Genomic DNA, 55,388 nt, shown 5'->3' on the forward strand with positions numbered 1-55,388 from the left:
CAGAAGGCGCGCGCCCAGTTCGGCACGGACAACCTGATCTTCAGCCCCGAGTTCCTGCGCGAGGGCAAGGCGCTGCACGACAACCTGTACCCGAGCCGCATCGTCATCGGCGAGGACTCGGAGCGCGCGCGCGTCTTCGCCGGCCTGCTGCAGGCCGCCGCGATCAAGACCGAGGTGCCGACCCTGTTCACCGGCAGCACCGAGGCCGAGGCGATCAAGCTGTTCGCCAACACCTACCTGGCGCTGCGCGTGGCCTATTTCAACGAGCTCGACAGCTATGCCGCCAGCCATGGCCTGGACACGCGCCAGATCATCGACGGCGTCTGCCTCGACCCGCGCATCGGCAGCCACTACAACAACCCGAGCTTCGGCTACGGCGGCTACTGCCTGCCGAAAGACACCAAGCAGCTGCTGGCCAACTACCAGGACGTGCCGCAAACGCTGATCTCGGCCATCGTGAGCGCCAACAGCACGCGCAAGGACTTCATCGCCGACGACATCCTGCGCCGCGGCCCGAAGGTGGTCGGGGTCTACCGCCTGGTCATGAAGGCCGGCAGCGACAACTTCCGCGCCAGCAGCGTGCAGGGGGTGATGAAGCGGCTCAAGGCCAAGGGCATCAAGGTCATCGTCTACGAACCGGTGCTGGACGCGGACGACTTCTTCGGCTCCGAGGTGGTGCGCGACCTGGAGCGCTTCAAGCGCGAGTGCGACGTGATCGTCGCGAACCGCCAGACGGCCGACCTGGCCGACGTGGTGGACAAGGTCTACACGCGCGACCTGTTCGGCAGCGACTGAGGCGATCCGCTACAAACTGATATAGCTGGCAAGGGATAAAATCAGTTCCCCAAGTTCTTTGCCAGCATCGCCATGCCCGCTCCCTCGAAACCGGCGCCCAGCGCCTGCCCAGGCCGGGCCGCCCAGGCTGTTCCCCGCTCCTGGTGGGGGGTCGCGCTGGCACTGATCCTGACGGGCGCCCTGCTGCAGGGCTCGCACGGGAACCAGGCCCTGATGCTGTGGGGCAATGGCCCGGGACTGTTGCCCGACACGGTCTGGGCCGGGCTGACGCTGCTGGCCTTCGGCTGGTCGGCGCTGATCCTGGTGGCTGCGGCCGATCGCGGCGCCGAGGGCGGCCGGGCCGTGCTGCTGGCCTTCCTGCTGGGCGGCGGACTGGCGCAGGTCCTCAAGACCTGGTTCGCGCAAGCCAGGCCGGGGCTGGTGCTGCCCGAGGGCACGCTGCATTTCATCGGCAGCCCGGTGCTCGGTAGCCCCTCGATGCCTTCGGGCCATGCGCTGGCCGCGTTCAGCATCGCGACGCTCTGGGTCTGCCTGCTGCGCCGCGACGGCAAGCCGCAATGGCTGCAGGCGCTGGCCTGGGCCTTCGGTAGCGCGATGGCGTTCTCGCGCGTCGCGGTCGGCGCGCATTGGCCGGCCGACATCCTGGTCGGCGCCGGACTCGGCCTCGCGGTGGGAGCGCTGTGCTGGCAGCTGCAGGCGCGCTGGCTGCGCCAGGGCGGCTGGATGTCGGCCTGGGTGCCGCTGGCGGTCGAGCTGCTCGGCGCGCTGGCCGCCTTCACGGCACGCGAAGGTTATCCCCAGGTCCAGGCGCTGCAATGGGCGCTCGGCCTGGCGGCGCTGGCCAGCGCCGGCTGGCGGCTGCTGGCCTGGCGGGGTCAAGGCCGCATCCGTGGCTGATGATGGCCGATAGCGACACAAGGCAGGAATGAGCGCCAAACACAAGAAACCGGGTCAGAAAAAGCTCTGGCTCAGCCTGCTCGTCACGCTGGCGGCAGTCGTCGCGCTGGGCTGGATGCTGCGCCAGGTTGACTGGCCGCAGGCCTTGCAGGCCGGAGCACGCGTGCCAGTCCATGTCTGGCTGCTGTCGGCCGCCGGCATGGCGGCCAGCCACTGGCTGCGCGCGGGCCGGGTGCGCGCCGAATGGCGCCACCAGCTGCGCATGGGCTGGCGCGAGGCCTGGGGCCTGATGGTGCGCCACAGCGCCTGGGTGGTGCTGGTACCGATGCGCGGCGGCGAGGCGATCTATGTCTGGGCCTTGCACCGCCAGGGTGGCGTGCCGCTGCGCCAGGCGGGCTTGAGTCTGCTGCGACTGCGGCTGCAGGACATGGCGGTGCTGGCGGTGCTGGCGCTCGCGCTGTTCGCCCCCTTCGACTGGCCGCTGCGACTGCTGCTGCTGGCGGCCATGCTGGTGGCAGCGATCTGGCTGCTGCCGATGGTCTGGTTCATCGCGCAGGAACGCGCGATCCGGCGCAGCGGCGAGAGCGGACGCAAGCTGCCCGCGCCGGCCTGGGCCAGCTGGGCCTATGCGGTGTCGAACTGGGTCGTTAAACTCGCCGCCATCGCCTGGCCGCTGCTGAGCCTGCTGCCGCTCGACTTCGACGCCGCTCTCAAGGGTGCGGCCGGCGGCGAGCTGGCCGCCGCGCTGCCGGTGCAACCGCCGGCCGGCTTCGGTCCCTACGAGGCGGGCGTGATCGCCGCCATCCGCAGCGCGGCCGAGATCGCCTGGAGCGACATCGCCATGGCCGCGCTGGTCGTGCACCTGATGGCGCTGGCCGTCACGGTGGGATCGTCGGTGCTGGCCCGCCTGCTGGGCTGGAGCCACCGCGACCTGCGCCTGCCCGATTCCGGACCTGGTCCGGCCTGAAAACCTTTCGATTGCTACCGATGTCCGAACCGACCTTCCCCCTGCCGCCCCACCGTCTGTCGGTCGTGGTGCCGATGTACAACGAGAAAGACAACGCCAAGCTGCAGATCGACGCGGTGCAGGACGCGCTGCAGGACTACCCGCAGCCCTGGGAGCTGATCGTGGTCGACGACGGCAGCACCGACGGCACGCCGCGCGCGCTGCGCCAGCGCGCCGCCGAGCTCGGCGACCATATCCATGTGGTCGAGCTGCGACGCAACTTCCGCCAGACCGCCGCCATGCAGGCCGGCATCGACACCGCGCGCGGCGACGTCATCGTGACCATGGACGGCGACCTGCAGAACGATCCGCGCGACATCCCCAAGCTGGTGTCGCGCCTGCTGACCGAGGACCTCGACATGGTCGCGGGCTGGCGCCAGAAGCGCCAGGACGGCTTCCTGCTGCGCAAGCTGCCCTCGATGATCGCCAACCGGCTGATCCGCAAGGTCTCGGGGCTGGAGTTCAAGGACCTGGGCTGCAGCCTGAAGGCCTTCCGCGGCGACGTGCTGCGCCAGGTACGCCTGTACGGCGAGATGCACCGCTTCATCCCGGCCTGGCTGGCGACCGTGACCTCGCCCGGCCGCATGGCCGAGGAACCGGTGCGCCACCATGCGCGCGTGATGGGCGAGTCCAAGTACGGCATCTCGCGCACCTTCCGCGTCATCGTCGACCTGCTCGCGATGCACTACTTCCTGCGCTTCGGCACCCGGCCGGGCCATTTCTTCGGCGGTTTCGGCCTGATCCTGTCCTCGCTCGGCGGACTGATGCTGGCCTACCTGGGCGTGCTCAAGCTGCTCGGCGAGAACGTGGGCGGCCGGCCGCTGCTCTGGCTCGGCTTCTTCTCGGTGCTGGCGGGGGTGCAGATGCTGACCACCGGCGTGCTGGCCGAGATCCTGATGCGCAGCTATTTCGACCAGAGCGGCGCGCGCAGCTACCATGTCAAGCAGCCCGATCCGCGCAGCACCGACGAGGGCTGGCATGGGCAGGGTTCGACCGATGCCGCCGTCTGAGCGGGCAACGCCCCGGCTCTGGGCCGTGGCGCTGGCACTGCTGCTGCTCTACCTGTGGCAGCTCGGCGCGGCACCGCTGTTCGACGTCGACGAGGGCGCGTTCTCGGAAGCCACGCGCGAGCTGCTGAGCTCGGGCGACTGGGGTCACACCACGCTCAACGGCACAGACCGCTTCGACAAGCCGATCCTGGTCTACTGGCTGCAGGCGGCGTCGATGGCGGTCTTCGGCGTCAATGAATGGGCGACCCGGCTGCCGTCGGCGCTGTGCGTGCTGGCCGCCACGCTGGCGGCGGGCCGCTTCGCCGCCCGGCGCTGGGGCCAATCCACGGGCGCGCTGGCCGCGCTGGTGCTGGGCAGCGGCCTGGGCCTGCTGGCAATCGGCCGCGCCTCGACCGCCGACGGCCTGCTCAACGCGCTGCTGGTCGCGATCTCGCTCTCGCTGTGGCAGTTCGCCGAGAGCGGCGAACGCAAGCCGCTGCGCTGGGCCTATTTCTGGTGCGGCCTGGGGCTGCTGGCCAAGGGGCCGGTCGCGGTGATCGTGCCGGGTGGCGCGCTCGCGCTCTGGTCGCTGTGCAGTGACCGCGGTCGCACCGCGCTGCGCGCGGCCTGGGATCCGGTCGGCTGGCTGATCGCGCTGACCGTCGCACTGCCCTGGTATCTCTACGCGCTGAACCGCCACGGCCAGGCCTTCATCGACGGCTTTTTCCTGAAGCACAACGTCGAGCGCTTCTCGGGCACGCTCGAGGGTCATGGCGGCGGCTTCGCCTATTACCTGGTGGTGCTGCCGCTGCTGCTGCTGCCCTGGTCGCCGCTGCTGGTCGCGGTGCTGGCGCGCGCGCGCCGCCTGTGGCGCGAGCCGCTGGCGCGCTTCCTGCTGCTCTGGGCCGGCTTCGTGTTCGCGCTGTTCTCGGCCTCGGGCACCAAGCTGCCGCACTACATGCTGTACGGCGTGGCGCCGCTGGCGCTGCTGATGGCGCGCCAGTTGGGCGAGCTCGGCCGCTTCGGCCGCGCCGCGCTCTGGACCGTGCTGGCCCTGCAGCTGGCGCTGGCCGCGGCGCTGCCGACCCTGCTGCCCGCGCTGGCGCCGCAGGTCAAGGACGCCTGGGTGCGCGGCCTGTTCGAGACCGCCCCCGACGCCGGCTGGCTGCCGCTGTGGACCGGGCTGGCGGCGGCACTGGCCCTGGTCGCGCTGCTGCTGCGCCGCTTCGACTTCAGCCAGCGCTATGGCGCCGCCGTGCTGGCGGTCGCGCTGCTGTGGGTCGGCGCGGTGATCCCCTGGCTGTCCGACACACTGCAGGGACCGTTCAAGGCCGCCGGCCTGTGGGCGCGCGAACGCCCCGAGACCGTGGTGCAGTGGAAGATGCACCAGCCCAGCTTTGCCTACTACCGCGGCCAGCCAGCCGTGCAGCGCGATCCGGCCGTCGGCGAACTCGCGCTGGTCAGGCGGCATCGGCTGGCGGACTTCCCCTACCCGCATGAAGTCGTCTTCGAGCAGCGCGGCCTGCTGCTGCTGCGCCGGAGCGCGGAGCCGCAACCATGATCGCCAAGCGGCTCCAGCCGGGGCTGGCCGTTGCGCTCGCGCTGGCCCTGCTGCTGGCCTGGCGCTGCTGGCAGGTGCTGCACAGCGGCGCCGGCCTGCATGTCGACGAGGCGCAGTACTGGTACTGGTCGTCACGACCGCTGGAATGGGGCTATTTCTCCAAGCCGCCACTGCTGGTCGGGCTGATCCGGCTCTCGACCGATTGCTTCGGCGACGGCCTGCTCGGCGTCAAGGCCCTGGCCATGGTGGCCTGGCTGCTGGCCTCGGCGGTGCTCTGGCGCCTGGGCGCCGCGATGGGCAACGAGCGCGCCGGACTGGTCGCTGCCGCGCTGCTGGCCGCGACCCCGGCCTCCGGGCTGCTCGGCCTGAGCGCGACCACCGACTCGGTGCTGATGCTGTTCTGGTCGCTCGTGATGTGGGGCGCCTGGCGCGCCGCCCATGCCGAGGGCGCTGCGGCCTGGCGCTGGTGGGCGCTGACCGGTGTGGCGCTCGGCCTGGCCCTGCTGTCCAAGTACACCGCCGGCGCCTTGAGCCTGTCGGCGCTCTGGCTGCTCTGGCGCTGCCCGCCGGCCCGGCGCGGCCGGCTGCTGGCCGGGCTGGCGCTGGCCGCCGGCATCGCCGTCCTGCTGTTGCTGCCGCATCTGTTCTGGAACATGCACAACGGCTGGCCGACGCTGCACCACACGCTAGACATCACGGTCCAGGGCGGCGCGGCATCGGCTGCCGAGCGCGCGGCCGGCTGGGGCCACAAGCTCGGATCGGCGCTCGAATTCGGCCTCGGCCAGCTGCTGCTGCTCGGCCCGGCCGGACTGGCGGTGCTGGCGCTAGCCTGGAAGCGGCGCCATCTGCCGGCCGCTCCAGCAGGCCAGACCAGGGCGCTCTGGTCCGCGCTGGGCTACGCCTGGGCATTCGCCTGGCCGCTGCTGCTGCTCGGCCTGCTGCAGGCGCTGCGCGCCAAGGCCCAGGTCAACTGGGCGCTGCCGGCGCTGCTCGGCGTCTGCCTGGCAGCGGGCTGGCTGGCGGTACGGCGCCGGATCTCCGGCCAGACCCTGACCGTCTGGGTGCTGGCCGGCCTGCTGCTGTCGGCCGCGATCGCGCAAGGCGGCGACCTCCGGCGCTGGATCGGCCGCCCGGCCGCGGCCGGCAAGCCGGCCTGGGACATCTGGAGCCGCATGCGCGGCTGGCACGAGGCGCTCGGCGCGCTGGCACCGGCGCTGGAAGCGCAGCGCCAGCTGCCCTGGGTCACCAATGACCGCACCCTGCTGGTCCAGACCGGCTACGAACTGCGCGCGCTGCAGCCCGAGCTGCGCTCCTGGAGCCCGGACGGCCAGGTGCGGCACCATTTCGACTGGAAGCAGCCGCTGCGCCCCAATGCCGTGCCGGCGCTGGTCTTCCTGGGCGACGAGGCGCCTGATGCAGCCCTGCTGGCGCACTATCCGCTGGCCAGGCCCTTGGCGCAGGCCGAATCGGGCCGGGTCCGCCTGCAAGCCTGGCTGCTTGAGCGCCCACCCAGCGCATTGACCTCGACCGGAAAGCACCCATGAGCGCCACCCGCCGCGAAACCCGACTCTGGCTGGCGCTCCTGATCGCGCTGCTGCTGATCTACCTCGTCTGGCCGGGCATCGACCTGCCGGTCAGCGCCTGGTTCTACCGCCCCGACAGCGGCTTCTGGATCGATGACCAGACCTGGGTACAGCTGGTGCACCACACCGTGCCCTGGGTCGGCCGGCTGCTGCTGCTCGGCTCGCTGGCCGGCTGGCTGCTCGGGCATTACGCGCGCCAGCCCGGACTGCGCCGGCTTGCTCGACCCGCCGCGGCCCTGTTCCTCGGCCTGGTATTCGGGCTCGGCCTGCTGGCCCATGGCGTGCTGAAGGAACACTGGGGTCGCGCCAGGCCGGTGCAGGTGAGCCAGTTCGGCGGCACGGCCAGCTTCACCCCGCCCTGGCAACCCGCCTCGGAATGCCAGCGCAACTGCTCCTTCGTCAGCGGTCATGCCGGTACCGGCTTCGCGCTGATCGCGCTCGGGGCGCTCGCCGCGCCGCAAAGGCGTCGCCGCTGGCTGATCGCGGGCTGGAGCGCCGGCCTGCTGCTCGGCGCGCTGCGCATCGCCCAGGGCGGGCATTTCCTGTCCGACGTGCTGTTTGGCGGCCTGCTGCTCTGGGGCACCAGCCTGGCCATCCGCGCCTGCTGGACCCGCTGGCGCCTGCGGCGCTGGCACAAGCTACGACATTCCGCGAACCGAAAGGCTACGACATGAAAATTCTGCTCACCGGCGCTGCCGGCTTCATCGGCATGCACGCGGCGCTGCGCCTGCTCCAGCGCGGCGACGAGGTGGTCGGCATCGACAACATCACGCCCTATTACGAGGTCAGCCTCAAGCGCGCGCGACTGGCCCAGCTCGCGGCCTATCCCAACTTCCGCTTCATCGAGCAGGACCTGGCCGACCTCGCGGGCGTGCAGGCGGCCTTGGGCGACTGGAAGCCACAGCGCGTGCTGCACCTGGCGGCCCAGCCCGGCGTGCGCTACTCGATCGAGCACCCGCATACCTATGCCCAGGCGAACCTGGTCGCCTTCCTGAACGTGCTGGAACTCTGCCGTGGCTGGCAGGTCGAGCACCTGGCCTATGCCAGCAGCTCGAGCGTCTATGGCGCCAACGCCCAGCTGCCGTTCAGCGAGGACCATTCGGTCGACCACCCGGTCAGCCTGTACGCCGCGACCAAGAAGGCCAACGAGCTGATGGCGCACACCTACAGCCATCTGTACCAGCTGCCGACCAGCGGCCTGCGCTTCTTCACCGTCTACGGTCCCTGGGGCCGGCCCGACATGGCGCCGTTCAAGTTCGTCAAGGCGATCAGTGAAGGCCGGACCATAGACATCTACAACTATGGCCGCCAGATGCGCGACTTCACCTTTGTCGACGACATCGTCGAATCGACGATTCGCGTGCTCGACAAGCCGGCCACACCCGATGCGGACTTCGACCGCCTGCAGCCGCGCAGCTCGACCAGCTTCGCGCCCTACCGCGTGTTCAACATCGGCAACTCCGACCCGGTGCAGCTGATGGATTTCGTCAGCACCATCGAGCAGGCCGTGGGGCGCGAGGCCGACAAGCGCATGCTGCCGGCCCAGCCCGGCGATGTCGAGGCGACCTACGCCGACACGAGCGCACTGCGCGACTGGGTCGGCTTCCAGCCCGCGACCCCGCTGAAGGACGGCGTGGCGCGCTTCGTCGACTGGTACCGCAGCTACTACGGCCAGTGAGTCCGGACAGGGCGGGCCGCTGACCGGTCCGCAGGGCTGTGGACAAGTTTCTGGACAAGCCCTGCACAAGGACTGGACAAGCCGGGACAAGTGGCCATCCGGACAGATCGGCAGGGTGTACCCGGCTTGTTACCACGCCGTCACCAGCCTGCCGGATAATGGTCGCGAGGTCGCGGCTCAATGACGCGCGACACTGACCAGACGTTTACCGGAAAGAAATCCATGCCCCAGCGCGCCACCAAGATCGTCGCCACCCTCGGTCCCGCCTCCAGCGACCCCGCCCTGCTCGAACAGATGATCCGCGCCGGCGTCAACATCGTGCGACTGAACTTCTCGCACGGCAAGGCGCAGGACCATATCGACCGCGCCGAGATGGTGCGGGCAGCGGCCAGGCGCGCTGGCGTCGAGGTGGCGATCATGGCCGACCTGCAGGGCCCCAAGATCCGGGTCGGCAAGTTCGCCGACGGCAAGGTGATGCTGGAGGACGGCGCGTCCTTCGTGCTCGACGCCGCGCGCAGCGAACCCGGCGACCTCGACGGCGTGGGCCTGGACTACAAGGACCTGCCGCGCGATGTCAGGGCCGGCGACCGGCTGCTTCTCAACGACGGCCTGATCGTGCTCGAGGTCGAGCGCGTCGCCGGCGAAGCGGTGCACACGGTGGTCGTGATCGGCGGCGAGCTGTCGAACAACAAGGGCATCAACAAGCAGGGCGGCGGCCTGACCGCGCCGGCGCTGACCGGCAAGGACATGGACGACATCAAGACCGCGATGGGCCTGCGGGCCGACTATGTCGCGGTCAGTTTCCCGAAGACTGCGACCGACATGGAACTGGCGCGCCAGCTGTGCCAGGTCGCGGCACCGGCCGGCCACAAGCCGGGCCTGATCGCCAAGATCGAGCGCGCCGAGGCCATCCCCGAGCTCGAGAACATCCTGCGCGTGTCGGACGGCATCATGGTCGCGCGCGGCGACCTGGCGGTCGAGGTCGGCAACGCCGCCGTGCCGGCACTGCAAAAGCGCATGATCAAGCTCGCGCTGGCCAACGACAAGCTCGTGATCACCGCGACCCAGATGATGGAGAGCATGATCACCAACCCGGTGCCGACCCGCGCCGAGGTCAGCGACGTCGCCAACGCGGTGCTCGACGGCACCGACGCCGTGATGCTGAGCGCCGAGACCGCCGCCGGCAAGTACCCGCTGCAGACGATCCAGGAAATGGCCAAGATCTGCGAGGCCGCCGAAGCCGCCGACAGCTACGAGATCGAATCCGACTTCACCGGCAAGACCTTCGACCGCATCGACCACACGATCGCGATGGGCGCGCTGTTCACCGCCAGCCACCTCGGCGCCAAGGCCATCGTCGCGCTGACCGACTCGGGCTCGACCGCGCTCTGGATGAGCCGGCACAAGGTCGCGCTGCCGATCTACGCCGTCACCTCCAAGCTGTCGGCGCAACGCAAGATGGCGCTGTATCGCAACGTGCGCCCGCTGCTGATGGACACCAGCGCCGACCGCGACACCGCGCTGCAGCAGGCCGAGCAGCACCTGAAGGAACGCGGCATCGTGCAAAGCGGCGACGTCTACGCCATCACCTGCGGCGAACCGATGGGCACGCCGGGCGGCACCAATATGCTCAAGATCTGCCGTGCCCAGTAAGCCCGGGCTGTGGCCCCGGCCCCGGCTCTAAGGCTCCGATCGCATGGCGAAGGGGCCTTTTTTGCTGCCGAAACGACAGCAATGGCCTGCGATCAGGAGGCCTGCCCGGCCTGCGGCATGTCACGGGCTGATAGCTCTGCGAAGCTAGAATGGATGGATGGACTGGGCCGGAAAACTCCCGGTCGCCACCCCCCGCTTTTCAAACTTCACAGGAAATTCCCCATGGCTCTCGTCTCGATGCGCGAACTGCTGGATCACGCCGCTGAAAACGGCTACGGCATCCCGGCCTTCAACGTCAACAACCTGGAACAGGTCCAGGCCGTCATGGAGGCCGCGAAGGAAGTCGGCGCTCCGGTGATCCTGCAGGCCAGCGCCGGCGCGCGCAAGTACGCGGGCGAGCCCTTCATCAAGCACCTGATCCAGGCCGCGCTCGAGGCCTACCCGAACATCCCGCTGGTCATGCACCAGGACCACGGCCAGAGCCCGGCGATCTGCCAGGGCGCGATCGACCTGGGCTTCTCCTCGGTCATGATGGACGGCTCGCTGATGGAAGACGGCAAGACCCCGGCCAGCTTCGAGTACAACGTCGACGTCACGCGCCGCGTGGTCGAGCTCGCGCACAAGGTCGGCGTCTCGGTCGAGGGCGAACTCGGCTGCCTGGGCAACCTCGAGACCGGCGAGGCTGGCGAGGAAGACGGCATCGGCGCCGAGGGCAAGCTCGACCACAGCCAGATGCTGACCGACCCCGAGGAAGCCGCCGCCTTCGTCAAGGCGACCCAGCTCGACGCGCTGGCGATCGCGATCGGCACCAGCCATGGCGCCTACAAGTTCAGCCGCAAGCCCACCGGCGACATCCTGGCCATCAGCCGCGTGAAGGAAATCCACGCCCGCATCCCGAATACCCACCTGGTGATGCATGGTTCGTCCAGCGTGCCGCAGGAACTGCTGGCGATCATCAACCAGTACGGCGGCAAGATGAAGGAAACCTACGGCGTGCCGGTCGAGGAGATCCAGGAAGCGATCAAGCACGGCGTGCGCAAGATCAACATCGACACCGACATCCGCCTGGCGATGACCGGTGCCGTGCGCAAGTTCCTGTTCGAGAACCCGGACAAGTTCGACGCCCGCGAATGGCTCAAGCCCGCGCGCGCCGCCGCCCAGGCCCTGTGCAAGCAGCGCTTCCTCGAGTTCGGCTGCGAAGGCCAGGCCGGCAAGATCAAGGGCCACAACCTGCAAGTCGTCGCCGGCCAATACGCCGCCGGCCAGCTGGCCCAGGTGGTCAACTGAGCCAGACGCTGGAACAGCTGCGCGCCGGCGAACTCGCCGGTGCCAGCCGGCTCGCGCTGCGCGCGGGCCTGACCGAGTTCCCGCGCGAGATCTTCGAGCTCGCCGACACGCTCGAGATCCTCGACCTGTCGGGCAACGCGCTAAGCGCGCTGCCCGCCGACCTGCCGCGCCTGCACCGGCTGCGCGTGCTGTTCTGCTCGGACAACCCCTTCACCGAGCTGCCTGCCGTGCTGGGCAGCTGCGAACAGCTCGAGATGGTCGGCTTCAAGTCCTGCCGCATCGAGCAGGTCCCCGCCGCCGCGCTGCCGCCCAGGCTGCGCTGGCTGATCCTGACCGACAACCGGATCGAACAGCTGCCGCCCGAGATCGGCCGCTGCAGCCGGCTGCAGAAGCTCGCGCTGGCCGGCAACCGGCTGCAGGCGCTGCCGGCCGAAATGGCGGCCTGCCAGAGCCTGGAGCTGCTGCGCATCTCGGCCAACCGCCTGACCGAGCTACCTGTCTGGCTGCATGAGCTGCCCCGGCTGACCTGGCTGGCCCATGCCGGCAATCCCTGCTGCCTCGAGCAGGAGCAGGCCGCGCTGGCGCAAAGCCCGATCGCCGCGATCGCCTGGCAGGACCTGCAGCTGCAGCAAGTCCTCGGCGCCGGTGCCTCGGGCGTGATCCACCTGGCCGAGCAGCGCCAGGCCGATTCCGCCCGACCGGTGGCGGTCAAGCTGTTCAAGGGCGAGATGACCAGCGACGGCCTGCCGGAATCCGAGATGGCCGCCTGTCTCGCGGGTGGCGACCATCCGCAGCTGATTCCGCTGCTGGGTCGGATCGCAGGCCATCCGCGAGCCGGCCAGGGCCTGGTGATGGCGCTGGTCGGACCGGAATTCCGCAGCCTGGCCGGGCCGCCGAGCCTGGCCTCCTGCACGCGCGACATCTATCCCTCGAACAGCCGCTGGAGCCTCGGGACCGCGCTGGAGCTGGCAACGGCCATGGCCTCGACCCTGGCACACCTGCATGGGCGCGGCGTGCTGCATGGCGACTTCTACGGCCACAACATCCTGCATGACGGCAAGGGGCGGGCGCTGCTGGGCGATTTCGGTGCCGCGACCCTGCTGGGCGGCTTGCCGGCGCATCAGGCAAGGGCGCTGCAGCAGCTGGAAATGCGCGCCTTCGGCTGCCTGCTCGAGGAGCTGATCGAGCGCATCGAGCCCGCAGCGGACGACGAGCCATGCCTGGCCCGACTGGCAGCGCTGCGCGACGCCTGCCTGGCCCCCCTGCCCGCGCGCCGGCCCGACGCCAAGGCCCTGCTGGCGGCACTGGCTTGCCTGCGCCCCGCAACGCGCTGAACAGCGCCTCGCGACAATCCCATCCGGCCAGCTGACGGCCGGCGACAGACAAAAAAAGAGCCCCACGAGGGGGCTGAAAGCCTTGCGGCTCGTCGCCAGGGAGGTGAGCGACGGGGACAAGTCCCGTCCGTAAATTTACTACAAATCCTTTACATTCGCCAGCGATTTCATTTCATTTTCTCAATCGGAATATATTAATCATTTCAGCAGCGATGGGTAGGCAACAAGGCCGGCCCGGTCGCGGGCGAATGCGCTGGGCCCGGAACGCAAGACTTGCGATAATCCCAGCTTTGATCCAGGCCTTCCTGTCCATGACCCACGCACTCCACACCTCTGCCCTCAAGTCCCTGCCCTTGCTCGCACGCGGCAAGGTGCGCGACAACTACGCCGTGGGCGACGACCGCATCCTGATGGTCGCTTCCGACCGCATCAGCGCCTTCGACGTCATCATGGGCGAGCCGATTCCCGGCAAGGGCGAGCTGCTGACCAAGCTCAGCCTGTTCTGGTTCGACCTGCTGGGCCCGAAGGGACAGAACATCTGCCCGATCCACCTGACCGGCGAGGACCCGACCAGCGTGGTCAGCGACGAGGAAAAGCCCCAGGTCGCCGGCCGCTCGATGCTGGTCAAGCGCCTGAAGCCGATCCCGGTCGAGGCCGTGGTGCGCGGCTACCTGGCCGGCAGCGGCTGGAAGGAATACCAGGACAGTCGCAGCGTCTGCGGCGTGCCTCTGCCCGAGGGACTGAAGAACGCCTCCAAGCTGCCCGAGCCGATCTACACCCCGGCCGCCAAGGCCGAGATCGGCGAGCATGACGAGAACATCACCTTCGAGAAGACGGTCGAGATGATCGGCCCCGAGCTGGCCGCGCAGATCCGCGACACCGCGATCCGGCTCTACCAGGCCGCGGCCGAATTCGCGCTGACCAAGGGCATCATCATCGCCGACACCAAGTTCGAGTTCGGCCTCGATGCCGACGGCACCCTGGTGCTGATGGACGAGGTGCTGACCCCGGACAGCTCGCGCTACTGGCCGGCCGACAGCTATGCCGAAGGCAGCAACCCGCCGAGCTTCGACAAGCAGTTCCTGCGCGACTGGCTCGAGACCGCGACCGTCAACGGCCAGCCCTGGAACAAGACCGCGCCGGCGCCGCGCCTGCCGCAGGAAGTCATCACCCAGACCGCCGCCAAGTACCAGGAAGCGCTGCAGCGCGTGCTGGGTTGAACCGTGCTGGCGGCGGCCCGGGTGGCCGCCAGCCTGAGCGGCCTCAGGGCTTGAAGCCGTTCACCGCGGCGCGGCCGACGGCCGGATCGTCGGTGAAGAAGCCGTCGATGCCGGTCTTCAGGTAGGCCTGGATTTCGGCGATGCTGTTGCCGCGCGCGCTGGCATCGCTGGTCGGCGCACCCTTGAGGCTGGCCGGCAGGAAGCTGTTTTCCGGGCGCAGGGTCCAGGTGTGGACCACGAGGCCGGCGGCATGCGCGTCCTTGACGAAGCTGGTCGGTGCGCCGAGCTCGGTCGCCACGCCGTTGACGCGCACGAAGGGAATGATCCACTCCTTGTACGGACCCACGGCATAGGCGTAGGTCGCGATTTCCTTCAGGCCGGCCGGGGTCACCATGTCGGCATAGGTTCGGGTGTTGGACGGGCCCTCGGCCACGAAATCGTAGGGACGACCGCTGCCGTTGATCAGCTGGGCCAGGCGGACCGTGCTGAGCTTGCTGATCTCCTTCAGGTTGCCGACCTCGAAGGACTGCACGAACACCGGGGCGCCACGGTGGTTCCAGCCGTTCTTCTCGAGCGTGGCCAGCAGCGGCTTTTCCAGCGGCAGGCCGATCGACTTGAAATAGGTCGGGTGCTTGGTCTCCGGCTCGATCGCGATCACGCGGCCCTTGGCGGCGGACTGGGCCTTGGCCAGGTCGATGACCTCCTGCAGCGTCGGCACCTCAAACTGGTCGTTGTACTGGGTGTTGGCGGGACGAATCGCCGGGATGCGCTCGCGCGCGCGCAGGGTCTTGAGTTCGGCCAGCGTGAAGTCTTCGGTGAACCAGCCGGTGATGGTGCTGCCGTCGATGACCTTGGTCGCCTTGCGCGCGGCGAACTGCGGCAGCTCGGCGACGTTGGTGGTGGCTTCCTTGATCGAGCCGTCGGCGTTGACGATCGCCAGGGCGTTCTCGTGCCGGTCGACCAGCACGCCATCCTTGGTGATGACCAGGTCGGGCTCGATGATGTCGGCGCCGTCGTCGATCGCCTTCTGGTAGGCCGCCAGCGTGTGCTCGGGGCGCAGCGCCGAGGCCCCGCGGTGCGCGATCACCGTCGGCGTGGGCGGCAGGTAGCTGTCCTCGCTGTCGTTGCAGCCAGCCAGGGAGAGCACGGCGGCCAGGGCCAGCGTCGTGGGCATGAGGATCGGAGCTTGAGTCATGGAGCTTCTTCTGTGGGAGGGAGAAAACCACCCAGCTTAGAAAGGCCCCGTGACAACCCGGTGATCAGCGGGTGAAGATGGCGTGAATCAGCCCTGGCGCCACTGGTCGAGCCGGTCCAGGTAGGCCGATGCCGGCACGGCGCGGATCGGCTCGCCATGGTTGTAGCCATAGGTCACGAGCGCGACCGGGCAGCCGGCCGCATGCGCCGCCTCGGCATCGTTGCGCGAGTCGCCGACCATCAGCGTGCGCGCCGGCAGGGTGCCGAGTGCGCGGCAGGTCTCGAGCAGCGGCAGCGGATCGGGCTTCTTGCGCGCGAACGAGTCGCCGCCGAAGACGAACTCGAAATGGCCGTCCAGCCCCTTGGCCGCCAGCAGCGGCCGGGCGAAGGCCAGCGGCTTGTTGGTCAGGCAGGCCAGGCGCAGGCCGGCATCGCGCAACGCCTGCAGGCCCTCGGCCACGCCGTCGAACACCGCGGCGAATTCCCCGTTGATGCCCAGGTAATGGCGCTGGTAGGCGGCCCAGGCCTGCTCGTAGCACGCCGGGTCGCCACCGACCTCGGCCAGGGTCTGGCGGATCAGGTGCTCGCTGCCCTTGCCGACGGTGCGCTCGACGAAGGCGCGGTCCACGCGCGGCAGGCCGAGCTCGTCGAGCGTCAGGCCCAGCACGGCGACGAAGTCGCCCAGGGTGTCGACCATGGTGCCGTCGAGGTCGATGATGGCGGCGTCGAGGCCGCAGGCAAGAGGGGACAGCAGGTCGAGGGGCAGGCGGCTGGAGCTTGTCATGGTCAGGCAGTGCATCGGTGGCTGGCGATCGCTCGGGCCGGGCAGGCACTACACTTTCCCCATCCGTCAGACAGATAGTCAGATTTTCCATGAAACGAATCCTTGCTGCCTGCTGCGCCTCCGGAGGCCGCTTGCCGCCCCCGGGCCAGGACCATCCGGCCGTGCTGGCGCAGCGGCGCGACCTGCAGGGCCACAAGGTACGCGCCATCATCCGCGCCCAAGGCGGCGAGTTCTGACATGCCCTTCGACCCGGCTGCCCTGCAGGCGATCTGGCTCACGGTCAGGCTCGCGACGCTGACCACCCTGCTGCTGCTGCTGATCGCCACGCCGCTGGCTTGGTGGCTGGCGCGGACCGGCTCGCGCTGGCGCGCCCCGATCAATGCGCTGGTGACGCTGCCGCTGGTGCTGCCGCCCTCGGTGCTGGGCTTCTACCTGCTGCTGGCCATGGGCCCGCAGGGACCCCTGGGCCAGCTGACCCAGGCGCTGGGCTGGGGCCTGCTGTCGTTCAGCTTCACGGGCCTGCTGATCGGCTCGGTCATCTTCTCGCTGCCGTTCGCGGTACAGCCGCTGCAGCATGCCTTCGAGGCCCAGGGCCAGCGCCCGATGGAGGTCGCCGCCACCTTGCGCGCGCGCCCGCTCGACGCCTTCTTCACGGTGGCGCTGCCACAGGCCAGGACCGGACTGGTCACGGCGGCGATCCTGAGCTTCGCGCACACGGTCGGCGAGTTCGGCGTCGTGCTGATGATAGGCGGCAACATCCCGGGCCAGACCCGGGTGGTGTCGACCCAGCTCTACGGCCATGTCGAGGCGATGGAATACGCCCAGGCGCACTGGCTGGCCGGCGCCATGGTGCTGTTCTCCTTCGTGGTGCTGCTGAGCCTGGCGCTGCTCAAGCGCCAGCGCGGCCAGGGGCTGTCATGAGCGGCCGGGACCTGCGTCTGCGGCTCACGCTGCCGCGCGCCGATTACGCGCTGCAGGTCGACCTGCAGCTGCCCGGCCAGGGCATCACGGTGCTGTTCGGTGCCTCCGGCTCGGGCAAGACCAGCCTGCTGCGCTGCGTCGCCGGGCTGGAGCGGGCACAGCAGGCCCATGTCGCCGTCGCCGGCGAGGTCTGGCAGGACGACGCGAGCGGTGTGTTCCTGCCGACGCACCGACGCGCGCTCGGCTATGTGTTCCAGGAAGCCAGCCTGTTCGAGCATCTGGACGTGCAGGGCAACCTCGATTACGGCGTCAGGCGCGCGCGCGCGCCGCAAGGCCGGCAACAGCTGCAGGCGGCGATCGAGTTGCTGGGCATAGGCCAGCTGCTGCGGCGCCGGCCGGCCCAGCTCTCGGGCGGCGAGCGGCAGCGGGTCGCGATCGCGCGGGCGCTGGCCACGGCCCCCCGGGTGCTGCTGCTCGACGAACCGATGGCCGCGCTCGACCTGGCACGCCGGCTCGAGATCATGCCCTGGCTCGAGCGGCTGCGCGACGAGCTCAGCATCCCGATGCTCTACGTCACCCATTCCCCCGACGAGCTGGCGCGGCTGGCCGATCATCTGGTGGTGCTCGAGCGCGGCCAGGTGCGCGCGGTCGGACCGGTGCAGCAGGTGCTGGCCTCGCTGCAGAGCCCGGTCGTGGTCGGCGAGGATGCCGGCGTGCTGCTGCAGGGCCGGATCGCCGAGCGCGATGAGGACTGGCAACTGGCGCGGGTGGCCTTCGAGGGCGGCGAGCTCTGGGTGCGCGACCGCGAGATCCCGGTCGGGCAATCGGTGCGGCTGCGCGTGCTGGCGCGCGACGTGAGCCTGACCACCACCGAACCGCATCACACCAGCATCCAGAACCATCTGCCGGGACGGATCGACTCGATCGCCCCCGACAGCCACCCCTCGCAGGTGCTGGTGCGCGTGCGTTGCGGCGAGGCGGTGCTGCTGGCGCGCATCACCCGCCGTGCCCAGGCGCTGCTGCACCTGCAGCCGAGCAGCATCGTCTGGGTGCAGGTGAAGTCGGTGGCGGTGGTGCAGTAAGCCGGGGCAGCCCTACGAGCGCGACTGACCCAGGGCCGACAGGACCCGGTCGGCCTCGGCCCGGACCCGGCCCGACACCGCGGTCGCGAGCTGCAGCCGCCTGAGCAGCCAGGGCTCGAGGGCATCGTCGAGCGGCGCCACGAAGGATGGCACCTCGGCCAGCGGCCAGGCCGCCTCGACCGGGCTGGCCGCGCCGGGCTGGGTCAGGACGGTCCCGATCGCCTCGACCGCCTGTGCCAGCGGCGGCTGCAGCGGCAGCAGGTCGATCCGGTCGCGGTGTTGGAGCAGCATGGTCTTGACCGCCGTCAGCTGGGCCAGCAGCTGGTAGCTGTAGGCCAGCAAGCGTTCCAGCGGCTCCAGCGGTGGCCTGACGGCGCGCGGCTCGGACAGCGAGCGCTGGATCGCCTGCATCAGCGCGGACAGGCTGTCATGGGCCTCGCGGCGGGCCAGCCGCCATTCGATCTCGGGCGCGTTGTCTATCGCCTGCAGCTGGCCCAGTCCGAGCGCGACCTCGGCATGGCGGGCCTGCGCCTTCAGCGTGCGGGTCAGCAGCGAGGGCAGCGAATGGCGCTCCCAGGACGGCAGGAAATAGCTGAACAGCCAGGCAAAGCCGACCCCGATCAGGGTGTCGGCCATGCGCTCGATGACATCGAACACCGGCGAGGTCCCGGCATTGAGCATATGGGCCTGGACCAGGCCGAGCACCGTGGCCGCCACCGCCGTGACCAGGTAGCGCCTGGCCGCGAAGGCATGGGCACAGGCCTGGGCCAGCGTGAGGACCAGCAACAGCAGGCCGGCCGACAGATGGGCCGACAGCAGGGCGGCCGACAGCAGGCAGCCGATCAAGGTGCCCAGCACCCGGTGGTTGCGCCGCTCCAGGGTCTGGGCCAGGCTGCCGCGCAGCACGACCACGATCGTCAGCAGGATCCAGTAATCATGCGTGCCCCAGGGCAGGACCTGCGCCAGGGCATAGGCCGAGCCCAGCGCCAGGCTGGCACGGATCGCATGCCGCAGCGAGGGCGCATTCCAGCGCCAGAGCGAGGCCAGCGGCCGCCAGCTCCAGGCGGTGGGACTCACGAACAGCCGCCAGGCGGTACGGACCGCCGCCAGGTCAGGTGCCGCCTGGCCACGGCCGAGATCGACCAGGCGCAGCACATCGTCGCTCAGGTTGGCGACCCGGTTGGCCAGGCTGGGCGTCAGCGCCGCCGGCAGGGCAGCGGCTTCGCGGCCGGGAACAGCGGTCTTGCGCCAGGGTGCCAGCGGCTGAGCCAGTTCCGGGAAGGCAGGCGGCACATCGCCCCGCAGCAGGGCGTCGGCCACCTGCTCGGTCGCGCTGGCGCAATCCTCCATGACGCGGGACAGCGGCGGCAGGGCGGACGCAGATCCGGGCTGGGCCCGGATCGCATCGAGGTCGAGCTCGCAAGCCAGCAGATGGTCACGCAGCTCCATGACCAGCAACAGCATGGCTACCAGCTGCTGACGGCGCGGGGTGCGCGGCGACTCGAGCAGGATGTCGCGCGCCGCTTGCAACTGGTCGGCCAGCAGGGCTTGCTGGCGCAGCACGGCACCGATCACCGGCTGGCCGGATGCCGGCTCGTCCCGGGGCTGGAGCTGCCTGGCCTGCAGCCGCATCAGCGCCACCAGCGAGAACAGGGTGTTGGCCAGCATCGCCATCCGGTAGAACGGGTTCAGCCAGGCATTGGCAACGGTGGCCCAGACCAGGTAGGCGCCAGCACCGAGCGCGAAGCAGGCGCTGTTGAACAGCACGCTGGCCTCGCTGGCCTGCCGGGGCATGGCCATCGAGAACAGGGCGGCGAACATCAGCGACATCACGATCGGCAGGCCGCGCTTGCCCCAGGCGCCGGCCAGGAAAGCCAGGAAGGTGGCCGCGACCAGCAGCAGGCCCAATTGGAGCGGCGCCGTATGCAGCGCCTGTACCGCCGCGAACAAGGGCAGGCCCAGCAAGGCAGACGGCAGCAGCAGCCAGATCTTGCCTTGCCTGGGCGCGGCCTGGTCGGGCGGAATGCAGACGATCACGCCGACCGAAGCGGCGGCAGCCGCTTCCGGCCCGAGACCGAGCCGGACCAGGCCGGAAATCAGCAGCAGGCCGAGCGCGGCCATGGCCCCGTTGGCAAAGTAGGGACTCAACAACACCCGTGCGGCGGCCCGCAGGCGCGGGTGGGTCATCGCTTGCCTGATCATGTCCATGCTAGCTGCGATGGTAAGACAGCGCACAGACGGGCGGGAATGTGACGGCTGAACACGCTGCCTTTCGGGGCGCCCAAGGCAAAAGCCCCGCCTGCAGCAACAGGAGGGGCTTTTGCTTGGCCACTGGGGCCTAGTTTGGAGCGGGATAAGAGACTCGAACTCTCGACCTATACCTTGGCAAGGTATCGCTCTACCAACTGAGCTAATCCCGCGAAATTTGGTGGCGTGATTGTAGCAGAAGAAAAACCGCTGCCGATGAAGTCCGGCCCCATCGGGACCGGAGCCAGGCCCTGGACGCTCCTGAACCACTGCCCGGGCTGTCGGCTGGACCGATCCGTCATTGTGCAGATTGAACCATGGCCCTCCTTCGCACGAATCTGAGCCATGCCGCACCAGCGTGACGCGCACCTTGAGTTGCATGCCTGCGCATGGTGCAAGGGATCTTTCGCCCAGCGGCCTTATTGTGCAAACTGCACTATCTGGCTTGTTCTGGCTGAACAGCTGATCGGCGTGCCACAAGGCTTGCGGGATGGCACGGGGCTTGCGCTGTCTCAGGCATTCCACCAACCGGAGTTTCAGCGATGAACCAAGCCCCAGACCTTGATCACGACTATCCACTCAGTGAAGTGCCCGCCGGCGCCCGCAAGGGCCTGCTATCCACATCGATCCTGCTGTTCGGCTTCACCTTCTTCACTGCCACCATGTTTGCCGGCGGCAAGATGGGCCTGGCCTTCGACTTCAAGACCCTGATCTGGGCCAGCATCGCCGGCAACCTGCTGCTCGGCCTGTACGCCGCGGTGCTGGGCTACATCGCCTGCCACAGCGGCCTGAATTCGGTCCTGATGGGCCGCTTCTGCTTCGGCGAGACCGGCAGCAAGCTGTCGGACTTCCTGCTGGGCTTCACCCAGATCGGCTGGTATGCCTGGGGCACCGCGACCATCGCCCTGGTGCTGGTCAAGATGCTGGAGTTGCCGCAGGGCTGGACGGTACCGCTGATGGTGCTGTTCGGGCTGGGCTTCAGCCTGACCGCCTTCATCGGCTACAAGGGCCTGGACCTGCTGTCGCGGGTGGCGGTGCCGGCCATGCTGGCGCTGCTGCTGTGGTCGATCTGGCTGGCCACGCGCGATGCCGGCGGCCTCGAGGGCCTGCTCGCCATCCAGCCCAAGGAGAGCATGGACTGGAACATGGCCATCACCCTGGTGTTCGGCACCTTTGTCAGCGGCGCCACCCAGGCCACCAACTGGACCCGCTTCGCGCGCGACGGCAAGACCGCCGTGCTCTCGAGCCTGGTGGGCTTCTTCATTGGCAACGGCCTGATGATCATGGTCGGCGCCTATGGTGCCATGGTCTACCAGCAGCCCGACATCGTCGAGGTCATGGTGCTGCAAGGCCTGTCGGTCGCCGCCGTCGTGATGCTGTTCCTCAACATCTGGACCACCCAGGACAACACCATCTACAACTTTGCCGCCGCCGGCTGCAACATGATCCGCAAGGACCGTCGCGGCGCCATCACCCTGATCGGTGCGGCTGTCGGTACCCTGCTGGCGATTGGCGGCATGTCGGACCTGCTGATTCCGTTCCTGATCCTGCTGGGCTCCATCATCCCGCCCATCGGCGGCGTGATCGTGGCCGATTTCTTCCATGGCCACAAGCGGCGTTACCCGCGCCTCGGCAGCGCTGCGCTGCCGCGCTTCAACTGGGTCGGCCTGGGAGCCTACGGCCTCGGTGCCCTGTGCGCCTACTTCTCGCCCTGGGTGGCGCCGCTGGTCGGCATCCTGGTGGCTGCGCTGAGCTATGTGCTGCTGCACGAACTGCGCGGCGCCAGGGCCAGCCGCCAGCAACTCGGCACGGTCGACGCATGAGCCTGAGCATCCGCGATGTGCTGCTGCTGCCCCGGCTGCAGGCCATGCGCCTGCGCGCCGGGCAGGCCGGCGAGAACCGCCAGGTCCGCTGGCCCTATGTGGCAGAAAACGAGTCGATCGCGCCCTGGGTGCTCGGCGGCGAACTGGTGTTCGTCACCGGCATCAACCAGCCGCGCAGCGAGGCGAACCTGCTGCAGCTGGTGCGCGAAGCGCACGCGCGCGACTGCGCCGGCCTGGTGGTCCTGACCGGCCCGCTCTACATCCAGCAGATCCCGCCGAATATGCTGGCCGAGGCCGACCGGCTGGGCCTGCCCCTGATCGAACAGCCCTACGAGCTGCCCATGGTCGGGGTGACCGAAGCCATAGGATCGGCCCTGGTGCAGGCACAGCTGCTCGGCAGTTCACGCCAGCAGCTGATCGAGCAGCTGCTAGAAGGCACGATCGCTGACGGCCAGCTGCTGGCCCACCGGGCCGACCGGCTGGGCATCGACCTGAGCCAGCCGCGCCAGGTGCTGGTGGTGCAACTGGCCGGCACGGCGGAGCTGTTCCGCGCCCTGGCGCCCGAGGCGGCGGAAACCCTGCTGCAATCCTTCCGGCAGGAGGTCTTGCAGGCACTGGCGCACAGCCTCGATGCGCTGGGCCAGCCGCTGCCGGTCATCAGCCAGGCCGAGCAATGGATCGCCCTGCTGCCCTCGGGCGAGCCCGGTTCACTGGCGCGCAACCGCGCCAGCACCGAGCGGCTGCTGCACCAGCTCAACGCCGGCGACCGTCGGCTGCGCGTGTTCGCCGGCCTGGGTGGTGGCTGCCAGCAGCCGGCCGAGCTGCCGCGCGGACTGGGGCAGGCACGCCAGGCACTGCTGGCCGCCCGCTCCTTCCCGGAACGACTGGGCCTGTGCTGCTTCGAGGAGCTGGGCGTGCTGGAGCTGCTGGTGGCGATTCCCGACCGCAGCCTGCTCGACCGCTTCGTCAATACCACCCTGGGGCCTCTGCTGCAGCACGACCAGGGCCACCACGCCGCGCTGACCCAGACGCTGGAGGCCTGGATGCAGGCCAACGGCAACCTGGTCGCTGCCGCCCAAGGCCTGGGCGTGCACCGCAACACCCTGAACTACCGCCTGCAACAGATCAAGACCCTGACCGGCCTTGATCTGGACGACGCCCAGCACCGCCTGAACATCGCCGTTGCGCTGATGATCTGGCGGCTGTCCTGCCATTCCTCACCCACCACGAGCTTCACATGAACCGCATCATCAACGCCCGTCTGCGCGGCCGCTCCGGCCTGTTCACCCTGGAATGGGCCGATGGCCTGATCAGCGCCATCACGCCACAGACCGAAACCTTGCCCGCTCCCGCCGCCGCGCTCGCCGGCGATACGCTGGACGCCGACGGCAAGCTGGTGATCCCGCCGCTGGTCGAACCCCATATCCACCTCGACGCCGCGCTGACGGCCGGCGAGCCGCACTGGAACCTCAGCGGCACCCTGTTCGAAGGCATCGAACGCTGGGCCGAACGCAAGGCGCTGGTGACCCGGGAGGACACCCAGGCGCGGGCACACCGCACCATCCGGATGCTGGCCGCGCACGGCATCCAGCATGTGCGCACCCATGTCGACGTGACCGAACCCGGACTGGCCACGCTGCAGGCCATGCTGGAAGTGCGCGAGCAGGCGCGCGACCTGGTCGACCTGCAAATCGTCGCCTTCCCGCAGGAAGGCATCGAGTCGTTCGCCAACGGCCGCGCGCTGATGCGCGAAGCGGTCGCGCTCGGCGCCGACGTGGTCGGCGGCATCCCGCATTTCGAGAACACGCGCGACCAGGGCGTGTCGTCGGTGCAGTTCCTGATGGAGCTGGCCGAACGGCACGACTGCCTGGTCGACGTGCATTGCGACGAAACCGACGACCCGAACTCGCGCTTCCTCGAGGTGCTGGCCGAGCTGACCCGGGTCCATGGCATGGGAGCCAGGGTGACGGCCAGCCACACCACGGCGATGGGCTCCTACGACAACGCCTACTGCTACAAGCTGTTCCGGCTGCTCAAGCAGGCGGGACTGAGCTTCATCAGCTGCCCGACCGAGAGCATCCATCTGCAGGGGCGCTTCGACAGCTACCCCAAGCGCCGCGGCCTGACCCGGGTGCCCGAGCTCGACCGCGCCGGCCTGAACGTGTGCTTTGCGCAGGACTCGATCGTCGACCCCTGGTATCCGCTGGGCAACGGCAACATCCTGCGCATCCTCGACGCCGGGCTGCATATCTGCCACATGCTCGGCTACGAGGACTTGCAGCGTGCGCTGGATTTCGTGACCGACCATGGCGCCAGGGCGCTGGCCCTGGGCGAAGGCTACGGGATCGAGATCGGCCGCCCCGCCAACCTGGTGCTGCTGTCGGCCGACAGCGACTACGAACTGCTGCGCACCCAGGGCCAGGCGCTGCTGTCGATCCGGCATGGCCGGGTGATCATGCGCAGGACGCCGTCAGAGCTGATCTGGCCGCAGGCCGGCGCCTGAGACCAGCCCGGGGCCACGCACCGGCTGCCGGAAGGCGAAAAAAAACCGCCCGCAGGCGGTTAGGCGGTCTGTCCGGCTGGCGCTCAGATCACGCCCTGGGCCAGCATCGCGTCGGCCACCTTGACGAAGCCGGCAATGTTGGCGCCGTCGATGTAGCTCACGCTGCCGTCGGCACGCTTGCCATACTTCAGGCAGGCGGCGTGGATGTTGCGCATGATCTCGAGCAGACGGGCATCGACCTCGTCACGGCCCCAGGACAGGCGCAGCGCGTTCTGGCTCATCTCCAGGCCGGAAGTGGCAACGCCGCCGGCATTCGAGGCCTTGCCCGGCGCGTACAGCACGCCGGCCGCCTCGAAGGCCTTGGCCGCCTCGATGGTCGAGGGCATGTTGGCGCCCTCGGCGACGCAGATCACGCCGTTGGCGATCAGGGTCCTGGCGTCGTTGGCATCCAGCTCGTTCTGCGTTGCACAAGGCAGGGCCACGTCGACCGGCACATGCCAGGGGCGCACGCCAGCCTCGAACCTGACACCGGTGCGGGCGGCGTAGTCGCTGACGCGGCCGTAGTGGTGGTTCTTGACGTCCATCAGGATCGCGAGCTTCTCGGGGGTGAAGCCGTCCTCGTCGATGATGGTGCCGCTCGAGTCGGACACGGTGACGACCTTGGCGCCCAGGGCCATGGCCTTCTCGACCGCGTACTGGGCCACGTTGCCCGAACCCGAGACCGAGACGCGCAGGCCGTCAAACGACTTGCAGCGGGTCTTGAGCATTTCCTGCGCGAAGTAGACCGTGCCGTAGCCGGTGGCCTCGGGGCGGATCAGCGAGCCGCCGAAGCTCAGGCCCTTGCCGGTGAACACGCTGGCAGCGCTGTTGGCCAGCTTCTTGTACATGCCGGCCATGTAGCCGACCTCGCGACCGCCAACGCCGATGTCGCCGGCCGGCACGTCGGTGTCGGGTCCGACATGGCGGAACAGCTCGGAGACGAAGGCCTGGCAGAAGCGCATGATCTCGCCGGCGCTCTTGCCCTTGGGATCGAAGTCGGAGCCGCCCTTGCCACCGCCCATCGGCAGCGTGGTCAGCGCGTTCTTGAAGGTCTGCTCGAAGGCCAGGAACTTGAGCACCGACAGGTTGACCGAGGGATGGAAGCGCAGGCCGCCCTTGTAGGGACCGATGGCCATGCTGTGCTGGATGCGATAGCCCTTGTTGACCCGCACCTGGCCCTTGTCGTCGACCCAGGAAACGCGGAACATGACGATGCGCTCGGGCTCGACCAGGCGCTCGAGCAGGGCCTGCTCGGCGTACCTGGGATGCTTCTCGATGAAGGGCCAGAGGCTTTCCATGACCTCGGTGACGGCCTGCATGAATTCCGGCTGACCGGGGTTGCGGTCATTGACCGTGGCGAGAAACTGGGCAAGGCTGGCGGTCGTCATGGATGCTCCGTTAGGGTGCACAAGTTGAACAAGCCGGGGATTTTCCCACAGCGGTCGCACTCGAATAGCGCAAAACAAGAACAAATACCCATTCATGGTGCATAAATAATCCATCTTTGGTGCATGAAGTGCCGCACGGCAGCGTGGCACGCATTGCCCCCGTATCGCCAGCCGAGCCTGGCAGCCCTCTTTCAGCGGCTTGGCCGGCAGATCGCCGGCTTGCCGGTCAAGCACCAGACCCGGTCGGCGAGCACCGAGGTGAGGACGACCAGTGGCGATAGGCCCGCGGGCGCTAACATGGTTGTCATGTTCACCACCTTGCACGACAACAGCCCAGCGCTGCCCCTGAACGCCGAGGGCATCCTGGAGCTGGCCGCCCGCTCGATGTTCCACCTGTTATCCAGCGTCAGCCAAGGCATGTTCCTGGTCGACCACAGGGGCTGCATCGTCTGGGTGAACGAAGGCTACCAGCGCTTCCTGCCCGACCTGGGCTTTTCCTCGCTGGACCAGTTCCTGGGCCGGATGGTGGAGGAAGTGATTCCCAACACCCAGATGCGCCGCGTGCTGGAGACGGGCGAGCCGGTGCTGGTGGACCTGCTGGACAACCGGGCCGGTACCTTCGTGGTCAGCCGCATCCCCTTGCGCGATGAGGCCCAGCGGGTGATCGGCGCGATCGGCATCGTGCTGTTCGACCAGCCCGAGACCACGCTGCAGCCCCTGATCGGCAAGTTTGCCCTGCTGCAGCGCGACCTGGACGATGCCCGGCGCGAGCTGGCGTTGCAGCGGGGCCGCTCGCTGGCCGGCGCCGGGGAGCGCCGGGCCAAGTACACCTTCGCGAGCTTCGTCGGCTCGAGCGCCGCCGCGACCGAAGTCAAGCGCCAGGCCCGCCGTGCCGCCCAGTCGGCCAGCCCGGTGCTGCTGCTGGGCGAAACCGGCACCGGCAAGGAGCTGCTGGCCCATGCCATCCATGCCGCATCGGCGCGCGCCAACGGTCCGTTCGTCAGCGTCAACATTGCCGCCGTGCCCGACACCCTGCTGGAAGCCGAGTTCTTCGGCGTGGCCCCCGGGGCCTATACCGGCGCCGACCGCAAGGGACGCGACGGCAAGTTCAAGCTGGCCGATGGCGGCACCTTGTTCCTGGACGAGATCGGCGACATGCCGCTGAGCCTGCAGGCCAAGCTGCTGCGCGCCTTGCAGGAGGGCGAGATCGAGCCGCTGGGCTCGAACCAGCTGGTGCCGTTCAATGCCCGCCTGGTTGCCGCCACCTCGCGCGACCTGATGGCCATGGTGCAGAACGGCCAGTTCCGCGAGGACCTGTTCTACCGCCTGCATGTGCTGCCCTTGCGCGTGCCGCCGCTGCGCGCAAGGCGCAGCGACATCCCGGCCCTGGTCGAGATGCTGGCCGAGGACCTGGGACTGCGCAACGGCACGCCACCGCCCGAACTGCTGCCCGATGCGCTGGCCCTGCTGGTGGCCCAGCCCTGGCGCGGCAATATCCGCGAGCTGCGCAATGTGCTGGAACAGGCGGTGCTGGGCAGCGAGTCGCGGGCCATCGATGCCGCGCAGATCGAGCGCGTGCTGCGCGCGGCGGGGCTGGAACCGACCGCGCCGGCCACCCATGCCTTGCCGGGCGACGGGGCGCTCAGCCGTCCGGCCGAGGCGGCGGGCGAAGCAGCCTTGTTGCGCCCGCTGGCCGAACAGGTAGCGGCACTGGAGCGGCGGGCGATTGCTGCCGCGCTCAAGGCCCATGGCGGCAACAAGCAGGCCGTCGCGCGCCAGCTCGGAATTTCGCGCGCCACCCTGTACGCACGCCTGGAAAACCCTGACAAATGAGCAGACAGCTGTCTGGATTCCAGACAGCTCAACCGTCTGCAAATTGAACAGTCAAGACCGGCAATCACGGTCGCAGCTCCGAACCCAGCCTTGTCCCCCAGGGAAAGCCTGCTCCAGGCATGGCCCGGGTTCATTGGCACGATCCCTGCAGATGGCCTCCCAGGCAGGCATTTGTGTCAGTAGAAAAAAAGAGGAGACATCATGAAAGCGCATCTGCAACCCCAGCGGGCCACGAAGCTGGCCCTGAGCACCTTGACTGTCGCCGTGCTGGCCGCCTGCGGCGGATCGGACGATCCGCGCAACGAGTTGCCCGCGGGCATCACGGCCGTCAGCGCCACGACCTATCCCGCCACCACGGTCGGCAAGGGGGACAGCGCGGCGACGCAGGACCTGCTGACCGGCGGCATCGGCAAGACCGGGCTCGGCCTGGTCACCGCTCCCGCCTACGCCGATCCCGCCAAGCCGACGGCCGCCGAATTGCGCCGCAACGCCCTGTATTCCAACTACCGCGGCATCCTCGATGGCACGGCCGCAGGCGGCTATGGCAGCCTGTACGGCCCCAACGTGACCGCCGCGGGCGCCGTCACCAGCAACGAAGGCCTGATTCCGGGACGCGAGCATGTGGCCGTGCTCGATGACGGCTCGGGCCGCAAGAAGACCGTGATCGCGGTACAGGTGCCCGACAGCTTCAACCCCTCGAACCCCTGCGTGGTCCTCGGCGCGTCGTCGGGCTCGCGTGGCGTCTATGGCGCGATCGGCACGGCTGGCGAATGGGGCCTGAAGAACGGCTGCGCCGTGGCGCTGACCGATGCCGGCAAGGGCGTCGGCATCCACGACCTGACGGACGACAGCGTGCACCAGGTCGACGGCACCCGCGCCAGCCGCGCCGCCGCCGGCAGCCTGGGCTTCTTTGCCGCCAACATCAGCGATGCGGCCCGCGCGGCCTACAACGCGCTGTTCCCGAACCGGCTGGCGATCAAGCATGCCCATTCGCAGATGAACCCCGAGAAGGACTGGGGCCAGGACACGCTGGCGGCCGGCCGCTATGCGCTGTATGTGCTGAACGCGCGCTACGGCACGACGGACAATCCCGTGCCATTCCGGCCCGACAACACGATCGTGATCGCGGGCTCGGTCTCGAACGGCGGCGCGGCCTCGCTGCGTGCGGCCGAGCAGGACCGCGGCGGCCTGATCGACGGCGTGGTGGCCTCCGAGCCGGTGACCGAAATGCCGACCAGCAGCGGCTACGGGATCGAGTTCGGCGGCGTTGCCGTTGCGGCTTATGGCAAGACGCTGGCCGACTTCACGACCTACGGCAACCTCTACCAGCCCTGTGCCGCGCTGGCCTCGGACGCGGCGCTGACCGAAGCCTCGATCTTCAACTACATCGGACTGGCCGGCATGACGGCGCGGGCTACGGCACGCTGCGATGGCCTGGCCGCCAAGGGCCTGGTCAGCGGCGCCGACACCGCGGCCAGGGCCCAGGACGCGCTGAACAAGCTGCGTGCCTATGGCTGGAGTCGCGACAGCGACCAGATGCACAACGCCCACTACGCCCTGGGCAACGGCCCCATCCTGTCGGCCATGTACCCGGTGAGCTATGGCCGCTTTGCCGTCGATGCCAATGTCTGCAACACCAGCTTCGCGGCGGTGAATGCCACCGGCGTGCCGGTCGCCGTGTCACCGACCGCGCTGGCACAGAGCTTTGCCACCGCCAACGGCACTTCCAACGGCACGCCGGTGGCCGTGGTCTACAACGACTCGGTCGGCGGCGCCAAGTCGTGGCAGTTCGCGGTCTCGCCATCGACCGGCGTGGCCGACTTCGGCCTGGACAACGCCCTGTGCCAGCGCGCGCTGGTGACGGGGGTCGATCCGGTCAGCGGCGCGGCGCTGACGGCCAGCAGCCAGCCCAGCAAGGCCCAGAGCGACGCCGTGCGCGCAGGCATCGCCGAGGTACTGCTCAACGGCAACCTGCGCGGCAAGCCCGCCATCATCGTCAGCGGCCGCAGCGATGCGCTGATTCCGGTCAACAACAACTCGCGCGCCTATGCGGCCTACAACCGGGTGGTCGAAGGCGCCGCCAGCCAGCTGCGCTACATCGAGGTCACGAACGGCCAGCATTTCGACGGCTTCCTGCCGTTCAGCGGGTTTGACACCCGCTTCGTGCCGCTGCATCCCTACTTCAACCAGGCCATGGATGCGATGATGGCCCACCTGAAGTCCGGCAGCGCCCTGCCACCCAGCCAGGTGGTGCGCACCACGCCGCGCGGCGGCTTGCCGGGTGCAGCGCCCGCCCTCACGGCAGCCAACGTGCCGCCGTTCGTGGCGGCGCCCGCGGCGGGCAACCAGATCGGCTTTGCCGGCACTTCGATCAGCGTTCCCAACTGAGCGCCGGATCGCGAACGGCGCCTGCTGCTGCAGGCGCCGGACATCCGCGACTTCATCCACAGGCTTGACACCATGCACTCATCATCACGTTATGTCCGCTGTGCGGGTTACGAGATCCACGTCACCGAATGGGGCGCGGCGGATGCACCGGTGGTGATGGCATGGCATGGCCTGGCGCGCACCGGCCGCGACATGGACGCGCTGGCACAGCAGCTGGCGCCGCACTACCGGGTGATCTGCCCGGACACCCTGGGCCGGGGCCTGAGCCAATGGTCGCGCGCGCCGCACAGCGACTACTGCCTGGCGTTCTATGCCCGCCTGGCGGCGGAGCTGTTCGACCAGCTGGGCATCGAGCGCGCCCACTGGGTCGGCACCTCGATGGGCGGTGCGATTGGCACCGTGTGCGCCTCGGGCCTGTTCGAGCCGCGGCTCAAGGGACGCATCACCAGCCTGCTGCTCAATGACAATGCGCCCCAGCTGGCCGATGCCGCCCTCGAGCGCATCAAGGCCTATGCGGGCCAGCCGCCGGCATTCGACACCATGCTGGAACTGGAGGCGTTTTTCCGCCGGGTGTACCAGCCCTATGGCTGGCTCAGCGACGCCCAGTGGCGGCTGCTGACCGAGACCTCGACCCGCCGCCTGCCCGACGGCCGGGTGACGCCGCACTACGACCCGGCCATGGTGCAGCAGTTCACCCAGCACCAGCAGGACTACCTGATCTGGTCGCATTACGACGCGCTGGACATCCCGGTGCTGTGCCTGCGCGGCGCGGATTCCGACCTGGTCGAACCCGCGGTGATCGAGGCCATGCGCCAGCGCGGCCCGGGCGCGCGCGGCCTGCTGCAGGTGGTGGAGATCCCCGGTTGCGGCCACGCGCCGGCGCTGAACGTGCCGGCGCAATGGGAACTGGTGGAAGGCTTCCTGCGCCGCTGCGAAACACAGGGCTGAATCGGTACCGCTGGCGCCGACCTGGCCAGGCGCATGGGCAAGGTCGCCATCCAGGGAGCAGGGACTGGCTGCTCAGGCCGTGCGAGTCCCGGCCGCAGTGGGCGGCAAGCCTGGACTGCGACGACGCAGGTCGGCCAATCCCCGCAGCGCGTCGACGGTTTCGAACGTCGTGTCGGGAAAAGCCCGCGCCAGGGCTTGCGGCGCCGCATAGCCCCAGGACACGGCACCAAACGCGACACCCGCGGCCCGCGCCGCCTCCGCATCGCTCAGCTGGTCGCCGACATAGATCGCCTGGCTCGGTCGAACGCCCAGCCGGCTCAGCATGCGATTGATCCGACGCCGCTTGCCGAACAGCGAAGCGCCACCGTCCATGCCTGCCATCAGGCGACAAAGGTCTGCGCCGAGAATGCGCTGGCAGTTCTCGACCGAGTTGGAACTGACGACAGCCAGCTGGACGCCCTGCTCATGGAGGTAGCGCAGCACCTGCGCGATACCGGCAAACAAACCCACCTGCTGCCCTTGCCGCCGCATCAGGCGCACGAAATCCCGCACCACCCAGGGCAGCTTCCACCCGGGCAACCCGACATGGGTCATGATTTCGCGCGCTGAGCGCTGCCGCAGCTGCTCGACCTCGTGCGGCGCGATCGGCCGGAAATGGTACTTGGCCGACAGGAGATGGTGCACGCCGAGGAAGAAGTCCAAAGAATCGGCCAGCGTGCCGTCCAGATCGAACATGACCAGGTCGTAGCCAGCGACCCCGTTCTGCGATGAAGCAGGAACGCAGTTCACGTCACGGCCTGCATGGACAGCTTGCTGGATGGCTGGCGCTTGCATCGGAATCTATGGGCTCCAAGTGGTTTGACATCGAGGTGGCTCGGCCTTCCTCAGCGCGGCTTGCAGGCGCAGAGATAGCGGAAGCCGCCACCGGCAATCTGCAGCCCGTCACGGCGTCTGGCGAAGTAGCGCGCATTGAGCTCTGCCGGCCGCCATGACATGCGCCGTGAACTGCATCATCGCCCGCTCGATCGGCGACAGACGCGACTCGTCCAGGCGGTAATCCATGACCAGGGTCGACCCGATCGGCAAAGCATGGAGCATACGCGCCATCGCCGCGTGAAGGGGACGGTACAAGGGTTCCCAAGGTTTTTTGATTGACATGATGACAATCTTCAAGTCTGACGCAACGCAAGGATCAAGCGCTTGGCCTGCAAGGATCAGGAGCCGCTGCAAAACCCGTAGCGATCCGGGCAGGATGCCGGGATGAACGCGAAGGAAAATGTGGTCTTCGAGTCCTTGTTCCGGCAAATGCCCATGCACCGATGACGTTCACTCGCTCCTCAATCCCGACGGTTTCCGCCCGCATTGGCGCGCTGATCCTGCAGCGCGCCAGCGGGCTGGGCATGGACGCAGGACAACTGATGTCCGGCACCGGCTTCGACCCCGCCTGGCTGGACGATGCCGAGGCACGCATGCCGCTGGCGGTGGAAGAGCGCTTGTGGACGCGGGCGGTTGAACTGACCGGCAAGCCGTCTTTCGGACTGCTCGCCGCCAGCCTGATCCGCCCGGGAGAGTTCGATGTGCTGGACTACGCAGTGCGAACGGCCCCCGATCTGCGCACGGCACTGCAACGGCTGGCGCGCTACAACCGACTCCTGCACGACCTCGCGAGCTTCGAGATCATCCCGCTGGGCGAGGTCACGCGCATCGAGCACCGCTTCGAGGCCGCAGGCATGCAGCCATGTCCGCCGGCAGCGGAGTTCACGCTGGCCTCGCTGGTCGTGGTCGCGTCCCAGCTCGGCGGCGAGCCCGTACCAGCGCAGGCAGTGGAGTTCCGGCATGCCGCACGGGATGAAGTCGACAGCTACCGCAGGATCTTTGGCGTGGTACCCAGCTTCCAGGCCCCGGTGTCCTGCGTGGTGCTGGCAAGCGAACTGCTGGACCGGCCGGTACCCGCTGCCGATCCGGCCCTGTCGCGCATCGTCACCGCCCATGCCGAGCAACTGCTCGCAGCCTGCGACCGGCAGCCAGAGAACCTCGCGATGCAGGTGCGACGACAGCTGGCCGAAGGCATGGCCCATGGGATGATCTCGTTGCGGACCGTGGCCGGGCAGCTGAACCTGAGCGAGCGCAGCCTGCAGCGTCGCCTCGCAAGCCAGGACACAAGCTTCGCCGACCTGGTGGACGAAGTGCGGCATGAGCTGGCCCGGCGCTACATGGCCGATGAACGCCTGGCACTGGGGGAAGTGGCCTATCTGCTGGGCTTTTCCGACCCCAGCGCCTTCCACCGCGCCTTCAAGCGCTGGACCGGCACCACGCCAGCCGCCGCGCGGCGCATGCGGCACTGAACGGCGGCAACAAGCCAGCCCTGCCATCACGCCGCTCCAAGGCGCGCCAGAAAATCCAGCAGGGTCGGAGCCACGCGCTGCGGCATCTCCAGGTGCGGGTAATGCCCGGCACCCGCGACGATCAGTGGCTCGGTGCCCAGGGCCTCGCCCAGCCAGCGGGCCTCGGCGACGGGGTCGGGAAAATCGGGATCGCGCGTACCCATCACCACCAGCGCCGGTACCCGGCTGCGCGCCACGATGGCGGCCGTGTCGGCCTTCGACAGGCCGATCATGGTGCGCAAGGCATCCATCCGGCCGGGCTCCCGCAGATTGGCGGCCAGCGCGGCTTTCGCCTCGGCATGATCAGACGGTTTCTGTGCCGGGAACAAGCTGTTCCAGAAGGCCAGCCAGAAAGCCACGCGCCAGGGTCCGCCGAAGCCGAGCGCCACGGCCGTCCTGGCAAACCACGACGGCTGGCCATCCCGGACCACGGGCCCCAGCAGCACGACGGCGCGCACCTGTGCCGGCGCATCATGTGCCGCCCACAGCGCAGATCCGGCGGCAAACGAGTTGCCCAGGATCACGGCGGGGCCGGCGTTCAGGTGCTCGATCAGCGCCAGGGCGTCGCGGCCGACGGCATGGGCGGAATAGTCATTCCATTGCGCGGTCGTTGCGCCATGCCCGCGAATGTCCATGGTGACGATGCGGTAGCCGGCCTGCAGCAGCAGCGGACGCAGCGCGCGGTACTCCGAGCGCAGGTCGCCCATGCCGGGAATGGCAAGCAGCAGCCGGCCACTGCCACCCGTGTCGTCGTAAGCGATGCGACCTTCACCGACGGCCAGGAAGCGGGTGTTCGTTTCGGGAAGCGTAGTTGCAGCTGCCGGAGCTGCCAGCGAGAGGCTGGCCGCCATGGAGGCACCAAGCAGGAGTCTGGATGAGGCATTCATGGGTCACTTTCCTGTGCAGTCAGTCGATGCCCAAACTTTGCCGTAGCCAGCCTGCCGCGACCATGACCGCGGACGCCGATGTATTGACTTCGCACGACATCTTCCGTGGCGGGGCGCAGGGCGAACGCTGGATTGCGGCAGGACCTGCAGACGGCGTTCCGTCGCCATCCCTGTGGCTGGGTGGCAGGACTGGCGGGGTGCAGGTCAACCAGACCGAGCCTGGAGTAGTCGCGGCCGCGCAAGGGGACAGGCGCAGCAGCCTGCTCGGTGCTGCGAGCAGCCAGGATATCGTTTGCAACGACGCCCGCAGAAAAGCAAAAGCCCGTAGTCACGAATGCAACTACGGGCTTTATCTGGTGGCCTGGGACGGAATCGAACCATCGACACGCGGATTTTCAATCCGCTGCTCTACCAACTGAGCTACCGGGCCAAGTCTTCTATTATGACATAAGTGCAGGGCCGTTTCGCAGCGGCAGGCCGATTTTCACCGCTGCCATCGGGATCATCAGCGCTTGGCGCGCGGGCTGTACGGGCAGTGGTTGGGCCTGGGGCCGACCTGCGGGTGCAGGCGGCAGGTGCCGGGGCGCTGCTCGTAGACGGTGCACAGGCGGGTCTTGGCATCGAGGAAATGGCAATCCCCGCTGGCCCGGCGCGCGAGCGTGAAGATGCTGTGGCGGAAGTTGAAATGCTCGATCAGACCAGCCTTGCTCAGGCGCTTGGCGATCTGCTTGGGCTCCTCGTGCTCGGCCTCGAAGGGGTCGACCAGCCCGAGCCGCACCAGGTCCGGCAACTTGACCTCGACCGGCATGGTGCAGCAGTTGGCGACGCAATCCTGGCACAGGCCGCTGCGGTAGCGGGTCCAGGTCTCGAGTCGATCGACATCGACGAATTGGATCGAAGACTTCACGGGATGACAGGAATCCGGTCGGGCCTCAGTTCAGCGCCATGCTGAGCTTGCGGCGGTAGCGCGCGACCAGCTCGGCCTGCGGGTCCTGCTGCTGCACGACCGGGGCCGCGACCTCGATGCCACCGGCGCTCTTGCCTGCCGCGGTGGCATCAGCCTTGGGCTTGGGCGGGGTCAGCAGCTCGAGCAGCGCGACATAAGTCTTGCGCGGTGCCTCGTCGGCCCATTTCTTGTCACGCATGATGATCTCGAGCAGCTCCTCCATCGCGGCCTGCCAGTCGCCCTGGGCAATCAGCAGCCGGCTCTTGGCGAAGCGGCTGTCGAAGTCGCGCTTGTTGGCCGAGATCGCCTCGTCGAACTGCACGAAGCTCCAGCGGCCGCGCGGGTCGTTGCTGACGAACTCGAGCGCGTTGAGCCATTGCTGCAGCGCCTCGAAGCGCAGCTGCAGCGGGATCTGGCCCATCGCGGGTGCCAGCGCGGCGGCGGCCTCGGCCAGCTGGCCGCTGCCGATCAGCAGCTTGACGTAGTCGAAGCGCAGGTCGTCGTTGCCCGGGTTCTGCGCCAGTGCATCGGCCAGCTGCTCCTGCGGCGAACGGGCATCGGCGGCATGGCCCGGCTCCGCATCCGGCTGGACTTCGACTTCAGCTTCGCCCTCGGGCTGCGGCTCCCCTGCGCCCAGATGCTTGGCCAGGAAGGCTTGCAGCTGCTCGTTCGGCAACGCGCCGACGAAGCCATCGACCGGCTGGCCGTCCTTGAACAGCACGCAGAACGGGATGCTGCGCACGCCGAACATCTGCGACAGCTGGCCGGCGATCTCGGGCGTCTTGTCGGCGTCGAGCTTGGCCAGCACGAAGCGGCCGCCCAGCTCGGCCTCGAGCTGCTCGAGCCGCGGCCCGAGCTGCTTGCAGGGGCCGCACCATTCGGCCCAGATGTCGAGCAGCACCGGCAGGCGGAACGAGGCTTCGATGACTTCGGCTTCGAAATTGACAAGGTTGACGTCGATCATGGGTTGGCGCTTGAGTGGAGTGGATGGGCCGGCGACCGCTCGGCAAGGAATTGCTGCAGGATTTTGCCCCCTATCTGGGGGCCAAAAGTAAAATCGCAACTTTTGGAGTGGCCTGTGAGCGAAGCAATCAAGGTGGGCGTGGTGATGGGTTCCAACAGCGACTGGGACACCATGAAGCATGCGGTAGAGATTTTCCAGCAGTTCGGCATTGCCTGCGAGGCAAAGGTCGTGTCGGCGCACCGCATGCCCGACGACATGTTCGCCTATGCCGAAGCCGCGGTCGGCCGCGGCCTGAAGGCCATCGTCGCCGGTGCCGGCGGCGCGGCCCATCTGCCGGGCATGCTGGCGGCCAAGACCGTGGTGCCGGTGCTCGGCGTGCCGGTGCAGTCGAAGGCGCTGTCGGGTGTCGATTCGCTGCACAGCATCGTGCAGATGCCCAAGGGCATCCCGGTCGCGACCTTTGCCATCGGTGCCGCCGGCGCGGCCAACGCGGCGCTGTTCGCGGTCGCCATGCTGGCCAACGAGGACGCCGCGCTGCGCGAGAAGCTCGAGGCCTTCCGCGCTGCCCAGACCGAGGCCGCGCGCGCCATGACCCTGCCGCCGGTGGGCTCCGCATGAGCGCGATCAAGACCCTGCTGCCCGGCTCGGTGATGCCCGAGGGCCGGCTCGTCACGCTCGGCGTCATGGGCGGCGGCCAGCTCGGCCGCATGTTCGTGCAGGCCGCGCAGGAGATGGGCTACTACACCGCCGTGCTCGACGCCGACCCGGCCAGCCCGGCCGGCCTGGTGAGCCATTTCCACATCCAGACCGGCTACGAGGACCCGGCCGGCCTGGCCGAGCTCGCGGCACGCTGCGACGCCATCACCACCGAGTTCGAGAACGTGCCGGCCCCCTCGCTGCAAAGCCTGGCCGCGACCCGTCCGGTGGCGCCCGCCGCCAGCGCGGTCGCCGTGGCGCAGGACCGCATCGCCGAGAAGGCCCATTTCGTCGCCTGCGCCAAGGCCGGCGGCGTCGGTCCGGCACCCCATGCCGCGCTCGAGACCGCGGCCGACCTCGCCGCAGTGGGCGACGAACTGCTGCCCGGCATCCTCAAGACGGCCCGCCTGGGCTACGACGGCAAGGGCCAGGCCCGGGTCAAGGACCGCGCCGAGCTCGCCGCCGCCTGGGACGGCATGGGCCGCGTCGCCTGCGTGCTCGAGAAGATGCTGCCGCTGAAGGCCGAGTTGTCGGTCATCGTGGCGCGCGGCGCCGACGACCAGGTGGTCAACTTCCCGGTCCAGCGCAACCTGCACCGCGATGGCATCCTGGCCGTGACCGAGGTGTTCGACGGCAACGTGCCGGCCGAACTGGCCGAGCGTGCCATCGCCACCACGGCGACGGTGGCACGCCAGCTCGGCTATGTCGGCGTGCTGTGCGTCGAGTACTTCGTGATCGACGACGGCAGCGAGCATGGCGGCCTGGTCGTCAACGAGATGGCGCCGCGTCCGCACAACAGCGGTCACTACACGATCAACGCCTGCGATGTCTCGCAATTCGAGCTGCAGGTGCACGCGATGGCCGGCCTGCCGCTGGTGCAACCGCGCCTGCACAGCCCGACCGTGATGCTGAACCTGCTGGGCGACCTGTGGTTCCAGGACGGCCAGGCTATCGATCCGCCCTGGGCGCAGATCCTGGCGCTGCCGGGCACGCATCTGCACCTGTACGGCAAGCTCGAGGCGCGCAAGGGCCGCAAGATGGGCCATCTCAACGTGACCGGCGCGAGCGTCGAGCAGGTGCAGGCCACCGCGCTGCGCTGCGCCGAGCTGCTGGGCATGGCGCCATGGCGCTGACGCTGGACGCGCGCGCGCTGCTGGCTCCGGCGCAGGCCGGCGCGGCGGCGCTCGCGCAAGCGCAGCAGGCGGTCGAGCAGGCCGCGCTGGCCTTGAAGGCCGGCGCCCTGGTCGGCCTGCCGACCGAGACCGTCTATGGCCTGGCGGCGGATGCCGACCAGGCGCAAGCCGTCGGGCGCATCTTCGACGCCAAGGGCCGGCCCAAGGACCACCCGTTGATCGTGCACCTGGCCGGCGCCACTGCGGCGCAATGGCAAGCCGGTGTCGCGCATTACGCGCGGGCGCTGCCCGACTTCGCGCTCAAGTTGATGCAGGCCTTCTGGCCCGGTCCGCTGACCCTGATCCTGCCGCGCCGGCCCGAGGTCGGTGCGGCATCCGCCGGCGGCCAAGACTCGATCGGGCTACGCTGCCCGGCGCACCCGGTGGCGCAGGCGCTGCTGCAGGCCTGCCAGGCCATCGGCGTGCAGGGCCTGGCGGCGCCCAGCGCGAACCGCTTCGGCCGCGTCAGCCCGACCACGGCCGAGCATGTGCGCGACGAGTTCGACGCCCAGCTGTCGGACGCCGAACTGCTGATCCTCGATGGCGGCCCCTGCCCGGTCGGCATCGAGTCCACCATCGTCGACTGCAGCCGTGGCCGGCCGGTGCTGCTGCGCCCCGGCATGATCGGTATCGAGGCACTCGAGGCCGCCATCGGCCAGCCGGTCGCGCTGCGCGACCAGGCCGCGCCCAAGGCCTCGGGCACGCTGGAGTCGCACTACGCGCCGACCGCGCGCGTGCGCCTGATGCCGCAGGCCGAGATGCAGGCCGCGCTCGACCTGCTCGGCGCTGATGCGCGTCACATCGCGATCTACACCCGCCAGCCCGTCAGCAGCGCGAGCCGGCATCTGCTGCTGCGCTACATGCCGACCCAGGCCGAGGCCTGCGCGCAGGAACTGTTCGCGGTGCTGCGCGAGCTCGACCAGCCCGGCGTCAAGCTGATCTGGGTCGAGACCCCGCCGGCCGATCCGGCCTGGGACGGCGTGCGCGACCGGCTGCAGCGCGCCGCGGCCTGAACCCAACTCAGGCCCCAAGCAGGTCCCGCCTCAAGCAGGGACAGGGACCGGCGAACTCAGAGCCGCCAGGCGTCCAGCGTCTCGTCGATCAGGCGCAGCGCGTCGGCCCAGGCCACCAGGCCCAGCACCTGGCGCGCGCCATTGGCGACCTCGGGCCGGGTCTGGCAGGCCTGCCAGACCAGCGCCAGGCGCTCGGCCGGTCGTCCGGACGCCGCATCGAGCAGGGCCGGCAGCAGGCCGTTCTGGATCAGGATCTGCAGGATCTGCTGGATCAGGCGCGCGGCCTCGTCCCGCCTGGGCTCGAGCGCGGCCTGCGCCTCGTGCAGCAGGTCCTGGGCCTGGCCCAGCAGCAGCGCACAGGCGCCCGCCGTCTGCTTGCGCGCCTGCAGCCGGCGTGCTGCAGACTCTGCCCCTTCGTGCACGCCGGCGATCGCCGCCAGCGCCCGGGCCCGCAGCGCCGACAGGGGCGCGAGCTGACTGCGGCGATGCTTCTTGAGCGTTTCCTCGGCCCGGCGCAGCCAGTCGACCAGCCGAGCCGGAAAATCGGGCTGCTTGTGCTGGTAGTCATCGACCAGGCGCAGCGATTCCTCGACCAGCGCCCGCGACTCGTCGAGGAAGGCCGTGACGACGATCTGCATGCCGGCCTACTCCGGCACCAGACGGCTCAGCACGGGCGGCCTGTCCTGGCCGGGCTCCTCGAACAGCATGTCCAGCCCTTCCTCGGTCACGTTGAGCTTGAGGTTGAGGCAGAAGCTGCCGCCCTGATTCGCTTCCTTGACCAGCTGGGTGCGCGCATCGACGCTGATGCCGATGGGCCGCTGCGGCAGCGCGTCCAGCGTGCGGTTGACCTCGGTGCGGATGATGGCGGCAATCTGCTTGAAGCGCTCGGCGCTCTGGCTGGCGCTCGCGGCCTGGTCGCTGCCGGCCGCCTTGGCGGCCTTGGCCAGCTGGCGCTCGACCAGCCGGCGCGTGTGGTCGTGCAGCTGCTCGGTCAGCTGCGTCGGCAACTGGTCGCTGACCAGGCCCTGGCTCAGGTTGGGATCGGCACGCACGATCCTGCGGATCTCGGTCGTGCTGACATGGATGGACTGGGCCTTGAGCGCCTCCCTGAGGTTGGCCGACAGGGCCGAGACCAGCATGTCGGGCGCCACCCGGGTGACATAGCCCTCGGGGATATGCGACACCACCACCGGCAGCGTCAGCTCGAGCTGGGGCATGCGCATGCGCGGGACCGGAAAATGGCGCAGCAAGCCCCCATCGTCCTCGGCGTACTGGCGGGCGATCCGGACCGATTCGCGGTCGGCCGCCATGCGGGCGCGGGTGATCTCGCACAGCAGATGTCCGAGGGTTTCGCTGAGTTCGCTCATGTTCCGGTCCGGCTGGCAGCAGGTGAAGGAGTCACTTCACGGCGCCGACCGGCGTCGAGCGCATCGCGCCCTCGAGCACGCCGAGCAGCTTCTCCATGCCGGCCGGCATCTCGTCCTGCGAGGCCTTGACGAAGATATGCATCGAGTAGGTGCGCTCGACATTGCTGCCACTGGCAGTGGTCTTCTTGTACGAGCAGGACACGTTGAGCTTGGCCGAGCCGCCCGGCCAGCGCTGCTTGACCTCGAGGTTGCCACCGATGGCCAGGTCGCTGCTCTGGCTCTGGGTCTCGATCGAGTTGATCTTGGCATTGAAGTCTATCGTCGCCTCCTCGACCCGGATGAAGGGAATCGGCAGCATGGTCAGCAGCGGCACCTCGATCTTCATGTCCTGGAACTTGGCCTCGACCGCGTCCTTGCGCGTCGCGAACACCACCGTCGCGGTCGCCTGGATGCCGCCGTCGCCGGTCGGCGCGCCCAGGGTGACGGTCGGTGCCGAACCATAGCTGCCGCCGTCGGTCAGCTCGATGCGCACCACCTTGCCGTTCTCGACCACGGCCTGGGCCTGGGCGGCGGTGTCGCTGCTGCCGGCCGAGAAGGTCACGGTCGGCGCGCTCTCGTAGCCGCTGCCCGGGTTGCTGACCGTGACCGAGGCCACATGGGCCTCGACCGCCGGCTGGTAGGGCGCGACCTCCTTCGGGTACTTGAACTCGACGTAGACCGGCTTGTTGTCCTGGTCGAAGCCGACCGTCTTGATGAAGTCGGCCGTGGCGCGCGCGGCCTGGGTCTGCGCCTCGATGACCGCGCACAGCGGCCCCCCGATCATGTTCCCGAAGTTGAGACTCGACAGCTCGGTTCCCGGATTGGCAGCCATGATTCACCCCCTGTATCTGTGATGAAAATCGCAGGGTAGAACCTGATCTGGCGGGCCCAGCCTGCTTTTTCATTCTAGGTCCGGGACAAAGCAGCGACAACTGCTATTTTTTCGTGGTAGTCATGCTAGGCATCAATGCCGCTCGCCGCCCTCGCTGGGTACCGGCCGGCCGCGTTCATCGCGCCGACCAGCCTCGGGAGAACGACGCTGGTCAGGCTCGGCGGAGCGGGGGGCCGACTCGGGACGCTGGCCCCGCTCGGCCAGCCCGCGCATGAAGCCGGCCCGGCCGGGCTCGGTCTGCTGGATCACCGGTGGCGCGGGATTGACTGGCGCAGGCTGGACCTGGGGCCGTGGCGGCTCGGGCCGCGGAGCGCGCGGCTCGTTGCGCCAGCGACGGTCGGGTTCGTCGAAATGCGGGCGGGGGGGTGGCCGGCGTTCCTCCCAGCGCTCGACGGGCGGACGCCTGGGCTCGCGCTCGTGCGGCCAGAACTCCGGCCCCCAGGCCGGCCTCGGATGCTGGGCCGCCCAGCGCCCCGGCACCCAGAGGTAGCGGCTGCCACCCCAGTTCCAGTAGCCGTCGATCCAGACATAGCCCGCTGCCGGCGGCAGCCCGGGGTATTCGATCCGGGGCGCCGGCGGAGCCGCGTAGATGGTGGTCGGGTAGGCGGGCTCGTAGGCCGGACCGTAATCGACCGGTCCAGGCACCACGGCGCAGCCCGCCAAGGCCGCCGACGCGAGCAGGAGAAGCGGGAAATGAGAAGCCATGCCGGCATTGTCGGCGCCGGCCTGGCAGCCAACAAGGGCTTGCAACAGCTGCTTACAGCTGTGACGCCCCGGCACAGCTCGGTCGACTCAGTCGAGCTTGGCGCCCGATGCCTCGACGATGCCCTTCCACTTGGCATAGTCGGACTTGAGCAGCTGGGCAAAGCGCGCCTGCGTCATGGCCTCGGGCTCGGCACCCTGGGCCTGGATCGCCTCCCTGACCTCCGGGTTGGCCAGCAGCTTGTTGATGTCGGCATTGAGCCGCGCGACGATGGGTTCGGGCGTGCCAGCCGGTGCGAGCACGCCATACCAGGTGCTGACGTCGAAGCCCTTGTAACCCGATTCGGCGATGGTCGGCACCTCGGGCAGCGAGGAGCTGCGCTTGGCCGAAGTGACCGCCAGCGGACGCAGCTTGCCGGACTTGATCTGGCTCATCGCCGAAGGCACCGAGGACACCAGCAGGTCGACGTTGCCAGCCAGCGCATCCATCAGCGCGGGCGTCGATCCCTTGTAAGGGATGTGGACGAACTGGATGCCGGCCGCCTTCTCGAACAGCTCGGCGGACAGGTGGATCGAGGTGCCGTTGCCGGGCGAGCCGTAGCTGATCCGCCCTGGCGCCGCACGCGCGGCCGCGACGACATCGGCCAGCGTCTTGAACTTCGAACTGGCGCTGGTCGCGATCAGCACCGGGGTGTAGGCCAGATGGGCCACCGGGACCAGGTCGCGGGTCGGCTCCCAGGGCAGGTTCTTGTAGAGCCAGGGGCCGATGACGAGGTTGTCCTTCTGCCCGATCACGAGCTCATGGCCGGTCGGCGCGGCCTTGACGGCCTCGGTGATGCCGATGGTGCCGCCAGCGCCGCTCTTGTTGTCAGCCACGATGGACCACTGGTTCTGGTCGCCGAGACGGGTCGCGATCAGGCGCGCCAGGATGTCGGTGCCGCCGCCGGGCGGGAAGGGCACGATCAGGCGGATCGGCTTGTTCGGGTAGTTGGCAGCAGGACTCTGGGCCTGCGCGCCTCCGGCAACAGCCAGGGTCAGCGCGGCACAGGTGAAGGTTCGACGCAGCATGGTGGGTGGCAAGGTTAAGTGATGGGACGGCAATGCCAGGCTTCAGCGCTGGCGCGGCCGGACCAGGCGGTTGACATCGGGCACCCAGCGGCCGCCTTCCTGCACCCAGCCGTCACCGGCCAGGCGCCAGACATGGGCCTGCCAGACCTGGCCCGGTCGTGGCGCCACCCAGTTGCCGGGCTGCCAGCGGTAGCGGCCTTCCAGCAGGTCCCAGCGGCCGGCGATCCAGACATAGCCGTTGGCAGGTGGCCGGCCGGGATGCTCGAGCAGGGGCTGGGGCGGATCAGCCTGCTCGCGCACCAGCAGGACCGACCCGGTGTCGGGGGCCGATCCCGCAACGGGCGCGGGAACGGCACAGGCGGTCAGCACTGCCAGCAGCGTGACCGGGATCAGGCGTTTCAGGGCCTGCATCTCTTGCCAGCTCAACGCGGCTCGGGCAGCTCGATCTTGACCTCGAGCACCTCGAGGTTGTCTTCGCGGTCGAGCTGGACCTTGATGTCGTCGGGGTTGATCTGGATGTAGCGGCTGATCACCTCGATCAGGTCGCGCTGCAGCGCAGGCAGGTAGTCAGGCTCGGCATTGCTGCGACCGCTGCGCTCGTGCGCCAGGATGATCTGCAAGCGCTCCTTGGCGACCGAGGCGGTCTTCTTCTTCTCGCCCAGCAGGAAGGAAAAAAAAGACATGCTCTTATCTCCCGCCGAACAGACGCTTGAAGAAGCCGGGCTTGACTGCCTCGACGAAGCGCAGCGGGCGCTCGTGGCCGAGGAAGCGGTCGACCAGGTCCTTGTAGGCCTCGGAGACATCGCTGCCTTCCTTGTGGATCGCGGGCAGGCCTTCGTTGGAGGCCTGCAGCACGGTCTCGCTCTCGGGAATCACCCCGATCAGGCCGATGCGCAGGATGTCGTGGATGTCCTCGAGCGAGAGCATCTGGCCGTCCTCGACCCGGTTCGGGTTGTAGCGCGTGATCAGCAGGTGCTCCTTGACCGGCTCCTTGCCCTCGATCGCGCGCTGGGTCTTGCTGCCCAGCATGCCGAGGATGCGGTCGGAGTCACGCACCGAGGACACCTCGGGGTTGGTCACGACCAGCGCCTCGTCGGCGTAATGCATGGCCATCAGCGCACCGGTCTCGATGCCGGCCGGCGAGTCGCAGACGATGTACTCGAAGCCCATGCTGGCCAGTTCGGCCAGCACCCGGCCGACCCCTTCCTGGGTCAGCGCATCCTTGTCGCGCGTCTGGCTGGCGGCCAGGATGTAGAGGTTCTCGCACTGCTTGTCCTTGATCAGGGCCTGGTGCAGGTTGGCCTCGTTGTGGATGACGTTGATGAAGTCATACACCACGCGGCGTTCACAGCCCATGACGAGGTCGAGGTTGCGCAGGCCGACATCGAAGTCGATCACGACTGTCTTGAAGCCCTTGAGTGCGAGACCGGCCGCGAAACTCGCGCTGGTGGTGGTCTTGCCAACTCCACCCTTACCAGAAGTCACAACGACTATTTGTGCCATTTTCGATTCTTTATGAAAGAAAGATCAGTTCAGTTGATAGGTTCAAGCACCAGTTTCTCGCCATCGGGACCGGCCTGCAACCTGACCTGGGCCGGTCGCCCCTGCACATTGGCGGGCAGGGGCTTGTCGCTGGTGCGATAGACACCAGCAATCGAAATCAGTTCGGCTTCCAGGCTGGCCGCGAAGATGCGGGCATCGGTATAGCCGCGCGCGCCGGCGATGGCCTTGCCGCGCAGCGGAGCAAACACATGGATATGGCCGTCGGCGATCACCTCGGCGCCCGGATTGACCATCGCCAACACCACCAGGTCGCGCCCGCGTGCATAGACCTGCTGGCCCGAGCGCAGCGGCTTGTCGACGATCAGTGCCGGCAGCAGTTCGGGTTCCGGCGCGGGTTTGGCGGCTGGGGCAGTCTGACCCGCCGCTTCGGCCCGGGTGTAGGTCGCTTCATCGGCCTGGGCCAGTCCGGCCTGCAGCGCTGACTGCATCTGCTTGGGATTGCCGCCCTTGACCGCCACCGGCATCAGGTGGTAGCGGCGCAGCAGCGGCAGCAAAAAGCTCCACTCCAACGGCTCCTCGCTATCACGCAGCGCCGACAGGTCGATCAGCAGCGGATCGCCGGCGAAGAAATCGGGGCTGTTGCCATAGCGCTGCTGCAGTTCGTTCGCCACCTCGTTGAGATGGGTCGACTTCAGCAACAGCGTCACCAGCGGGAGCTGGGCGCTCTTGACCTCGAACAGATGGGCTGTCGAGCCCGGTGCGGCAGAAGACATGCGAATAACAGTCAGAAAACATAAATCTTAACAGCCAGCGCTGAAATGCCAGAAAAGCCACCAGCTCGTCCCAGGCAAAAGCTTTTTTGTCGCCGTGCAGAGGTTTACGGCTTCTGATTACTCGAATCTACTTTAAAAATAATCATAGTAGTAGAGGAGTGCATGAATCTGTGGATAAGTCTATTTTGTGATTTTTTATCAACAGGTTTTTCTTTGCACAAGCTTGTGGATGGATGATGTTTTGGAATTCGATGCGACGGCAACAAGTCCAGGAAATGCCCACATCCTGTTGATAACAAGGATCTTGCTATCTATCTATCCACAGAGTTATAAAAAATGCCGCCCGGTCGGGGCGGCATGGCGCGGGATCGGCGCTGGCATCGCCAGCCGACAGTGGATCAGGCCTGGACCTGGTAGCCCTCTTCGGCGATCGCGCCGGCCAGCTTCTCGCGCGGTTCGGTGGACTCGACTTCGACCCGGTTCTGGCTGCGGTCGATGTGGACCTGGGCTTGCGGGTCGAGCGCGCGGATGGCCTGGAGCACGGCCTTTTCGCAATGGCCGCAAGTCATGCCGGTGACGGTGAAGATCTGTTGCATCGAGGGTTCCTTTCAAGGGTTGATCAGCCATCGCAGTATCGCGCCAGACCGGCGCTGCCGCAGCCAGCAGGTCATGAACGGGATCGACTTCCGGTTCATACTTGCCCCATGGAACAAGCAAGCACAGCGACAGCAGCGGTGGAGCCTGCCACCGGCGAGACGGATTTCGGCGTCGGCGGCATGACCTGCGCCAGTTGCGTGGGGCGGGTCGAGCGCGCGCTCAGGAAGATTCCCGGTGTCCAGCAGGCCAGCGTCAACCTCGCGACCGAGTCGGTGCGGGTGCATTGGCAGGCGGATGCGGACGATGGGGCCGCCATGGCGGCGCGGCTGCAGCGGGCGGTGCGCGACGCCGGCTACGAGCCGCGGCCGCTCGAAGCCGCCGAGGCCGAACCGGAAAAGGGCTGGCTCGGCTTGCCGCACGACGCCTGGCCGGTCTTGCTGGCCGCCCTGTTGTCGGCGCCGCTGACCTTGCCTATGTTCGGGTCGCTGCTGGGCCAGCACTGGATGCTGCCGGCCTGGCTGCAGTTCGCGCTCGCGACCCCGGTGCAGTTCTGGCTCGGCGCGCGTTTCTACCGCGCCGCCTGGCATGCGATCAAGGCGCGCAGCGGCAATATGGAGCTGCTGGTGGCGATCGGCACCAGCGCGGGCTGGGGCCTGAGCAGCTGGCTCTGGTGGCGCACCGAGGCCGGCGCGATGCCGCATCTGTACTACGAGGGCTCGGCGCTGGTGATCACGCTGGTGCTGCTGGGCAAGTGGCTGGAGTCGCGCGCCAAGCGCCAGGCGACCGAGGCGATCCGCGCGCTGCACGCGCTGCGGCCCGAGGTCGCGCACCTGCTGCCCGACGGCATCAGGCGCGAGGAACTGGTCGACGTGCCGGTGGCCGAGCTGCTGCCGGGCGACCGGGTGCTGGTGCGCCCGGGCGAGCGGGTGCCGGCCGATGGAGCGCTGCGGCAGGGCAGCACCCAGGTCGACGAGTCGATGCTGACCGGCGAGCCGATGCCGGTGCCCAAGCAGCCGGGCGACCGGCTGACCGGCGGCAGCCTGAACGGCGACGGCGCGGTCGAGCTCGAGGTGGCGGCCGTCGGCGCGCAGAGCGTGCTCAACCGCATCATCGCGCTGGTGCAGGACGCGCAGGCGGCCAAGCCGCCGATCCAGCGTCTGGTGGACCAGGTCGCGTCGGTCTTCGTGCCGGCGGTGCTGGCAATTGCGCTGCTGACCTTCTGCGGCTGGTATTTCTGGCAGGGCGCCGCGCTCGAGGACGCGCTGCTGCCGGCGGTGGCGGTACTGGTGATCGCCTGTCCCTGCGCGCTCGGGCTGGCGACGCCAGCGGCGATCATGGCCGGCACCGGGGTCGCGGCTCAGCATGGCATCCTGGTGCAGGATGCCGAGGCGCTCGAGACCGCCTGCCACATCGACACCGTGGCCTTCGACAAGACCGGCACCCTGACCCTGGGCGAGCCGACGCTGAGCGCCCTGGTGGCCGCCACCGGCATGGACGAGTCCGGCGTCCTGCAAGCGGCTGCCGCGCTGCAGCGCCAGAGCGCCCATCCGCTGGCGCGGGCGGTCGTGCTGGCCGCCGAGGCCGCGCCCGGGGCCCAGGCACTGGCCGCCGAGGAAGTACAGGCGGTGCCGGGACGCGGCAGCCATGGCCAGGTGCAAGGTGCCCATCTGCACCTGGGCAGCCTGCGCTGGATGGACGAGCTCGGCGTCGGCCTGGGCCAGCTCGCGGAGCGGGCCCAGGCGATGCAGGCCGAGGGCGCGACGGTGTCGGCGCTCGCGCTGCGCCTGCCCGATGGCCGCTTCGTGCCGCTGGCCTTGTTCGCCTTTGCCGATCTGCCCAAGACCGGCGCGCAGATGGCGGTCGCCCGGCTGCGCGAGCGCGGCCTGCGGCTGTCGATGATCTCGGGCGACAACCGGGGCGCGGCCGAGGCGATGGCGCGCCGCCTCGGGCTGAGCCCGGAGGCCGGCGAGGTGCTGGCCGAGGTGCTGCCCGGCGACAAGGCCGCGCGTATCGCCGCGCTCAAGCAGGGCGGCCACCGGGTGGCGATGGTCGGCGATGGCGTCAACGACGCGCCCGCGCTGGCGGCGGCCGATGTCGGGATCGCGATGGCCTCGGCACGCGGCGGCTCCGATGTCGCGATGCATGCGGCCGGCATCACGCTGATGCGCGGCGATCCGCGCCTGGTCGCGGCAGCGCTCGACATCTCGCGCCGCACGGTCAGCAAGATCCGGCAGAACCTGTTCTGGGCCTTCGCCTACAACGTGGCTGGCATTCCGCTGGCGGCACTGGGCTACCTCGATCCGGTGTTCGCGGGCGCCGCGATGGCGCTGAGCTCGGTCAGCGTGGTCGGCAACGCGCTGCTGCTCAAGCGCTGGCAGCCCGGCGCCTGAGCGCCGGCTGTTGTTTTGCTGCCAGCGGACGGCATTGGGGTCGGGTCCGGCTTGTCTGCAACTGCCTTGCACCGCAGAATTCCAGATCAAAGGGAGAAACATGCGATGAGTGAAACAGCGGGCGGGTCCGGCCTTGTGCGACTGCTGGCAGGCGCCCGCCTGCTGGACTGCCAGCAGCTCGCGGGAGCAGGCGCATGAAGCAGGCGGCCGACAGCGCGCTGCTGACCGACCTCTACCAGCTCACCATGCTGCAGGCCTATCACGACGAGGACCTGCAGCAGACGGCGGTGTTCGAGCTGTTCGTGCGCACGTTGCCGGCACAGCGCCAGTTCCTGCTGCTGGCGGGCATCGAGCCGGCGCTGGCCTTCCTGGAGCAGCTGCGCTTCGACCAAGACGAACTCGACTGGCTGCACGCGACGGGCCGGTTCCGGACCGATTTCCTCGACAGCCTGGCCGAGCTGCGCTTCACCGGCGAGGTGCACGCGATGCGCGAAGGCACGGTCTTCTTTGCCAACGAGCCGGTGCTGCGGGTCGAGGCGCCGATCGCGCAGGCGCAGCTGGTCGAGAGCCGGCTGCTGAACCTGGTCCATTACGCCACCCTGGTCGCGAGCAAGGCCGCACGCTGCAAGCTGGCGGCCCCCGACAACCTGCTGGTCGATTTCGGGCTGCGGCGCGCGCATGGCGCGGAGGCCGGACTGGTCGCGGCAAGATCGAGCTATCTGGCGGGCTTCGCGGGCAGCGCGACCGTGCTGGCGGGCCAGCAATACGGCATCCCGGTGTTCGGCACCATGGCGCATTCCTATGTCGAGGTGCACGAGCTCGAGGTACAGGCCTTCCGGGCCTATGCGGGGTCGCAGACCGGACTGCGCGGGCCGCTCACGCTGCTGATCGATACCTACGACACCGAGGCGGCCGCGCGCAAGATCGTGGCGCTCGCGCCAGCGCTGGAGCGGCGCGGGGCGCGCATCGGGTCGGTGCGGCTCGACAGCGGCGACCTCGCCATGCACGCGCGCCTGGTGCGGACGATATTCGACCAGGGCGGCCTGCAGGAGGTCAGCCTCTTCGCGAGCGGCGACCTCGACGAATGGCGCTTGCGCCAGCTGCTGCGGGCCGGCGCGCCGATCGACGGTTTCGGCGTCGGCACCGCGCTGAGCACCTCGGCCGACGTGCCGGCGCTCGACGCGGTCTACAAGCTGCAGAGCTACGCCGGCAAGCCGCGGCGCAAGCGCTCCGAAGGCAAGGCGACCTGGCCCGGGGCCAAGCAGGTCTGGCGCTGGAGCGGGCCGGACGACCGGATCGAGCGCGACCGGGTGGCGCTGGCCGACGAGCCCGCACCGCCCGGTGCCCAGGCGCTGCTGCAGCCGGTCATGCGCGCCGGTCGCCGCATCGCGCCGCCCGAGCCGCTGGACGCGCTGCGCGCACATGCGGCGGCACAGCTCGCTGCGCTACCCGAGCCGCTGCGCGGAATCGACGCTGCCATGCCGGAACAGGCCTATCCGGTCGCGATCTCGGAAGCGCTGCAGCAGCTCGCGGCCAGCCTGGACCGGCTGCCGCACTGAGCGCCGATCCAGTCTGTGCGAGACTCCTGGCCCATGGACCAGCAAGAAATCGAATACCAGATCGACAGCATCCACGGCTGCCTGCTCGCGCACGAGATCGCGCTGCAGCTCGTGCTCGGCCGCAGCCCCGAAGCGCTCGAGGCCCTGCAGGACATCGATCTGCAGCGGCTCGAAGCCAAGCTGAGGCCGCAGCCCCAGCTGTCCGACGCCACGATCCGGACTGCGATCGAGCAGCTGCGCCGCTTCCAGTCGCTGGGCGGCTGAACCTGGCGCGCGGTTGCTGGCGCAGCTTCAGAGCCGCGCCAGCCGCTCCAGCGCCGCTTGCAGCGTCTCGTCGCGCTTGGCGAAGCACAGCCGCACCACGCCCTGCTCGAAGCCGTCGCCGTAGAAGGCCGACAGCGGGATCGCCGCGACGCCGATCTCGCGCGTCAGCCATTCGCAGAAGGCGGCTTCCGGCAGCTCGCGCTCGGGCAGGGCCAGATCCCGGTAATCGACGCACTGGAAATAGCTGCCCTCGCAGGGCAGCAGGCGCAATCGCGTAGCGCCCAGGCCGGCACGGAACAGCTCGCGCTTGCGCTGGTAGAAGGCGGGCAGCTCCAGATAGGGCTGCGGATCGGCCAGGTGCTGCGCCAGGCCATGCTGGACCGGCGTGTTGACGCTGAAGACGTTGAACTGGTGCACCTTGCGGAACTCGGCCGACAGCGCGGCGGGCGCCGCGACATAGCCGACCTTCCAGCCCGTCACATGGTAGGTCTTGCCGAAGCTGCTGACGATCAGCGCGCGCTCGGCCAGGCCGGGATGGCGCGCCGCCGACGCATGAAGCTGGCCGTCGAACACCATGTGCTCGTAGACCTCGTCGCTGATCAGCCAGACGCCGGTCGGCGCGAGCAGCTCCTGCAGCCTGAGCATGTCGGCCTCGCGCCAGACGGTGCCGCTCGGGTTGTGCGGCGTGTTGACGATCAGCGCGCGCGTGCGCGGGGTCAGCGCCGCCGCGATGCGGTCGAAGTCGGGCCGGAAGCTGCCGGGCTGCAGCGGCACCCGCACCGCAGTGCCGCCGGCCAGCGCGATGCCGGGCACATAGCTGTCGTAGCAGGGGTCGAGCACGATCACCTCGTCACCCGGATGCACCAGCGCGAGCAACGCGGTCAGGATGGCCTGGGTGGCGCCGGCGGTGACGGTGATCTCGCGCTCGGCGTCGTAGGCGCGGCCGTAGAGCGACTGCAGCTTGGCCGCGATGGCCTGGCGCAGCGCCGGCACCCCGGTCATCGGCGCGTACTGGTTGAGGCCGGCGCTCATCGCGTGGCTGACCGCATCGACCAGGCGCGGGTCGCAGTCGAAGTCCGGAAAGCCCTGGCCCAGGTTGACGGCACCGGTCTCGGCCGCGAGCGCCGACATGACGCTGAAGATGGTGGTGCCGACGCCGGGCAGGCGGCTGGGCAGCGGCGGCATCGTCGTGGCCAGCAGGCTGGTGGCGCGGTCAGCACTGGTGGTGTCTTGGCTGACAGGGTTCATGTCGTCCCCGGATGATGAAAGGGTGGTGGAAAGCCGGTCTTCAGCGCAGGAACAGGCCTATCGTCAGCGTGATGCCGATGCAGACCACCAGCACACGCAGCAGCTTCTCGTTGATGCGGTGCAGCGCCCAGGAGCCGGCCATGCCGCCGATCACGGCGCCCGCGCTCAGCACCAGCGCCTCGCGCCAGTGGGCCTCGGGCGAGAAGACGAACAAGGCCACCGCCGACGCGTTCATGACGCCGGCCAGCACGTTCTTGGTCGCAGCCGCATTGCGCGCCGGCAGGCCGGCCATGGTCAGCGCGGCCAGCATCAGGAAGCCGATGCCGCCGCCGAAGTAGCCACCGTAGATCGCGATCAGCAGCTGCACCAGCGCGGCCGCCACCGGCCCGAGATGGGCGCCGCCCTCGGTCGACGGCTTGCGCAGGAAATTGCCCCAGGCGAACACCGCTGTCGCGAACAGCACCAGCCAGGGTACCAGGCGCGCGAACACCGACGAGGGCGTGTTGAGCAGCAGCAGGCCGCCGAGCACGCCGCCGACCAGGCTGATCCAGAACAGCGTCTTGAGGGGCAGCTTGCCCGCTCCAGTGGCGAGCTTGCGCCCGGCCAGCCCGGTGCTGACCTGGGCCGGGAACAGCGCCAGCGTCGAGGTGATGTTGGCCGCCAGCGGCGACATGCCGGTCAGCATCAAGGCCGGCAGGGTGACGAAGGAGCCGCCTCCGGCGAGGGTATTCTGCAGCCCGGCCCACAGGCCGGCAAGGAAGACGATGGCAATCAGCATGGTGGCACGCGAAACTTGGACAAACCGCGAGCATAGCGGCATCATGGCAGCGGCAAGGCGCGCTGGAATGACAGCTCCCGCCAGGCTTTGTGAGAGACTGCGCGTCCGCCAGATTTTCAAACCCCGCCCGCACAGAAACACAGACCCGATGAGTGATTGGAAAATCCAGCAGATGATCAAGGCCTCGGACTGGCCGCTGGCGCCGGAGCTGCTCGCGCCTGGCGCCGACTTCAATGCCCGCTTGGCCGCGGGCCTGGTGCCGTTGCACTGGGCCTGCCGGCAGGGCAAGGCCGGCCTGGTCAGCTACATGATCGAGCAGGGTGCCGACCTGCTGGACCGGACCGAGGACGGGCGTGGCATGCTGGAGCTCGCCACCGACTCCGAGAGCTTCCAGGTCGTGATGCTGGTGATCGACCAGCTCAAGCGGCTGGCCGCGCCGGCGCCCGACGAGACCCTGCGCAAGCGGCTGACCCATGTCTTCCGCAACGGCCACCCGAATTCGAGGAACCGCCTGCAGCAGACCTTCAAGGACTGGGACCGCATCAGCAGGAAGCCGCACAAGCCGGAGGCCGCATGAGCGACGACAGCCCCGAGGTGATCCAGGAAGCGCGGCTCTGGAGCGACGGCCGCTGGACTGCGCGCGTGATCAAGAACGAGGACGACGATGGCTGGGCGGTGGCGATGCTGCTGCGCGGCGAGGACGAGCCGGCGCTGGTCGGTCCCTGGACCATGGGCCGCGACAAGAAGAACCCCAAGCCGCTCGATGCCGCCGCCTTCAACACCCTGGTCAAGACCGCCAGCGAGGTGATCCGGCGTCACGAGCAGCAGCTCCATGCCCAGCTCAACAAGAACGTCAGCGTCACGCTGCAGGGCCAGCGCATCAAGGTGCTGCTGGCGATCGTGCCCGACGAGGAGGGCGCGACCGCGACCTTGAGCGCCGAGGACGAGTTCGGCGCGGAGCTGGCACGGGTGCCGGTGTCGCCGGCCTTCAAGCTCAACGCGGGCAGCGCGCTGGCCTGGATCGAGTCCGGCTTCGAGCGCCCACGCTGAAAGCGCTCCATGGCCGCCGCTGCACCTGACCAGCGCGCCATGGAAACGGTGGCGGACAGCCATGTCAGCGACCTGCCGGCAGCGGCGGCGCTGCGCAGCCTGGGCAGCTCGGAACAGGGGCTGAGCTCGGCGCAGGCCGCGCACCGGCTGCAGCAATACGGCCCGAACCGGCTCGCCGAGGTCGGGATCGAGCCGGCCTGGCGCCGGCTGCTGCGCGAGTTCACGCATTTCTTCGCCATCATCCTGTGGCTGGCGGCCGGGCTGGCGCTGTTCGCCGAGACGCGCAGCCCGGGCGAGGGCATGTGGCAGCTCGGCATCGCGATCCTGGCCGTGATCCTGGTCAACGGCCTGTTCTCGTTCTGGCAGGAGCATCGCGCCGGGCGCGCGATCGACGCGCTGCGCCGGCTGCTGCCGCAGCAGGTCAAGGTGCTGCGCGACGGCCAGCTCGCGATCCTGGCCAGCGCAGCGTTGGTGCCGGGCGATGTCGTGCTGCTCGAGGCCGGCGACAACGTAGCGGCCGACTGCCGCCTGATCGCGGCGAGCGGCGTGCGCGTCGATGCCTCGACGCTGACCGGCGAATCGCTGCCGCAGGCCAGGAACGCGGAGCAGGAAAGCGGACCGGGCAACGCGCTGGAGCGGCGCAACCTGTTGCTCGCGGGGACCTCGCTGGTGTCGGGCGAGGCGCGCGCGCTGGTGTTCGCGACCGGCATGCAGACCGAGTTCGGCCGCATCGCGCAGCTGACGCAGGCGGAGCGCAAGTCCGAGTCCCACCTGCAGCAGGAAATCCGCCGCCTGTCGCGCCTGGTCGCGCTGCTGGCGTCGGGGCTGGGCCTGCTCTTCTTCGGCATCGGCCTGGCGCTGGAGCTGCCGTTCTGGGCCAGCCTGATGTTCGCGATCGGCATCATCGTGGCCAATGTGCCCGAGGGGCTGATGCCGACGGTGACCCTGTCGCTGGCGATGGCGACCCAGCGCATGGCGCGGCGCAACGCGCTGGTCCGGCATCTGCCGGCGGTCGAGACGCTGGGCGCGACGACGGTGATCTGCACTGACAAGACCGGGACCATCACGCAGAACCGCATGACGGTGCGCCAGCTCTACCTGGACCGCCGGATCCAGGACGCGGCATCGGTCCGCAACGGAACGGCCGCACGGCAGCTGCTGCGCAATGCGGCGCTCTGCCACAGCCTCAAGGTCGGCCAGCGCGACGGGCGGGCGGTCTGGCAGGGCGATCCGATGGAGCTGGCCCTGTCGGAGTTCGGCCAGCGCGCGCTGGACTGCGCGGACCTGAAGCTGCTCGGGATGATCGCCTTCGATGCCGACCGACGCCGCATGTCGGTGATCGTCGAGCTCGACGGCGAACGCTGGCTCTACTGCAAGGGCGCGCCCGAGGCCCTGCTGCCGCTGTGCGACAGCCTGGAACATGAGGGACAAGCCGGTCCGCTGGCCGAGAGCGACCGGCAGGCCTTCGAGCAGGCGCAGCAGGCGCTGGCGGACCGCGGCCTGCGCGTGCTGGCCTTCGCCTGCAAGCGGCTGGACCCGGACGAGCCACCGGCCGAGACCGGGCTGATGCTGTCGGGGCTGATCGGGCTGCAAGACCCGCCACGGCCCGGCGTCGCCGAGGCGGTCGGGCGCTGCCAGGCGGCCGGCATCCGGGTCATCATGGTGACCGGCGATCATCCGCACACCGCGGTGGCGATCGCGCGCGAGATCGGACTGGTGCGCGGCGACCAGCCGCGCGTCGTGCTGGGTGAGTCGCTGCGCGGCATGGCGGCGGCCCAGCTGCAGCAGCTGCTCGAAAGCCCCGAGCTGCTGTTCGCCCGCGTCAGCGCCGAGCAGAAGGCGCTGGTGGTCGAGGCGCTCAGGCTGCAGGGCGAGATCGTCGCGGTGACGGGCGACGGCGTCAACGACGCACCAGCGCTCAAGGCGGCGCATATCGGCATCGC

Annotated in this window: 52 protein-coding genes and 2 tRNA genes (1 of these 54 running past the window's edge); 31 read left to right on the forward strand and 23 right to left on the reverse strand. The window is 68.9% G+C overall.

Annotated features, from left to right (window positions below):
• From C6P64_RS10210 to C6P64_RS10265, 12 genes are all read left to right on the forward strand, one after another.
• A partial coding sequence (locus tag C6P64_RS10210; RefSeq protein WP_105748465.1) for a nucleotide sugar dehydrogenase occupies positions 1-795 on the forward strand: 795 nt, incomplete at its 5' end.
• A gap of 72 nt (positions 796-867) precedes the next feature.
• Positions 868-1,692: a phosphatase PAP2 family protein gene (locus C6P64_RS10215; protein WP_105748466.1), complete on the forward strand. Its 825-nt coding sequence runs from the start codon at positions 868-870 to the stop codon at positions 1,690-1,692.
• Positions 1,693-1,720: 28 nt separating this feature from the next.
• Positions 1,721-2,659, forward strand: a complete 939-nt coding sequence (locus C6P64_RS10220; protein ID WP_105748467.1) for a lysylphosphatidylglycerol synthase domain-containing protein — start codon at positions 1,721-1,723, stop codon at positions 2,657-2,659.
• A 20-nt stretch (positions 2,660-2,679) separates the two neighbouring features.
• Entirely contained in the window at positions 2,680-3,708 is a 1,029-nt protein-coding gene (locus C6P64_RS10225; RefSeq protein WP_105748468.1) for a glycosyltransferase family 2 protein, read from the forward strand.
• Positions 3,677-5,248, forward strand: a complete 1,572-nt coding sequence (locus C6P64_RS10230) for an ArnT family glycosyltransferase (protein ID WP_211296827.1) — start codon at positions 3,677-3,679, stop codon at positions 5,246-5,248. Before C6P64_RS10225 ends, C6P64_RS10230 begins: the two co-directional genes overlap by 32 nt.
• Positions 5,245-6,792 carry an ArnT family glycosyltransferase gene (locus C6P64_RS10235; protein ID WP_105748470.1) on the forward strand — a complete coding sequence of 516 codons (1,548 nt, stop codon included), beginning with the start codon at positions 5,245-5,247 and terminating at the stop codon, positions 6,790-6,792. Before C6P64_RS10230 ends, C6P64_RS10235 begins: the two co-directional genes overlap by 4 nt.
• Positions 6,789-7,505: a phosphatase PAP2 family protein gene (locus C6P64_RS10240; protein WP_105748471.1), complete on the forward strand. Its 717-nt coding sequence runs from the start codon at positions 6,789-6,791 to the stop codon at positions 7,503-7,505. Before C6P64_RS10235 ends, C6P64_RS10240 begins: the two co-directional genes overlap by 4 nt.
• A complete protein-coding gene (locus tag C6P64_RS10245; protein WP_105748472.1) occupies positions 7,502-8,509 on the forward strand; it encodes an NAD-dependent epimerase in 1,008 nt (335 codons plus the stop codon). The genes C6P64_RS10240 and C6P64_RS10245 overlap by 4 nt, the downstream gene beginning before the upstream one ends.
• A gap of 222 nt (positions 8,510-8,731) precedes the next feature.
• Positions 8,732-10,162, forward strand: coding sequence for a pyruvate kinase (gene pyk, locus C6P64_RS10250; protein WP_105748473.1), 1,431 nt, complete (start codon positions 8,732-8,734; stop codon positions 10,160-10,162).
• A 222-nt stretch (positions 10,163-10,384) separates the two neighbouring features.
• On the forward strand, positions 10,385-11,449 hold the full coding sequence (fba, locus tag C6P64_RS10255; protein ID WP_105748474.1) for a class II fructose-bisphosphate aldolase: 1,065 nt from the start codon (positions 10,385-10,387) through the stop codon (positions 11,447-11,449).
• Positions 11,446-12,783 carry a leucine-rich repeat-containing protein kinase family protein gene (locus C6P64_RS10260; RefSeq protein ID WP_105748511.1) on the forward strand — a complete coding sequence of 446 codons (1,338 nt, stop codon included), beginning with the start codon at positions 11,446-11,448 and terminating at the stop codon, positions 12,781-12,783. Before fba ends, C6P64_RS10260 begins: the two co-directional genes overlap by 4 nt.
• 311 nt (positions 12,784-13,094) lie before the next feature.
• The gene (locus C6P64_RS10265; RefSeq protein WP_105748512.1) at positions 13,095-14,003 is read left to right on the forward strand and encodes a phosphoribosylaminoimidazolesuccinocarboxamide synthase; all 909 of its coding nucleotides are present in this window, start codon (positions 13,095-13,097) and stop codon (positions 14,001-14,003) included.
• A gap of 43 nt (positions 14,004-14,046) precedes the next feature.
• Here C6P64_RS10265 and C6P64_RS10270 read toward each other — a convergent pair whose 3' ends face one another.
• Positions 14,047-15,198 (reverse strand): glycerophosphodiester phosphodiesterase, encoded by a 1,152-nt coding sequence (locus tag C6P64_RS10270; protein ID WP_211296828.1) that lies wholly within the window; start codon positions 15,196-15,198, stop codon positions 14,047-14,049.
• Between the two features lie 87 nt (positions 15,199-15,285).
• Positions 15,286-15,981, reverse strand: a complete 696-nt coding sequence (gene gph, locus C6P64_RS10275; protein ID WP_105748513.1) for a phosphoglycolate phosphatase — start codon at positions 15,979-15,981, stop codon at positions 15,286-15,288.
• An 89-nt stretch (positions 15,982-16,070) separates the two neighbouring features.
• Between gph and C6P64_RS18185 the strand changes: the two genes are divergently transcribed.
• From C6P64_RS18185 to modC, 3 genes are read left to right on the forward strand one after another with little or no spacing between them, the layout of a single operon-like run.
• Positions 16,071-16,217: a hypothetical protein gene (locus C6P64_RS18185; RefSeq protein ID WP_170073077.1), complete on the forward strand. Its 147-nt coding sequence runs from the start codon at positions 16,071-16,073 to the stop codon at positions 16,215-16,217.
• A 1-nt stretch (position 16,218) separates the two neighbouring features.
• Entirely contained in the window at positions 16,219-16,902 is a 684-nt protein-coding gene (gene modB, locus C6P64_RS10280) for a molybdate ABC transporter permease subunit (protein WP_105748476.1), read from the forward strand.
• Complete coding sequence (modC, locus tag C6P64_RS10285) at positions 16,899-17,984, forward strand: molybdenum ABC transporter ATP-binding protein (protein ID WP_105748477.1); 1,086 nt, start codon at positions 16,899-16,901, stop codon at positions 17,982-17,984. Before modB ends, modC begins: the two co-directional genes overlap by 4 nt.
• Positions 17,985-17,996: 12 nt before the next feature.
• On the opposite strand, the gene C6P64_RS10290 is transcribed toward modC, so the two are convergent.
• Both C6P64_RS10290 and C6P64_RS10295 read right to left on the reverse strand, forming a co-directional pair.
• A complete protein-coding gene (locus C6P64_RS10290; protein WP_105748514.1) occupies positions 17,997-20,171 on the reverse strand; it encodes an FUSC family protein in 2,175 nt (724 codons plus the stop codon).
• A gap of 157 nt (positions 20,172-20,328) precedes the next feature.
• A tRNA-Gly gene (locus C6P64_RS10295) sits at positions 20,329-20,404 on the reverse strand.
• Between the two features lie 369 nt (positions 20,405-20,773).
• Between C6P64_RS10295 and codB the strand changes: the two genes are divergently transcribed.
• The 3 genes from codB to codA are packed head-to-tail and all read left to right on the forward strand — an operon-like array spanning position 20,774 to position 24,557.
• Positions 20,774-22,054 (forward strand): cytosine permease, encoded by a 1,281-nt coding sequence (codB, locus tag C6P64_RS10300; protein ID WP_105748478.1) that lies wholly within the window; start codon positions 20,774-20,776, stop codon positions 22,052-22,054.
• Positions 22,051-23,295: a PucR family transcriptional regulator gene (locus tag C6P64_RS10305; protein WP_105748479.1), complete on the forward strand. Its 1,245-nt coding sequence runs from the start codon at positions 22,051-22,053 to the stop codon at positions 23,293-23,295. Before codB ends, C6P64_RS10305 begins: the two co-directional genes overlap by 4 nt.
• Positions 23,292-24,557 carry a cytosine deaminase gene (codA, locus tag C6P64_RS10310; protein ID WP_105748480.1) on the forward strand — a complete coding sequence of 422 codons (1,266 nt, stop codon included), beginning with the start codon at positions 23,292-23,294 and terminating at the stop codon, positions 24,555-24,557. The genes C6P64_RS10305 and codA overlap by 4 nt, the downstream gene beginning before the upstream one ends.
• A gap of 83 nt (positions 24,558-24,640) precedes the next feature.
• On the opposite strand, the gene gdhA is transcribed toward codA, so the two are convergent.
• Positions 24,641-25,984: an NADP-specific glutamate dehydrogenase gene (gene gdhA / locus C6P64_RS10315; RefSeq protein ID WP_105748481.1), complete on the reverse strand. Its 1,344-nt coding sequence runs from the start codon at positions 25,982-25,984 to the stop codon at positions 24,641-24,643.
• A gap of 306 nt (positions 25,985-26,290) precedes the next feature.
• On the opposite strand from gdhA, the gene C6P64_RS10320 reads away from it, so the two are divergent.
• From C6P64_RS10320 to C6P64_RS10330, 3 genes are all read left to right on the forward strand, one after another.
• Entirely contained in the window at positions 26,291-27,817 is a 1,527-nt protein-coding gene (locus C6P64_RS10320; RefSeq protein WP_105748482.1) for a sigma-54 interaction domain-containing protein, read from the forward strand.
• A 201-nt stretch (positions 27,818-28,018) separates the two neighbouring features.
• Complete coding sequence (locus C6P64_RS10325) at positions 28,019-30,205, forward strand: 3-hydroxybutyrate oligomer hydrolase family protein (protein ID WP_105748483.1); 2,187 nt, start codon at positions 28,019-28,021, stop codon at positions 30,203-30,205.
• Between the two features lie 72 nt (positions 30,206-30,277).
• Positions 30,278-31,153 (forward strand): alpha/beta fold hydrolase, encoded by an 876-nt coding sequence (locus tag C6P64_RS10330; protein WP_105748484.1) that lies wholly within the window; start codon positions 30,278-30,280, stop codon positions 31,151-31,153.
• 72 nt (positions 31,154-31,225) lie between these two features.
• Here C6P64_RS10330 and C6P64_RS10335 read toward each other — a convergent pair whose 3' ends face one another.
• Positions 31,226-31,888: an HAD hydrolase-like protein gene (locus C6P64_RS10335; RefSeq protein ID WP_211296829.1), complete on the reverse strand. Its 663-nt coding sequence runs from the start codon at positions 31,886-31,888 to the stop codon at positions 31,226-31,228.
• A gap of 207 nt (positions 31,889-32,095) precedes the next feature.
• Positions 32,096-32,326: a hypothetical protein gene (locus tag C6P64_RS17950; protein WP_170073078.1), complete on the reverse strand. Its 231-nt coding sequence runs from the start codon at positions 32,324-32,326 to the stop codon at positions 32,096-32,098.
• Positions 32,327-32,472: 146 nt separating this feature from the next.
• Here C6P64_RS17950 and C6P64_RS10345 point away from each other — a divergent pair, with 146 nt between their 5' ends.
• On the forward strand, positions 32,473-33,498 hold the full coding sequence (locus C6P64_RS10345; RefSeq protein ID WP_105748487.1) for an AraC family transcriptional regulator: 1,026 nt from the start codon (positions 32,473-32,475) through the stop codon (positions 33,496-33,498).
• Between the two features lie 26 nt (positions 33,499-33,524).
• Here C6P64_RS10345 and C6P64_RS10350 read toward each other — a convergent pair whose 3' ends face one another.
• From C6P64_RS10350 to C6P64_RS10365, 4 genes are all read right to left on the reverse strand, one after another.
• Entirely contained in the window at positions 33,525-34,424 is a 900-nt protein-coding gene (locus C6P64_RS10350; protein ID WP_211296830.1) for an alpha/beta fold hydrolase, read from the reverse strand.
• A 354-nt stretch (positions 34,425-34,778) separates the two neighbouring features.
• A tRNA-Phe gene (locus tag C6P64_RS10355) sits at positions 34,779-34,854 on the reverse strand.
• 75 nt (positions 34,855-34,929) lie between these two features.
• A complete protein-coding gene (locus C6P64_RS10360) occupies positions 34,930-35,331 on the reverse strand; it encodes a YkgJ family cysteine cluster protein (protein ID WP_105748489.1) in 402 nt (133 codons plus the stop codon).
• 25 nt (positions 35,332-35,356) lie between these two features.
• Entirely contained in the window at positions 35,357-36,334 is a 978-nt protein-coding gene (locus C6P64_RS10365; RefSeq protein WP_105748490.1) for a tetratricopeptide repeat protein, read from the reverse strand.
• Positions 36,335-36,448: 114 nt separating this feature from the next.
• On the opposite strand from C6P64_RS10365, the gene purE reads away from it, so the two are divergent.
• The 3 genes from purE to C6P64_RS10380 are packed head-to-tail and all read left to right on the forward strand — an operon-like array spanning position 36,449 to position 39,215.
• Positions 36,449-36,952 (forward strand): 5-(carboxyamino)imidazole ribonucleotide mutase, encoded by a 504-nt coding sequence (purE, locus tag C6P64_RS10370; RefSeq protein ID WP_281257962.1) that lies wholly within the window; start codon positions 36,449-36,451, stop codon positions 36,950-36,952.
• A complete protein-coding gene (locus C6P64_RS10375; RefSeq protein WP_105748491.1) occupies positions 36,949-38,163 on the forward strand; it encodes a 5-(carboxyamino)imidazole ribonucleotide synthase in 1,215 nt (404 codons plus the stop codon). Before purE ends, C6P64_RS10375 begins: the two co-directional genes overlap by 4 nt.
• Positions 38,154-39,215: an L-threonylcarbamoyladenylate synthase gene (locus tag C6P64_RS10380; RefSeq protein ID WP_105748492.1), complete on the forward strand. Its 1,062-nt coding sequence runs from the start codon at positions 38,154-38,156 to the stop codon at positions 39,213-39,215. Before C6P64_RS10375 ends, C6P64_RS10380 begins: the two co-directional genes overlap by 10 nt.
• A 56-nt stretch (positions 39,216-39,271) precedes the next feature.
• Here the strand turns inward: C6P64_RS10380 and C6P64_RS10385 are convergent, their stop codons facing one another.
• From C6P64_RS10385 to C6P64_RS10430, 10 genes are all read right to left on the reverse strand, one after another.
• On the reverse strand, positions 39,272-39,853 hold the full coding sequence (locus C6P64_RS10385; protein ID WP_105748493.1) for a hypothetical protein: 582 nt from the start codon (positions 39,851-39,853) through the stop codon (positions 39,272-39,274).
• Positions 39,854-39,859: 6 nt separating this feature from the next.
• Positions 39,860-40,582, reverse strand: a complete 723-nt coding sequence (locus C6P64_RS10390) for a hypothetical protein (RefSeq protein ID WP_105748494.1) — start codon at positions 40,580-40,582, stop codon at positions 39,860-39,862.
• A 31-nt stretch (positions 40,583-40,613) separates the two neighbouring features.
• Positions 40,614-41,453 carry a DUF2589 domain-containing protein gene (locus C6P64_RS10395; protein ID WP_105748495.1) on the reverse strand — a complete coding sequence of 280 codons (840 nt, stop codon included), beginning with the start codon at positions 41,451-41,453 and terminating at the stop codon, positions 40,614-40,616.
• Positions 41,454-41,585: 132 nt separating this feature from the next.
• A complete protein-coding gene (locus C6P64_RS10400; RefSeq protein ID WP_105748516.1) occupies positions 41,586-42,218 on the reverse strand; it encodes a YXWGXW repeat-containing protein in 633 nt (210 codons plus the stop codon).
• A gap of 87 nt (positions 42,219-42,305) precedes the next feature.
• Positions 42,306-43,283: a Bug family tripartite tricarboxylate transporter substrate binding protein gene (locus C6P64_RS10405; protein WP_105748496.1), complete on the reverse strand. Its 978-nt coding sequence runs from the start codon at positions 43,281-43,283 to the stop codon at positions 42,306-42,308.
• A gap of 42 nt (positions 43,284-43,325) precedes the next feature.
• A complete protein-coding gene (locus C6P64_RS10410) occupies positions 43,326-43,694 on the reverse strand; it encodes a YXWGXW repeat-containing protein (RefSeq protein WP_146115900.1) in 369 nt (122 codons plus the stop codon).
• An 11-nt stretch (positions 43,695-43,705) separates the two neighbouring features.
• Positions 43,706-43,966, reverse strand: coding sequence for a cell division topological specificity factor MinE (gene minE / locus C6P64_RS10415; RefSeq protein WP_105748498.1), 261 nt, complete (start codon positions 43,964-43,966; stop codon positions 43,706-43,708).
• Positions 43,967-43,970: 4 nt separating this feature from the next.
• A complete protein-coding gene (gene minD, locus C6P64_RS10420) occupies positions 43,971-44,786 on the reverse strand; it encodes a septum site-determining protein MinD (RefSeq protein WP_105748499.1) in 816 nt (271 codons plus the stop codon).
• A 29-nt stretch (positions 44,787-44,815) separates the two neighbouring features.
• Positions 44,816-45,559, reverse strand: coding sequence for a septum site-determining protein MinC (gene minC, locus C6P64_RS10425; protein WP_105748500.1), 744 nt, complete (start codon positions 45,557-45,559; stop codon positions 44,816-44,818).
• Positions 45,560-45,957: 398 nt separating this feature from the next.
• A complete protein-coding gene (locus C6P64_RS10430) occupies positions 45,958-46,155 on the reverse strand; it encodes a heavy-metal-associated domain-containing protein (protein ID WP_105748501.1) in 198 nt (65 codons plus the stop codon).
• 108 nt (positions 46,156-46,263) lie between these two features.
• Here C6P64_RS10430 and C6P64_RS10435 point away from each other — a divergent pair, with 108 nt between their 5' ends.
• The 3 genes from C6P64_RS10435 to C6P64_RS10445 all read left to right on the forward strand — a co-directional run bounded on the left by C6P64_RS10435 (position 46,264) and on the right by C6P64_RS10445 (position 50,369).
• Positions 46,264-48,546 (forward strand): heavy metal translocating P-type ATPase, encoded by a 2,283-nt coding sequence (locus tag C6P64_RS10435; protein WP_105748502.1) that lies wholly within the window; start codon positions 46,264-46,266, stop codon positions 48,544-48,546.
• Between the two features lie 194 nt (positions 48,547-48,740).
• Entirely contained in the window at positions 48,741-50,105 is a 1,365-nt protein-coding gene (locus C6P64_RS10440; protein ID WP_105748503.1) for a nicotinate phosphoribosyltransferase, read from the forward strand.
• A 33-nt stretch (positions 50,106-50,138) separates the two neighbouring features.
• A complete protein-coding gene (locus tag C6P64_RS10445; protein ID WP_105748504.1) occupies positions 50,139-50,369 on the forward strand; it encodes a hypothetical protein in 231 nt (76 codons plus the stop codon).
• Positions 50,370-50,396: 27 nt separating this feature from the next.
• Here C6P64_RS10445 and C6P64_RS10450 read toward each other — a convergent pair whose 3' ends face one another.
• Together C6P64_RS10450 and C6P64_RS10455 are read right to left on the reverse strand one after the other, a co-directional pair.
• Complete coding sequence (locus C6P64_RS10450; RefSeq protein WP_170073080.1) at positions 50,397-51,554, reverse strand: pyridoxal phosphate-dependent aminotransferase; 1,158 nt, start codon at positions 51,552-51,554, stop codon at positions 50,397-50,399.
• A gap of 103 nt (positions 51,555-51,657) precedes the next feature.
• Complete coding sequence (locus C6P64_RS10455) at positions 51,658-52,395, reverse strand: sulfite exporter TauE/SafE family protein (RefSeq protein ID WP_425436746.1); 738 nt, start codon at positions 52,393-52,395, stop codon at positions 51,658-51,660.
• Positions 52,396-52,543: 148 nt separating this feature from the next.
• Between C6P64_RS10455 and C6P64_RS10460 the strand changes: the two genes are divergently transcribed.
• The 3 genes in view from C6P64_RS10460 to C6P64_RS10470 are tightly spaced (at most 9 nt apart) and all read left to right on the forward strand, a layout consistent with a single transcriptional unit that may run on beyond the window.
• Positions 52,544-52,972 carry an ankyrin repeat domain-containing protein gene (locus tag C6P64_RS10460; RefSeq protein WP_146115901.1) on the forward strand — a complete coding sequence of 143 codons (429 nt, stop codon included), beginning with the start codon at positions 52,544-52,546 and terminating at the stop codon, positions 52,970-52,972.
• Complete coding sequence (locus C6P64_RS10465) at positions 52,969-53,445, forward strand: hypothetical protein (protein WP_105748507.1); 477 nt, start codon at positions 52,969-52,971, stop codon at positions 53,443-53,445. Before C6P64_RS10460 ends, C6P64_RS10465 begins: the two co-directional genes overlap by 4 nt.
• Before the next feature lie 9 nt (positions 53,446-53,454).
• Positions 53,455-55,388, forward strand: partial view of a cation-translocating P-type ATPase gene (locus C6P64_RS10470; RefSeq protein ID WP_146115902.1) — the 5' portion only. The gene runs 784 nt beyond the window's last position; the window shows 1,934 of its 2,718 coding nt (coding positions 1-1,934); it begins with the start codon at positions 53,455-53,457; its stop codon lies off the right edge, out of view.

Source organism: Malikia granosa, assembly GCF_002980595.1.
Taxonomy (GTDB): domain Bacteria; phylum Pseudomonadota; class Gammaproteobacteria; order Burkholderiales; family Burkholderiaceae_C; genus Malikia; species Malikia granosa.

Coding starts and splice junctions, on each gene's coding strand:
- minE (WP_105748498.1), bottom strand. CDS start 43,966: ATGTCTTTTTTTTCCTTCCTGCTGGGCGAGAAGAAGAAGACCGCCTCG.
- C6P64_RS10450 (WP_170073080.1), bottom strand. CDS start 51,554: ATGCCGCCGCTGCCCAGCCGCCTGCCCGGCGTCGGCACCACCATCTTC.
- C6P64_RS10230 (WP_211296827.1), top strand. CDS start 3,677: ATGGGCAGGGTTCGACCGATGCCGCCGTCTGAGCGGGCAACGCCCCGG.
- C6P64_RS10345 (WP_105748487.1), top strand. CDS start 32,473: ATGACGTTCACTCGCTCCTCAATCCCGACGGTTTCCGCCCGCATTGGC.
- C6P64_RS10330 (WP_105748484.1), top strand. CDS start 30,278: ATGCACTCATCATCACGTTATGTCCGCTGTGCGGGTTACGAGATCCAC.
- C6P64_RS10220 (WP_105748467.1), top strand. CDS start 1,721: ATGAGCGCCAAACACAAGAAACCGGGTCAGAAAAAGCTCTGGCTCAGC.
- C6P64_RS10350 (WP_211296830.1), bottom strand. CDS start 34,424: ATGAATGCCTCATCCAGACTCCTGCTTGGTGCCTCCATGGCGGCCAGC.
- C6P64_RS10365 (WP_105748490.1), bottom strand. CDS start 36,334: ATGATCGACGTCAACCTTGTCAATTTCGAAGCCGAAGTCATCGAAGCC.
- C6P64_RS10405 (WP_105748496.1), bottom strand. CDS start 43,283: ATGCTGCGTCGAACCTTCACCTGTGCCGCGCTGACCCTGGCTGTTGCC.
- C6P64_RS10455 (WP_425436746.1), bottom strand. CDS start 52,395: ATGCTGATTGCCATCGTCTTCCTTGCCGGCCTGTGGGCCGGGCTGCAG.
- C6P64_RS10375 (WP_105748491.1), top strand. CDS start 36,949: ATGAGCGCGATCAAGACCCTGCTGCCCGGCTCGGTGATGCCCGAGGGC.
- C6P64_RS10460 (WP_146115901.1), top strand. CDS start 52,544: ATGAGTGATTGGAAAATCCAGCAGATGATCAAGGCCTCGGACTGGCCG.
- C6P64_RS10400 (WP_105748516.1), bottom strand. CDS start 42,218: ATGGCTTCTCATTTCCCGCTTCTCCTGCTCGCGTCGGCGGCCTTGGCG.
- C6P64_RS10325 (WP_105748483.1), top strand. CDS start 28,019: ATGAAAGCGCATCTGCAACCCCAGCGGGCCACGAAGCTGGCCCTGAGC.
- C6P64_RS10265 (WP_105748512.1), top strand. CDS start 13,095: ATGACCCACGCACTCCACACCTCTGCCCTCAAGTCCCTGCCCTTGCTC.
- gdhA (WP_105748481.1), bottom strand. CDS start 25,984: ATGACGACCGCCAGCCTTGCCCAGTTTCTCGCCACGGTCAATGACCGC.
- C6P64_RS10225 (WP_105748468.1), top strand. CDS start 2,680: ATGTCCGAACCGACCTTCCCCCTGCCGCCCCACCGTCTGTCGGTCGTG.
- codA (WP_105748480.1), top strand. CDS start 23,292: ATGAACCGCATCATCAACGCCCGTCTGCGCGGCCGCTCCGGCCTGTTC.
- C6P64_RS10385 (WP_105748493.1), bottom strand. CDS start 39,853: ATGCAGATCGTCGTCACGGCCTTCCTCGACGAGTCGCGGGCGCTGGTC.
- C6P64_RS10245 (WP_105748472.1), top strand. CDS start 7,502: ATGAAAATTCTGCTCACCGGCGCTGCCGGCTTCATCGGCATGCACGCG.
- C6P64_RS10465 (WP_105748507.1), top strand. CDS start 52,969: ATGAGCGACGACAGCCCCGAGGTGATCCAGGAAGCGCGGCTCTGGAGC.
- C6P64_RS10305 (WP_105748479.1), top strand. CDS start 22,051: ATGAGCCTGAGCATCCGCGATGTGCTGCTGCTGCCCCGGCTGCAGGCC.
- C6P64_RS10240 (WP_105748471.1), top strand. CDS start 6,789: ATGAGCGCCACCCGCCGCGAAACCCGACTCTGGCTGGCGCTCCTGATC.
- modB (WP_105748476.1), top strand. CDS start 16,219: ATGCCCTTCGACCCGGCTGCCCTGCAGGCGATCTGGCTCACGGTCAGG.
- C6P64_RS10430 (WP_105748501.1), bottom strand. CDS start 46,155: ATGCAACAGATCTTCACCGTCACCGGCATGACTTGCGGCCATTGCGAA.
- minD (WP_105748499.1), bottom strand. CDS start 44,786: ATGGCACAAATAGTCGTTGTGACTTCTGGTAAGGGTGGAGTTGGCAAG.
- C6P64_RS10440 (WP_105748503.1), top strand. CDS start 48,741: ATGAAGCAGGCGGCCGACAGCGCGCTGCTGACCGACCTCTACCAGCTC.
- pyk (WP_105748473.1), top strand. CDS start 8,732: ATGCCCCAGCGCGCCACCAAGATCGTCGCCACCCTCGGTCCCGCCTCC.
- C6P64_RS18185 (WP_170073077.1), top strand. CDS start 16,071: ATGAAACGAATCCTTGCTGCCTGCTGCGCCTCCGGAGGCCGCTTGCCG.
- C6P64_RS10290 (WP_105748514.1), bottom strand. CDS start 20,171: ATGACCCACCCGCGCCTGCGGGCCGCCGCACGGGTGTTGTTGAGTCCC.
- C6P64_RS10410 (WP_146115900.1), bottom strand. CDS start 43,694: ATGCAGGCCCTGAAACGCCTGATCCCGGTCACGCTGCTGGCAGTGCTG.
- C6P64_RS10270 (WP_211296828.1), bottom strand. CDS start 15,198: ATGACTCAAGCTCCGATCCTCATGCCCACGACGCTGGCCCTGGCCGCC.
- C6P64_RS10335 (WP_211296829.1), bottom strand. CDS start 31,888: ATGTTCGATCTGGACGGCACGCTGGCCGATTCTTTGGACTTCTTCCTC.
- fba (WP_105748474.1), top strand. CDS start 10,385: ATGGCTCTCGTCTCGATGCGCGAACTGCTGGATCACGCCGCTGAAAAC.
- C6P64_RS10395 (WP_105748495.1), bottom strand. CDS start 41,453: ATGGCTGCCAATCCGGGAACCGAGCTGTCGAGTCTCAACTTCGGGAAC.
- C6P64_RS10435 (WP_105748502.1), top strand. CDS start 46,264: ATGGAACAAGCAAGCACAGCGACAGCAGCGGTGGAGCCTGCCACCGGC.
- codB (WP_105748478.1), top strand. CDS start 20,774: ATGAACCAAGCCCCAGACCTTGATCACGACTATCCACTCAGTGAAGTG.
- minC (WP_105748500.1), bottom strand. CDS start 45,559: ATGTCTTCTGCCGCACCGGGCTCGACAGCCCATCTGTTCGAGGTCAAG.
- C6P64_RS10390 (WP_105748494.1), bottom strand. CDS start 40,582: ATGAGCGAACTCAGCGAAACCCTCGGACATCTGCTGTGCGAGATCACC.
- gph (WP_105748513.1), bottom strand. CDS start 15,981: ATGACAAGCTCCAGCCGCCTGCCCCTCGACCTGCTGTCCCCTCTTGCC.
- C6P64_RS10320 (WP_105748482.1), top strand. CDS start 26,291: ATGTTCACCACCTTGCACGACAACAGCCCAGCGCTGCCCCTGAACGCC.
- C6P64_RS10215 (WP_105748466.1), top strand. CDS start 868: ATGCCCGCTCCCTCGAAACCGGCGCCCAGCGCCTGCCCAGGCCGGGCC.
- C6P64_RS10235 (WP_105748470.1), top strand. CDS start 5,245: ATGATCGCCAAGCGGCTCCAGCCGGGGCTGGCCGTTGCGCTCGCGCTG.
- C6P64_RS10380 (WP_105748492.1), top strand. CDS start 38,154: ATGGCGCTGACGCTGGACGCGCGCGCGCTGCTGGCTCCGGCGCAGGCC.
- modC (WP_105748477.1), top strand. CDS start 16,899: ATGAGCGGCCGGGACCTGCGTCTGCGGCTCACGCTGCCGCGCGCCGAT.
- C6P64_RS10445 (WP_105748504.1), top strand. CDS start 50,139: ATGGACCAGCAAGAAATCGAATACCAGATCGACAGCATCCACGGCTGC.